The sequence below is a fragment of the Bacteroidota bacterium genome (assembly GCA_019637975.1).
GTDB lineage: Bacteria > Bacteroidota > Ignavibacteria > UBA10030 > UBA6906 > CAADGV01.
This window is the reverse complement of sequence record JAHBUR010000013.1, coordinates 57672-115342: the sequence shown is the minus strand read 5'-3', so window position 1 is coordinate 115342 and position 57671 is coordinate 57672. Positions and strand designations below refer to the sequence as shown.

Genomic DNA, 57671 nt, shown 5'->3' with positions numbered 1-57671 from the left:
CGCAAGTTGTCGAATACTTCAAGAAGTATAATGCTACTGAACTTAGTAATCTCACGCATAAAGAGTTGAGTTGGCAAGTGCTAAAAACCGGGGAGACTATTCCCCCTGCATCCATATTCTTGCGGTTCAACAACCCAGTACCATTAGAAGCAATGGGGTGGGCTAAGGGTGTCATAAAGAAAATTCGTTTAGCTGCTTAAAACCACTTCGGGGGATCACAGTGTACGATTGCAGGGAATCCCATCGCTTCCAAAAGAGTATTGACAAGCTGGAAAAGAAATACCCACGAGTCAAAGAGCTAAAAGAGAACTTCATCCTCATTGCAAGAGATCCGCGCCGCTTTACTACGATACCGGGAGAACCAGATGTTTACAGAATTTTGAAAACGGATGAACTCCCGGTTGAGGATGTCCCCATTGTATATATTCTATTTGAGATAATTGAAAACGACGAAGAGAAGCTAATTGAGTTTCTTGACATCACCGATGCAGCAACACTGAAGTCCTCCTAACCAATTCTTCCAACCAACAATCCCCTTCGCTCCGTTCCTGCCCCAGTATCAGTTCTTTGTTGTGGATAAATACGTGTGTTTCATGTGGATAACGCGTGGAAAGGTTCTGCGATGGTGAGGTTGTCCGATAGCCGTAAGTATTTACTATTCAAGGGGGTTTAGCCGGATGGGATACAGTTTTTTCTTCTTCGCGCGAGACCAACCGATTTACTTTGATAAATGTGCATAACTTCTCTGATGATCCTATTGATAAAACCGATGTAATAAGCTATATTTCAAATCAGTTGGCTGTCTGTAAGTCATTGAAAACGCGCGCGTTACAGGCGGCAAAAAGGAAAGGCGAACCCTTTTGAGATTCGCCTTCCACATTTGGATTTTATGATTCATGAAGCAGACCGAACTGGCTGGAACCGGCTCGATCTGAAACCCTAAAGAGAACTGGGGTAGTTTGCATTTGGGATGATCCCCATTTGCGCTTTCAAGATAAACTGAATAGGGATCGAAGTCAAGAGTGTTGACATTTTTTTTGAACCAAAGTTGAGCAAATAAACAAGAAAAAGCCTGCCGCGTAGACGCTAATCAACTGGCAGGCTTCGCAACCACCCTTTTCGAGAAAGGAGGCTGTTATGAAAATGCGACTTTCGGGAAACCGAATTCGCGATACTTGATGCGACTACCCGCTACGGCGGGTAAGATTCCTAAACCAAACAAACGTTCGTACTACAAACGAGGGAACTTTAGCGGGTATTTGTACTGCAAGCTCTCCATCATATCGGGCAAGCGGCAGTTTCTTGAGTCTCGCTTCTGCATCTGCTTTATCTGTTGCGGGAATATCAAGAGTCCACCAAGTTCCGGCATGGTAGTATCTGAACAGAAAAACTTTTGTCGAACTATCCATAGAAAGGCAATACAATGTTTTTTCAAATCTATCAAGACTCCAGCAATTACTGGAGATGGCGGTTAAAAGCCGCAAACTACAAGATCGTTGCCGACTCAGGCGAAGGCTATTACAATAAGTCTGACTGCTTGGCCGGTATTAATCTTGTGAAAAGTGCATGGAACGCGCCAGTTTACGACGCATAGCCACGCGCAGGAAACCAACAACGAGATACCGGGCGGATTTCCGCCGTCCGGTATCTTTAGTTATCGGCAAGATAGGTTACGAGCATTAGGAGATTTTTGACACCCCTGTTGACATTGAGTCAACAGACAACTATCTTACCAATGTCCCGTTGGTTCAAATAGTTGCTTTGTAGGAGCCTATGCGCGAGAACGCATAGGCTTTCTTTTTTTCTTCTTAGCTTGTGGCTTAACCTGCAACAGCCTTCTTATCGCTTCTTCTGGTTCCAACGGATAGAGAGAGACAGGTTTTTCATTCGTATGCTTTTTGTTCTCTGCTTCCTTCTTCATGCGTTGAGCCTTGTCAGTCCCGGTACATGAGCCTCTTTCCTTCTGTGCTCATAATTGCGGAAACCGTTCTATCGTGATCGTCAATCTTTCGACGATTGTATCGGAAATCAAATTCGGCAAGGTAGCGGTGAAGGTGTTCCTTGCTGACGTGATGATACACGCCGTTGATTCCGCGTTTCAGTAATCCGAAATACCCCTCAACCGTGTTCGTGGTCACGTTGCCGCGAACGTATTCAAACTCGCTATGCTTGACTGTCTTGTGGGAAGCAAACTCTTTCCCCACCTTCTTGTAGCCGTCAAGCTCATCTGTCATAAGATGGGAAGAAGGATGAACATTTGCAAGTAGCGTTTCCTTTAACGTCGCTGCCGTCACGGTAGGTACAACGAAAGAACGTACCTTGCCGTTCCGTTGAACCAATGCCACAACGGGAGTCTTATTTTCTAAACCTGTTTGCCGTCCCACGCGCCGGCTCTTTCCGCCTATGTAGGTCTCATCCGCTTCAATCGTTCCCTGCATTCTACGCGTGTGCTTCTGCTCCATTGCAAAGCGGATCCTGTGAGCCATGAACCACGCGGATTTGTAGGTAATCCCAAGTTGACGGTGTAATTGATGCGCGCTCATTCCCTTCTTGGAACTACACAAGAGGGAAATCGCTTGAAGCCAGATATACAGGGGGATGTGGGAATCTTCAAAGATAGTCCCAACCGTAACTGTGAATTGATTGCTCGTTTTGTTCCTTCGGCAATCACGGCAACGGTACAAGCCTTGACGGACTTTCTTTCCGGGCTTCGCTTCGATCTTAGCAACGTCCATGCTACCGCAACGGGGACAAGCTACCCCAGAACCCCAGCGGAGTCTTTCGAGGGTTTCCCTTGCTTCGTTCTCTTTCGCCTCATTGTGAGCGAGTCCGCTGATCGTCAGGCTTTTCTTTGCGAGTTTCATTGTGTCCTCAGTTCGATTAACTGAGTACAATATACAAAACTAATCTTGGTTTGTCAAGTATATAATTCCCCAAATCTCTCGTATTGCAATTTTTAATCATCTCTTGGCGGTACTGTCAATGCTTGCATTTCGTGACACCCTCTTCGTCAAAAGAAGGTTTGCGAAGATTCTCTGTGCAGGTCCAGGGGCTTCTCTTCCGCCCAGTTTTTTGCGGGTTGAATCGGCGGTCGGAGAAAAATGCGAAGGTGACCTTCAACGCAGATTCGCTGACTGATTCCATTGTCATGTCAGCCGCGAGTAATTGAAGGTGGCTGATTCCGTGATGATGACAACAATTTCATTTTGTTGCAGATAATCCAGAACTGTTGTATTCTTAGTCAACCAAGGGGGTCTTCCACAAAAGAAAGGACACGGCAATGATTCGAATTAAACGCTTCTACCTTCCGGCAGTCGTCGTTATCGTGTTGTCGGTCGTTTTTGTCACGTGCACCACCAACCCGGTGACCGGGCGGAAGCAGTTAACTATCATTCCCGCGGGTGAAATGTTAAGCATGAGCTACTCGCAATACGATCAGTTTCTCAAAGAGAACAAGGTCAGCACCGACCAGAAAGCCACCGAAATGGTGAAACGGATCGGCCACAAGATCCAGAATGCGGTTGAACAATATGCACGGCAAAGCGGCTGGGCTGACAGGCTGCAGGGGTACAACTGGGAATTCAATCTGGTTGACAACGAGCAGGTGAACGCGTGGTGCATGCCGGGCGGAAAAGTCGTTGTGTATACAGGAATCCTCCCTGTCACAAAGACGGAAACCGGCCTCGCCGTTGTGATGGGACACGAAATTGCACACGCAATTGCCGAGCACGGAAATGAGCGCATGAGCCAGGGTTTGCTTGCCAATCTCGGCGGCATGGCGCTTGCAGTTGCCGTGAAAGACAAGCCGCAAGAAACACAGAACCTCTGGATGACGGCATTCGGCGTCGGCGCGCAGTTTGGTGTGTTGCTTCCGTTCAGCCGCTCGCAGGAGAGCGAGGCGGACAGAATGGGATTGATTTTCATGGCGATGGCAGGGTATGATCCACGGGAAGCGGTAACATTCTGGGAGAGAATGGCCGCCGCAAAAGGCGGAGCCGCGCCCCCCGAGTTTCTCAGCACACACCCGTCGGATGAGACCCGTATTGCTGATATTAAGGCACACTTACCTGAAGCACTGAAATACTATACGCCAGCCAAATAGTTTTTTTTGATCTGCTTTTAACACGGGTGAGGCAACACACTGAAACCTCACCCTGTTCCGGCGAAACACTCGGATTTCTGTGCGAAAAGAAAACGGGGCTTCCTTCCCTACACAATCTCTCTAATTGCCTTCTCTTACTATGCCCGATATTGATTTCTATTATCTTTTTCCGATCATAATCGGACTTCTCCTTCTCTTTGCCGGACGGAAAGTTCTGTGGCTCTTCGTCGGCGGTGTCGCATTCATGCTGGTGATGAGCATAGCTCCGCGATTTATTCATCATCAGGAATCCATGATCTTCTATGTTGCGCTCGGTGCCGGACTGGCGGCTGCGGCTGCCGGATTTTTCCTGCAAAAGATCGCTGTTCGTGTAGCGGGATTTGTCGCCGGCGGCTATGTGTTCTTTAGCATGATGGAGGAGTTCGCAACCCACAGTGCTCTCCCTTCGTGGCTGCCCTTTGTTGTCGGGGGAGTTCTTGGGGCAATTCTTCTTTCCTTTCTCGTCGAGTGGGCGTTGATCATTCTCTCGTCGCTTACCGGCGCATTTCTCATTACAGAAAGTCTCAACCTGGAACCCAACATCAACACCGCGTTGCTGGCCGTGCTGACGCTCATCGGAATCGCCGCTCAGGGAACAATGAAGGGAAGCCAATACAAAGGAAAGCCCTGATGTATCCGCCCCCGCTGCAGTTTGTAAAATCTCTTCTCCCTCAATCCCTTTTTGCGTATTTTTAGCATCGTGATTCTGAAAACCTACAAGGAGATTGCGCAATCGTTCTAAAGATGTGGAATGCAGTCGGAGAGTATGCCGAGACATTGAACGAGCGTCTCAAAGACTTCGTGCATACACTGCAGGAATTCTATCTCTTTTCCGTACGTACGTTCAAAAGCTTCTCGTCCACACGACGGTATTGGGGTGAGATTCTGAACCAGATGTACATCTGCGGCACGGAGTCGATACCCATCATCTTTGTCAGCTCGCTTGCCATCGGATGCTTGCTGACGGTCGAAGTCGGAAACCAGCTCGAAGGCTTCGGCGCGAAGCTGCTGACCGGACGCACAACGGCGCTTTCGGTGATTCGGGAGATGGGCCCGATTGTAACCGGCCTGATGCTTTCGGCGCGTGTTGGCGCACGCAACGGAGCCGAACTTGGCGCAATGCAAATCTCCGAACAAATCGATGCGCTACGGGCATTCGGCACCGACCCGATTGCACGGCTCGTGATGCCGCGGTTATTCGCGGCGCTTGTCATGTTCTTCCCCCTGACGGCGTTGAGTGATTTTGTGGGATTGGTCGGCGGAGGAATCGTCGCGCAAATCTACCATCATATTGATCCGGGCTTCTATTGGAACTCCGCCTTGAACCAGCTTATTGTAAAGGACTTTGTTGTCGGGGCGGTGAAGCCGTTTGTGTTCGCAGTGATTATTACTCTGGTAAGTTGCTTCAACGGTTTTTCAGCGCAGGGAGGAACCGCGGGCGTCGGACGTTCAACCATCAAAGGCATTGTGGTCTCATCAGGCCTTGTGCTCGTTGCCAACTTCTACATCTCCAAGTTGGTGCTGGAGAATATGAACTTCTGATAAACTCCTTCCGTTGGAATTTGGTATTTGAGATTTGGAATTTCCCGTAAATGATTGAATTCAAAGACGTACATCTTTACTATTCGGGCCGCGAGGTTCTCAACGGGATTTCGATGCAAATTCCCGACGGCAAGATCACGGCGATTCTCGGTCCGTCGGGCTCCGGAAAGAGTACCATCATCAAGCTGATGTTGGGATTGATTCAGCCGACATTCGGAGAGATCTATATTGACGGAATCGAAATCAGCAAGTTCAGCGAGGAGGAACTGTTCCCGATTCGGAAGAAGATGGGGATCGTTTTTCAGGGCAACGCGTTGTTCGATTCGATGACCGTGAGCGAGAATATGGGATTCTTCCTGCGCGAAAATCTCAATCTGCCCGAACATGAAATAGCGCATCGCGTGCAGGAACAATTGAAGTTTGCCGGACTCGAAGCCCATGCGCATCAGTTGCCGGACAGTCTTTCCGGCGGCATGCGGAAGCGTGTTGCAATCGGGCGGGCGTTGATTTTCGAGCCGGAGATGGTACTGTTCGACGAGCCGACTGCCGGACTCGATCCGGTCAGCTCGAACAAAATCCTCGCATTCATCGGCCAGCTCAAGAAAGAAAAAGGCCTCGGTGCCGTGATGGTTACGCATATCATCAACGATGTGTTCAGCATCGCCGATGATGTGCTGATTCTCTATCACGGCGAAATCATCTTTCACGACGAACCGGAGAAGATGCAGGAATGCGACCATCCGTTCGTACAATCCTTCCTGCTCGACCCCGAAGAACTGTGACTCTATGAACTCAAAAAACTCTTCAAACTCTCAACTCGACATTTATGGCTAAAATCAACACATCGCCCACAGGCGGAGTCGGCTGGCGGAATCTCCGCACGGGGATCTTGTTCGTTGCCGGACTCATTCTTGCGGGAATACTCGGACTTGTTATCGGCAAGAACACGAACATCCTGACGCGGCACGATACGGCCTATCTTTTCATTTCCAGCATAAAAGGATTGTCCGAAGGCAACATGGTTGCCGTTTCCGGTAAGAAAATCGGCGTTGTGAAGAGTATGGATTTTTCGACGCGCAACGATACAACCGGCGTTCTCGTCACGCTCGACATCACGAGAAACTACTTCGGCTTGATCACGAGCGACTCCAAAGCGACGATCAAGGCTCTCGGTGTTTTAGGCGACAAGTTTGTGGATATCACGCTCGGCCAGTCCAAACAAATGCTGCCGGAAGGCGGTTTCCTCGACGTTGTTGCCGAGCCGGGACTCGAAGATCTGATTGCCTCGGCAATTCAGACGATGGATACGATTCAAGTCATCTCCCAAAAAATCAGCAAAGGAGAAGGCACGATCGGCAGGCTGATTACTTCGACGGAACTGAATGACAAGCTTCTGAAAACCGCCGCCAATGTCGAAGCAATGACGAAGCAACTCACCAGCGGTGAGGGACTTGCAGCGCGGCTCATCAACGACAAGCAGATGGCGGGACATGTCTCCTCCCTCATAACAAACCTCTCTGACGTGACGACATCCCTCAAAGAAGGCAAAGGAACTCTCGGCAAACTCATTGTTGATGAATCGTTCTACAACAATCTCAGCTCGGTTATTCGCCGCTCCGATTCTCTCTTCTCACGGCTCAACGACCCGTCGAACAGTCTCGGCAAGCTCACGAACGACGACGAACTCTACCGGCATATAGATCACAGCATTCTTTCGCTCGACTCGCTTCTGATGGATTTCAAACAGAATCCGGGGCGGTACGTAAAGGTGAGTGTGTTTTAGGGAAACATGAATGGTGTTGAGAGTTTGCAGACACAGTACCGTTGGACTCTCATCATTATTCACCTGCCATCCATTGCAAACTGCAATTCATCCGTTCGATTCATTTCCCGGCTGCTTACAAGCATTGTACTGTTTTAGGTACAACCCGTCCTGCAAAATGCAAGAGGAGTCTTCCTCGACTGCGGCATTCGACATGAATTTGCAGGATACGTCATGGCACCTTCTTTGATTGCTGAGTTGTTGGCGTTACTAACCGTTCTTCCATCAACACACAATGGAGGTAGCCATGACGTCACCGGCATTTGCTGCAACAAGCAGACGGCCTGCGTATTCCGTTTCGTTGGTCTATCGCGCAATGGAAACGGAACGCATCCAACAACGCAACATTCTTCTTGCGCTGGTTGTTTCGGTTGTGATTCATGCGATGGTGATTGGGGCTTACTTCGTTCTTCCGGCCATGCAATCGCCAATTGACATGACAAAGGTGGAGTGGAAAAAGCCCCGCGGCATCCCCGTAGAACGCGGTCCGATCAATTTGGAAGATTACACTCTTCCCTCACCTCGAGGTGGCGCTTCTCCGAAAGCGACGGATATTGCGGCGGGTAAGATAGTTGTTGTGCCCGATGCCGTTGCCGACAAAACGAAAACACTCGCGACGCAGCATGAAATCTCACGGGGGGATGCCATTGGCGGAGAGGAAGGTACCGGTGACGATGAGGGAATAAGCGCTGGTCCGGGGACCGGCGATATTCCGGATGTAACCGCAGAGCCCGTGCCATTTGAGATTGTTGAACACTTTCCGGAAGTGGTGAAGCGCGTAACCCCGCAGTATCCCGATCTGGCCCGACGGGCGGGTATTGAGGGAAAAGTAACCGTCAGGATTTGGGTGACGAAAGAGGGAAAAGTGCGTGAGGCCCGGATCTATGCAAGCGACAACGAGCTGTTCAACGACGCGGCAATTGAAGCGGCGAAGCAGTTTGTGTTCACACCCGGATATATGAGCAGCGGCCCGGTGGATGTGTGGGTTAGCGTTCCCTTCACCTTCAAACTGAAACGCTAAGCGCCCAAAAGCCCCCCTACGGGAGGCCCGAAACGCGGGCCTCCTCGTCTTTCATCTCACCGCCATACTTCGTATCTTGAACTGCCGGACGTACGGCTTCCCTTTCAACACTCATACGCGCAAAGACTGATACATCGAACCCTCATCTTCTCCTCATAACAGAGGCATCCGTTCCTCAAATCCGATCTGAATGAAAAAAGTCATCAAGAAAGTTGCTTCATGGTTAAGCGGCAAGATTCGGGGAAAGAAAAAGACCCCGGCCACCGTTGAACCGCCCAAGCAGCGGCAGCAGACACCGCCAAAACGTGAGAGCAGCCGGCGCGGGTATCAGGGGAAGAATCCTCGTCCGCAGAGTCAGCGGGGTGAGCGACCACGACAACAGCGAAGCGAGCGGCCGCAGAGAGCCGATAATCGTACTCGCCCGCAACGCCCTCCAACACGACCGCCTCGTCAACATTCGCAGCCTCGAACCCAGCGTGAACCTGAAGCACCACTTGTTGATAATTGGCAGATTTCACAGTTTGATGTCCCGCCGATCGAAGGAAAGACCCGTTTTCATGACTTCAACCTTCCGAACCCAATCATGCATGCAATCGCCGACCTGAACTTTCAGTATTGCACGGCGGTGCAGGCGGAGATTCTGCCAAAATCGTTGGAGGGGAAAGACTGTACGGGCAGGGCGCAAACAGGTACGGGAAAGAGTGCCGCATTCTTGATCACGATTCTCTCACATCTGCTTCGCAAACCTCTTGCGGAGCGGCGAAAGGCAAGCCCGCGGGCGCTGATTCTTGCCCCGACGCGTGAGCTTGTGTTGCAAATTGAGAAGGATGCCAAATCACTTTCAAAATACACACATGCGAAAATCGTGGCGGTGTTTGGCGGAATGGACTACGAGCGGCAGAAGCGATGGCTTGACGGGCAGGTGGATATTGTTGTTGCAACGCCGGGAAGGTTGATTGATTTTCAAAAGCAACATCATATTCATCTCTCCCACGTTGAGATACTGGTTATTGACGAAGCGGACAGGATGCTGGATATGGGGTTCATTCCCGATATCCGCAAGATCGTGATGAGCACGCCTCACAAAGACAAACGGCAGACGATGTTCTTCACGGCAACACTCACGGATGATGTACGGCGGTTGGCCGGAAATTGGACCCGCGAAGCGCATCACGTTGATATCGAACCGGAACAGGTAAGCGTGAAAGCAATTGATCAGCGCGTCTATATCGTGACCACAGAAGACAAGCTGAAGCTCCTCTACAACATGATCGTGCAGGAAAATCTGGAGCGGGTGATTGTGTTTGGAAACAGAAAAGACAGCACGCACAGGCTTGCGGAACAACTGATGTCGCGGGGAATTTCCTGCGGATTACTTTCCGGAGATGTGTCACAGCATGAACGCGTGAAAACGTTGGAGGGATTCCGGGAAGGAAAGTTCAGGATCCTTGTCGCAACCGATGTCGCGGCACGAGGCCTGCACATCGAAGGAGTCAGCCATGTCGTGAACTACAACCTGCCGCTTGATGCAGAAGACTACGTTCACCGCATCGGCAGAACAGGAAGGGCGGGCGCAAGCGGCATTTCCGTGAGCTTTGCTTGCGAAGAAGACGGGATGCAGATTCCTCTCATTGAAGAGTTTATCGGCAGAAAGCTCGAATCCATCTATCCTCCCGAAGAATGGCTGAAGGAACTGCCTCCTCCCGTTGCCGGCTCTCCGAAAATCCGGATTGAGGCAAAGAAGAAATACGACCGCCCCCGGCGATTCGATCGCCCCCGCCGAAGCGGCCCTCGCCGTCCCGGCCACGGAGGCGGAGAGAAGAAGTGATTCTTCGGCTCTTCGACGATTGGTGTGTGCGGAGCTTCGCCGTTACCGATGCGGAAGCAATTGCAAAGTACGCCAACAACCGGCATGTCTCCATCAACCTTCGCGATTCGTTTCCCTATCCCTATACAGTACAGGACGCGAAACGGTGGCTGCGCGCCGTGAAGAAGCATCAGCCCGAAACGGGTTGGGCTATTGCATCGCCTCAGGAAGTAATCGGCGGAATCGGCATTCACATACAGCCTGATGTGTACCGTCACTCGGCGGAGTTGGGCTACTGGGTCGGAGAGCCCTTCTGGAAAAAAGGAATTGCAACTGCCGCGGTCAAAGCCGTCGTCGACTATGCCTTCACGAATTTCGATATTGTCCGGCTCTTTGCCGGTGTATTCGAGTGGAATCCGGCATCAAGCCGGGTACTTGAAAAGGCCGGATTCACCTGTGAATCACGCATGAGAAAATCCGTCACGAAAGACGGCAAACATATCGACCAGTTGATGTATGTAGTTTTGAGAGGGGAGTGGGAGGAAAGAGGCAGGTAGTGAGCAGCATACACAGACAGCAAAAGGAGCATCTCCATGAAACGCATATCCTATATTTTCTTCGCTTCACTTCTTCTGTTATCAACACGTTCATTCTCTCAAGGGAAGCAAGACGGGAGCAAGCTGGGTTCATCAGCATTTGAAGGATTGAAATTTCGATCCATCGGCCCGGCGCTCACGTCGGGGCGCATCGGCGACATTGCTGTCAATCCCGGCAATACAAGCGAGTGGTACATTGCCGTCGCATCGGGCGGCGTCTGGAAAACGGCCAATGCCGGAACAACGTTCGAACCGATTTTTGACGGCGAGGAATCGTATTCAATCGGATGCGTCACGATTGATCCCAACAACCCCTTCGTTGTCTGGGTTGGAACCGGCGAGAACAACAGCCAGCGCAGCGTGTCGTACGGCGACGGCGTGTATCGTTCGGATGACGGCGGCAAGAGTTGGAAGAATATGGGGTTGAAGAAATCCGAGCACATCGGCAAAATCCTCGTCGATCCGCGCAACTCGAACATTGTGTATGTTGCGGCTCAAGGGCCGCTGTGGGGACCCGGCGGCGACCGCGGTTTGTTCAAAACGACAAATGGCGGCACGTCGTGGGATTCCGTCCTCTTTATCAGCAAACACACCGGAGTAAGCGATATTGTGATGGATCCGCGCAACCCGGACGTCCTGTACGCCGCAGCATATCAGCGAAGACGTCACGTCTTCACACTCATCAACGGCGGACCGGAATCCGCCATCTACAAATCGGAAGATGCAGGAAAGAGTTGGAAAAAACTGGCCGGCGGTTTGCCAACGGGCGACGTCGGGCGCATCGGCCTTGCGATTTCGCCGGTGAATCCCGATGTCCTGTATGCCATCATTGAACTGCCGAACCGGAAAGGGGGCTTCTATCGCTCGACAAATCGCGGCGCCTCATGGGAAAAGCGGAGCGATTACATAAGCGGAAGTCCGCAATACTACAACGAATTATTCTGCGACCCGAAGGAGGTCGACCGGGTGTATTCGATGGATGTATTTCTGAAAGTGACGAACGACGGAGGCAAGACATTCAGCAACCTCGGCGGCAGCAACAGGCATGTCGACGACCACGCTTTCTGGATCAATCCCGACAATACGAATCACTATATTGTCGGCGGAGACGGCGGGATATATGAAAGCTTCGATCGTGCAGCGACATGGAACTTCAAGGCAAATCTGCCCGTCACGCAATTCTATCGTGTCGAAGTTGACAATTCCAAGCCCTTCTATTTTGTGTACGGCGGCACACAGGATAACTTCACGCTCGGCGGCCCGTCGCGCACGATCAGTTCTTCGGGGATCGTCAACTCAGATTGGTTTGTGACAACGAGCGGCGACGGCTTCTTCACTCGTATCGATCCGGAAGATCCGAATATCGTCTATTCCGAATCCCAATACGGCGTGTTGGTACGCTTCGACAGAAGAACAGGCGAGCAGGTCGGCATTCAACCCAAAGAGGATAAAGGCGATCCGGCATTGCGCTGGAACTGGGATTCGCCGCTTATCATCAGTCCGCATAAGCACACGCGCCTCTACTTTGCCGCGCAACGAGTGTTTCGCAGTGATGATCGGGGTGATTCGTGGACTCCTATCAGCGGTGACCTGACGCGGCAGATTGATCGCAACACGCTTCCCGTCATGGAGAGAATCTGGAGTATGGACGCTGTGGCAAAAAATTCTTCCACATCACAATTCGGCAATATCGTTTCCCTTTCCGAATCTCCCAAAAAGGAAGGCCTGATCTATGCCGGGACTGATGACGGCCTGATTCAGGTGACGGAAAACGGCGGCACAACATGGAGAAAGATCGAGAAGTTTCCCGGCGTTGCGGAGATGGCTTACGTGAGCCGCCTCGAAGCGTCGCTGCATGATGCCAATACAGTCTACGCTGCATTCGACAATCACAAGAACGCCGACTTCAAGCCGTATCTTCTGAAAAGCGTCGATGCAGGCCGGACGTGGACATCCATCAGCAGCAATCTTCCCGCCAACGGTACGGTGTATGCCGTCGTTGAAGATCACGTGAATCCGAAGCTTCTTTTTGCCGGAACAGAATTCGGCGTCTACGTTACCATTGACGGCGGAACAAGATGGACCCGGTTGAAAGGCGGAGTGCCGACGATTGCCGTGAGAGACATCGCCATCCAGCGGCGGGAAAACGACTTAGTGCTGGGCACATTCGGACGCGGCTTCTACATTCTCGACGACTATACTCCGTTGCGAACTCTCACGATACAGGATCTTGAAAAGGAGGCCCTGCTGTTCACGCCGAAGGAGGCGCTGATGTATATTGAATCACGCCCGCTCGGTATGAAGGGAAAGGCGTTTCAAGGAGATTCGTACTTTGCCGCCGACAATCCCCCGTTCGGCGCGACGTTCACCTATTATTTGAAAGATGCCTACAAAACCAAAAAGAAGGCGCGCCAGGATGAGGAAAAGGAGATCATCAAGAAAGGCGGAACTCCGCGCATCCCTTCGTGGGAAGAGTTGCGTGCGGAGGATACCGAGGAAGAGCCGGCAATCATCCTCACAATAACGGATCGGGAAGGCAACATCGTACGCCGTTTGAACGGAAAGAACTCGACAGGATTCACCAGGCTATCGTGGGATCTTCGATACGCGGCCACATCACCGACGGATCTTTCCGGCCCGGGCGACAACCCGTTTGATGAAGGCGAGCAGGGAGTGCTTGCCCTTCCCGGCACATACAATGTAAGTATTGCAAAGAGAGTGAATGGCGTAACGACACCGCTTGCCGGTCCCCAGACGTTTACCTGTGTTGTACTCGGCACCCCGTCGCTGCCTGCAGCGGATCGGGCGGCACTTCTTGCATTTCAAGCCAAGGTTGGAGAACTCGAGCGGGCAATGACCGGCGCAATACGCGTTGCCGGAGAAATCAGGAACAAACTCCCCTACTGGAAGAAAGCCCTTCACGATACACCGGGCGCAGCACCGACACTTCGCGACGACGTGACGGCTATCGACGCGAAGAGCAGGGAAATCCTGCTGGCACTGACCGGCGACAATACAAAAAAGTCCCGCAGCGTTGATGTGCCTCCTGCTATCCGCGACAGAGTGATGGGAATTATCTACGACCAATGGCTGTCAACTTCAGCGCCGACCGCAACACACACACGCGGGTATGATATTGCTGCCGGAGAATTTGCGTCCGTTCTCGCCAAACTGAAAACATTGATAGAGGTGGATGTCAAGAATCTCGAGGCGGCGATGGAACGTTCCGGAGCCCCGTGGACGCCGGGACGTGTACCTGATTGGAAACCGCGCTGAGGTCAGCGAATTGAAACTCTCAACCAAAAAACCTATGTTGCATTTGTTCGCAGCAGTATTGTTCCAATAGCTGATCATATTCTGATGCTGATCAAGGAGGGAATATGCTTTGCCGATTATGGATTTTGTGCTTTTCTCTTATTGTATGTACGCAGATGATGTTTGCGCAACACGCTGAGACGTTTGCAAAACTTGAAGCTGAACTCGGTCAAAAATATGCAGAGTCCGAACGGGTCCGCCTCTTGCGCGGGATGAGGCAGGTTTCGAGTCTCTGGCGCAAGGAAGACGGTGATAATGCAGCGTTTGAAGCGTTTGTGAAGGAACATTTCGCCGGCACACAAGCGGAACTCGACACGATGTTCGCCCGCTACCAGTTTCTGATGGAGCAATTGGACGGACACATGTTGGAGATTACGCGTGCCTTACGCAGACAGTCGGATTTGGATTACGGTCCGATACAACCGTACGACCAGGCGTTTGCGGGATACGATCCGAGAGCTCATGTTGTCGAGGATTTCTTCTCGAACAAACTTGCTTTCGTTGTTCTCCTGAACTTCCCGCTTACAACTCTTGAACAGCGACTCAATGAGGGAACGAATTGGAGCCGGAGGCAATGGGCCGAGGCGCGTCTCGCGCAGAAATTCTCCAAACGCATTCCGCCCGATGTGAATCAGGCAATTGCCGAAGCGGCGGGTGAAGCCGACCGGTACATCGCAGAATATAACATCTACATGCACAATGTGTTGAGCGAGAAGAGCGAGCGACTCTTCCCGCAGGGCCTGCGGTTGCTTTCCCATTGGAATCTCCGCGATGAAATCAAAGCGAATTTTGCTGAAGGCGACAAGGGACTTGAAAAGCAGAGGATTATTCAGAAAGTAATGGAGCGGATTGTTACGCAGACTATTCCCGCCGTCGCAGTGAACAATTCTGCTGTTGACTGGAATCCATTTACAAACGAAGTAACGGGCGCCGCTGCGTCGGAATCCGATGGAACGCCACCTCCGGTTGTGCGGGTGGACAATGCGCCGGAGCCCGACCGGCGTTATGAGGTTCTGCTGAAAACATATCAGGCAGTCCGCAGAGCCGATCCATTCTCACCCACAACTCCCACACATATCGCCCGCAAGTTCGACGAGGAACGGGAGATCCCCGAAGAGCGAGTAAGGAAGATGTTGTTGGATGTTGTTTCATCCCCTCTCGTGCGTGAAATCGCCACTCTGATCGAAAAGCGGCTGCGGCGTTCGCTTGAGCCGTTCGATATCTGGTACAATGGTTTCCGGCCGCGCAGCACATACAGCGAGTCCGCGCTCGACAAGATCGTGACTAAAAAATATCCTACTGCTCTGGCGTTCAAAAAGGACATGCCGAATATTCTCCAGAGACTCGGGTTCAGTGCCGCTCGCGCAAAGATGCTGGCCGACAACATTGTCGTCGAGCCTGCCCGCGGCTCCGGCCACGCCTGGGGAGCGCAGCTGCGTTCAGCACCGGCGGCGTTACGAACCCGTGTGGAGAAAGGGGGAATGAATTACAAAGGCTTCAACATTGCCATTCATGAACTCGGACACAACGTCGAACAGACGTTCTCCCTCAACCTCATCGACCATTGGCTGCTGAACGGGGTGCCGAACACGGCATTCACCGAAGCGCTCGCATTCGTCTTTCAAGCAAAAGATCTGGAATTACTCGGCCTCGCCAAGCCGGATGCAAGAAGCAGAGCCCTCAAAACCATCAACGATTTCTGGGCAACATACGAAATTGCAGGCGTCGCGCTGGTGGACATGGATGTCTGGCATTGGATGTACGAAAACCCGAATGCAACGCCGGCGCAATTGAAAGAAGCGACTCTGCGCATTGCTCAGGACGTCTGGAATTCGTACTACGAGCCGGTGTTCAACAAGAAGGATGTTGTGTTGCTCGGCATTTACTCACACATGATTCACTCGTTCCTGTATCTGCCGGACTACCCGCTCGGTCATTTGATCGCCCATCAGATTGATGAGAAGATACAGGAAAAGGGGAATCTCGGAGCAGAGTTCGAGCGGATGGCGCGCTTCGGGGCATTTGCTCCCGATTTGTGGATGAAGCATGCAACGGGCTTGCCCGTCGGCGCGGAGGCAATGATCCTCGCAACGCGTAAGGCGATTGACATCGCCAAATGATCTGAACATTCATATTTCTTTTGCGAGATGCTCACACCCTGGGTTTTGAGACTTATTATTGCGAATGTTGTTGTGTACGTGCTGACGGTATTTCGCCCGCTGATCTTGCAGTACTTCGCATTCGTGCCGTTTGATTTTTTCAACCGGCCGTGGACGATCGTCACGTACATGTTCCTGCACGACATCAGCGGGTTCTGGCACATTGCGTTCAACATGCTCGGCTTGTTCTTCTTCGGGCCGCGGCTTGAAACCGAGTTGGGCAGCAAGCACTTTCTCGGCCTTTACTTCGTCAGCGGATTGATGGGGGCGGTACTCTCGCTTGTATTCAATCCTTTCTCACCAATCATCGGAGCATCCGGGGCGTTGTTCGGCGTACTGATTGCGTACGCAATGTTCTGGCCGCGTGACAAAGTGTTTATTTGGGGGATTCTGCCGGTCGAAGTCCGCATCATGGTTGCAATCATGACGCTGCTCGCGCTGTTCGGCGGGTTCGGAGCCGTGAGCGACGGCATTGCCCATTTTGCCCATCTCGGCGGATTTGTCGGCGGATTCGCCTACATCAAGATTCTCCGTCACACCGAGCAACTCAAACACTTACAGCGGCAGATTGTCGAACCGATCGCTTCCATTGGCGATGTCCAGCGCTGGAAGGCAATACAGCGCGATCGCTTGCATGAAATAAACCGCGAGGAATACGACCGCATCATGGCAAAGCTCGACGCAAAAGGCGTGACGAGTCTGACCGAAGTTGAGAAAGGATTCCTCAACCGCTTCAGTAGCGTTTGATAACGGATGCGCTATGGAATCGGAGACCGTCGTCAGCATTCTGGTAGGCGTTGCGCTTGCGGCGGCCTGCGGCTTTCGTGTGTTTGTTCCGTTGCTGGCAATAAGCATTGCCTCCTACGCCGGACATCTCTCCCTCGCCTCCGGCTTTGAGTGGGTCGGAACTCTTCCCGCTCTTATTGCATTCGGCGTTGCAACCGTTGTGGAAATTGCCGGCTATTACATCCCGTGGGTTGATCATCTGCTCGACGTTATTGCAACCCCTGCCGCGGTTGTGGCCGGCTCAATTGCAATGGCCTCGTCTGTTGTCGGCATGAGTCCGTTCCTGCAATGGACGTTGGCAATCATCGCGGGCGGCGGAATCGCCGGATTGGTGCAGGCGTTCACCGGTGTTACGCGCCTGAGTTCATCCATGTCAACCGGCGGACTGGGCAATCCCGTTGTTTCAACGGCCGAAGCGGGCGGAGCGGTAACGCTCTCTGTGCTCGCTATTCTTGTGCCTCTCGTGGCAGCCGTACTTGTTGTTGTTGTACTCGTTGTCAGTACCCGGATTCTGTACAGGAAGCTGATACGGACGACGTAGCTGCGTTCATCCATTCTTCACCACATCTAAAAAAGGAGTACATCATGGGTATTCTCTGGACGATTTTCATCGGGCTTATTGTCGGGGCGATTGCGAAACTTCTCATGCCCGGCAAAAGATCCCGGCGGCTGGATTATCACCATTCTGTTAGGGATCGGCGGCTCGTTTGTTGCCACGTACCTCGGCCAGTTCCTGAACTTGTACGCCGAAGGCCAGGCGGCAGGCTTCATCATGTCGGTAGCCGGCGCAATGCTGCTGCTGTTCCTGTACCGGATGTTTAAAAAGAAATCATCATAACGAAGAAGGCAACTATGTTAGTCGTAACAACCAATGTTCTTGAAGGAAGAAAAGTCACCCGCTACATCGGCATTGTGAGCGGCGAGGCGATCATGGGCGCAAACCTGTTCAAAGACCTGTTTGCCGGAATCCGTGATATTGTCGGCGGGCGCTCGGCGGCGTACGAGGAGGAACTTCGCAAGGCAAAGGACATTGCCATTGCGGAAATGAGCCAGCAGGCACAGATGATGGGAGGAAACGCGGTCATCGGCGTCGATCTCGATTACGAAACGATCGGCGCAAACGGCAGCATGCTGATGGTGAGCGCAAGCGGAACTGCGGTGGTGCTGGAGTAGATTGCATTCACCGGACGGGAGTAGTGAACCGAACCGTTCCACCACTCTACGAGCCGCGCAGAATCTTCTCCATTTTTCTGCCTTTCGCCAGTTCATCCACTAACTTGTCCAAATACCTGGCCTGTCGGGTCAGCGGATCTTTGATCTCCTCCACACGATACCCGCAGATGACTCCGGTGATGAGGTGTGCATTGGGGTTTAGCGACGCTCGCCGGAAGAATTCCTCAAACGTCACTTTTGCCTTAATCAATTCCTGCAGCTTTTTGTTATCGAAGCCTGTTAACCACTCGATGACCAGATGCAGCTCTTTCTTCGTTCTGCCTTTCTTCTCCACTTTTGCGACATACATCGGATAGACCGAGGCGAAGGACATTTGTGCGATGCGCTGATCGTGCGTGCTCATGTTGTTCCTGAATTGCTATTCAATGAAAGTCTCCCGATCGCTTTTCTCGGGACGTGCACCACACCCTACCTACGCTGCCCTTTCAATATAGGTTCTGTTATGCGCCGTTGCAGGTTCTTGTGTTTATGATGAACGAACAATACGAGTATGCTCATCCTTAAGCCATTTCAGTACGGCTTTCTGAATGAACCGATATCCTTTGGGGAAACCGTCGGATAGGTCAGATGAAAGAGTTGTTGTTGCCGTGCCGAATTCAGAAAGATCAATATTAGATTCTTCCCTAGTGGGCGCCACGTCAAAAGTGTAGACCTTGGTTCCATTGATGCTAAACAGGATGCCAGAATTGCCTTTCTTTATGATTGCCTCAATCGATTCCCTCCCGACCTGTCCCCGAAGATGAAAGTACTCTTCCTCCTCGAAGTTGTCGACGACTTCGAAAAACTGAATTAGCCCCTTCTTGTTCTCGAGTGAAATCGTCTTGACGCTCTCCTCTGGAAACTCCTTTTCGATTGCAGTGTACTCTAACTCTACCTCCTTTGGCACAGCGGGCGGCGCAGAATCCCTTTTTGCCTTGTTGTACTCGACTACAATCCAAGTGATTATCGCCTGTTCCATGTGCCGATATGCGACTGGAATTGAACTCTCCTGTGACTGTGTATCGTAACTCGCATGAAAGTTACCGATGGTGTAGCTGACCATTCCTCCAGTCAATGGTATCGCCGCAGAAAGTTTCTTACCAGCTGCCGAACCTTCCACGTAACAGTACTTTCGCTTTCTGCTAACATTTGTGGTCTGCACAGCGCCAACAGGGAGCGCCAGTTTCTTAGTCTTGCCGATGGAGTCCTTGACTGAAAAGCGAGCTTTCTGTTGAGCGAACCACTGAATATCCTTGGCATACTGCGATAGGATCTCCGGAATTCCAGTTCTGACCAACGCTTGCGTAAGATGTTTGCACAGTCTTTGAGGATCATCCAAGGGGAGAGTCGAAAGATCCCGCAAGAAAAAGGGGCAAGTACAAGTAAGCAACTTCGTGTCGACGGTGTAGAACGTACCGACACTTGAGTCGCTTTCAATTTCAATTATGTGGGATTTATCATTCATACATTGACCTGCAATGGCGCTTAACCACTGCATTCACAACACTATGTCGCCTTTTATACCACCGGGTGGACAAATCACGACGTATGTCGTTTACTTGCGCTGTAGATGCTCTTGATGCTTTGCCGTCTCACGCGAAAGGCCAATCTCCCCCAACGGCGCTCTGGAAAGGTAGCGCGAAACACGGGGAAAGTCAAAAGAAAATGGCAGTCGGCTGTCGGCAATCAGCGGTCGGGAAGTTGTCCGGCCGTTTACTTGAGAAGCGTGAGCTTCTTCGTTTCGGTGTATGCGCCGGCCTGCCTCGAAGGAGTCTGCACGGACAAACGGTAGAAATACACGCCGCCTGAAACCTGCTGTCCTTCGTCGTCTGTGCCGTCCCATACAACGGAATGTCGTCCCGGAGTCTGCTCGCCGCTCAGCAGCTCTGCAACATGACGGCCGAGGAGATCATACACATGCAGCTCCACGTTGCCCGCTTTTGCAATATCATAATCAATCGTGGTTGACGGGTTGAATGGGTTCGGGTGGTTTTGAAGCAGCGCGAAGGAAACGGGAACGGGCTCGTTCGCCGGGACGCTTGCAGGACCGAACCCGAAGGCGAATTCATCAACAATCAGTTCCGTCCCCACCTGTCCGAATCCAAGCCCCGACGCGACGATGACGACCAGCGAATCCGGCACAAGGTTGGCGGTGATGACGAGCGGGAATGTCCGCGTGGTAAATTGATTGGATGTTGCATCTATCCTGAAGGTGCAACTGTCCTGCAGCGCAACAACACTGTCGCCGCGCATCAAGCCCACGATAATGTATGCCTGATCGCCGGGCATGATAGTGGCGCGGTAACAGACCGAGATGTTTGTCGGCCGCTCGGTGAAGTTGAATGCAGTCTCAAGAAACGCCATTCCCGCGAACGGGAACCCGGCGTTCACCGTCTTCACTTTCATTGCGAAACTGCCCTGACAGCCGGGCGAATACGGCTCGACGTTCACAAGAGGGTGGCTGTTCGTCGTTTGCCAGCCTACGGGATTGTAGTTGCTGTCGGGATCCATCTCCCAGAGCTCAAAGCCCGCGTTCGGGATTTGGCTGAAGGACACGGAAGAAACAAAGGCCCCCGCAAGAAGAAGGCCCATGAAGCGCATTGCACGAAGCACAACCGGCTGGCGCTGAAGAACAGACGAGACTGGAGAACACATGGCGTAACTCCCTTCATTATGTTGTTTTAGCGTGCGATTGCGGCTGACTGCCGCAACCAAGGCATTCGTCTATCCACCAAGAATCGGTGTGAAAACACAGTTCATCTTCGATCTAACAAATCGGCCGGTTATTCAATACACTTCCGTGCAAAAGCGGTGGGGCAAGGTATGGCAAAACGTTGGTAAAGTCAAATGGAGTTTAGCGGTCGGCAATCGGCTGTTTTCCGTTGGCGGGTAGTCGTCTCAAAATAGAAAGCCCCGCACAGGGCGGGGCTTTGTAGTTCATCCGACGAAATTACTTCGTCAAAATCATCTTCTTCGTGTCCATGAACTTGCCGGCGGTGAGGCGGTAGAAGTAAATGCCGCTGGAAAGTCCGTGTGTTTCAAATTGCACGCTGTAGGTGCCGGGCGAGAGCTTCTCGCTCACCAGTGTTGCCACTTCACGTCCCACCACATCATACACGGTCAGGATAGCAGGCTCGGAGCCGGAAACTCCTGCCGGTATGCCGAACCGGATCGTTGTCGAAGGGTTGAAGGGATTCGGGTAATTCTGCTCAAGCAGGAATCTCTCGGGCACAATGTCGTGCGAGGTTATGCGCACGGAAGTTGTACTTGTGCCCCTGCCTCGCAATATCACAAACACCGTGTCGCGTGACGGGTCGGGATCGTTGCTGACCACCCGCAGCGTTGACTGGTAGTTGGTTGTCGAATCGAGCGGAATGAAGATCACGCGAACAACCCCGGAATCGTTCGGAGCAACTTTGAAGCTCGGGGTAATCGAGGCAAACCGCCCGATCGGGATGACGTTGGATGTGCCGCGCAGCGTGTCGGTGCCAACGTTATATACCTTGACGGCAAGCGTATCGGTTGTGCCGATAAGTACCGGACCAAAATTGAGTGTGTCGGCCGGCACCACGGTAATCTGGGCCGTGCCCACCACGGTAAGCCGCATCGGAACATTCACTGAAGGGTTGAATGGATCGTTGCTCGAAACTGCGAGGTTGCCCCAGTAGGTTCCGCCTATCAATCCTGCCGAGCTAAACCGGACGGGCGCCGCATTTGTTGCCCCCGCCGTAACCGTGCCGCTTGCCGGGAAGCCGTTTGCCCAAGCCGTTCCGGTGGTTGACCAGTTGAGCGAGATAGTTCCGCTGTTTGTGATGCGCAGCGTGTCGAACCCGAAATTGTTGCCCGCCTGCACAATGGCGCGCAACGAATCCGGCGCTGTCGAAATCACGGCAGCCGGCGCTGAAATCGTGAAGGGCGCATCGCTCTGGTCTTGCACGGTATTGACGCTATCCACCCAGGCAACACGCACGAGCGCTTGCGTTGTGGGGGTTGACGGTACGGTCCAGTTCAACGATGTTCCGGGCGCGCTTGCATTGATGAGCGTCCAGGCCGATCCGTTGTTTGTGGAGTACTCGACGCGTACGTTGGTAACATCTCCCGCCTTCGTCCAGTTGATTTCCCGTGATTGGCTTTGTACCCAGATTTCCCCTCCGTTAGGCTGCAACACCGCGACCGTGTTGGGGATGAACTGGACGCGAATTGGAATGGTACGCCGGTGTGCCGGTGTCCCGTTCGGCCCGCGACCGGTTACGGTTATCGTGTAGTTGCCGGTTGTGACGCCGTTGGTTTTGATTTTCAGAATGAGAGAATCCGGCACACTCGCAAGCGAGTCGCCGTTCGGGAACGTCAGTTCAAACGGCGCGGCCGGTGAAACCGTTGCCGTGAACTTCACACCATACGTGTACAACTTCACGGCAGGCACTTTCAGCACGGCGGTTGTACTGTCCACAAACTTCAGCGTATCACGGTTCGATCTGACAAGCATTGCAAAGTCGGGGAAGTATGCCGTCATGCCGGTATAGTTCGGGCTGGGGGCATTGCGGAAATCCGTCCACACAGCCATCGACGCAAAGCGGTTGGACGTGATAGCATCGTAATCGCCGCGATATGTCGGGCCGGCGGCACCCGTGATGTTGATTCTGAACGACCGGGTTGTGAGCCGTTGATTCGGCGCAAAGGTGTTCCCGCCATCGTCGGTATATGTCGCATACACATCCATACTGTCCCTTGTGGGTATGAGACGCGTGTCGTAGAACTTAATATAGAGCCTTCCTGTTTCCTTGTCGCACCAAATTGCCGGATGGAACTGGAAGTTGTTTTCCGAATTCGGATCGTCATTGACAACCCTTGGCGTTGACCACGTCCCACCCTGATCGGTCGAATAGCGCAGGAAAATATCCGACCTGTTGCCGTTGCCAGCCGGATTGTTCGATGCGTACACGAGATACAACCGTCCGCGATGGGGGCCAAAGCTATTATCTGCTGCAATCATCGGGTACGGCCGACAACGCATGCCCTGAACGGTTGATCGCCCTGAGAGTTCCGTCCCAATAAGGTTCGAGAACTGTTGTTGGGATTTCTGTACGAAGTTCGCTCCGCCATCTCTCGAAACAAAAAATGTGTAGATGCCCGCAGCGTTGGTTCCTGAATGAGTAACAACATACACGCATCCACCTGATGTATCAATCGGGCTTAACACGTTCGGCCCGACGGCAACCATCATGCCGGGCAGCGAATGAGGACTGAACGACCGCTGGGCATCCCACGTGGTGCCCAGATCTGTTGATCGCATAAAGTTGCCGGTTCCGCTGTTGGTCATTGTGGTGTACACGTAGTTGGCAAACGGCCCCATCGTCTGGTCGGCGGCAATCCAGTTCTTGTCGTTGCCCGCAATAGCTGTAACCGGCGTACCCCACGTCTGGCCATTGTTGGTTGACTTGGAAACCCAACAGCCGGTGATCGGGCTTTTCATGACCTCATAGTAAAGGTTACCGAGACTGTCATACGCTGCAACCGGGTCGCCTGCGTTGTTCGGCCACGGCGGATTGTTGATTGCCCAGTTGATACCGTCTTCCGTATGCCATGATTGGAAGTTTCCGGTCGGGTTGAACGCGGTGAAGAACCAAAGGGGGTTAACGGGATTGGACACTGCGTGTGGCTCCGCGTTCGTCGTCCCGAGATCGAAATTGTCGAACCCCTCAGGGGAGGTAATGACATTGATGTTTGTGGTCCCCACCGAGGGTCCCATCTGACCGGAGAGGGGAACCGGTGTATCCAGCATGGGATTGTCTTGTGCCAGTGCGATGTGTGACACCAAGACCAATCCGCACAATAAGAAAAGGTAGTGCATACGCATGGAGTATCCTCCGTTTTATTGATTAATGTTGATCCCGAGGGGAATGTGATTCTGAGATAATCGGTGAGAAAAAAATTACGCGAGACTCCGAGATTCTCTACTGTTTATAAGAATAAATACGCGCAGAAGCAAGGGAAAACACAAAAGCCTCCCCGGCGTCGGGAGGCTTTGCATGATACAGCGTATGTGACATTACCTCAACAATAACATTTTTCGCGTCTCAACAAATCTGCCAGACTGCAGCCGGTAGAAGTAGATTCCGCTGGAGAGGCCCGCTGTTTCAAACTGCGTTCTGTATGTCCCGGGCGACAGCTTCTCGTTGACGAGGGTCTGCACATCCCGTCCCAGCACGTCGAAAATCCTCAGCGAAGTCGGCTCCGCGTCGGCTCCCGACGGCAAATCAAATTCGATCGTTGTGGTCGGATTGAAAGGATTCGGATAATTCTGCGCCAGCCTGTATTCGCCCGGTACGCCCGAGTTGGCAATCGGCTGAACGCCGGAAACGAGTTGAGTGAAGTACCGCAAACTTCTCAGGAGAAACGTATCCTGCCGTGCCTCGGGAAATCCTTCGATACCGATGGCAAAGTAGGCAACCGCCCATGCATTGCCCGGACCGGCAACTCGAACGCCTGCAAAGTTGGAGCTGTCGGTTCCTACAGCATAGTACAGAGTCGGTGTCGGCGTTCCGACGCTGCCCGGTACGAGGCTGATAATATCCTTCGATGTTTGGGGGCCCGGGCCGCCGGTAATCAGATAGTTCACGCCGTTACCGATAACATCTCCCGCAAACCCGCGCAGCGAAATGGCGGTGGAGTTGCCGTTGAAACGGATGCCGAGATATCCTTCAAGAAGCGTGTCATTCATCGCAGCAAACTGAGCGATGTTCTGTCCCGTCAACACAGCCTGCCCTCCGGCATTCAGATGATTGAGAACGACGAGCTTTTCAGGATAGGTAAGGGCATTGGTTGAATCGGCCCCCGTGAACCATACGACAACAGGGCGGAGGGTAAACGAGGCAAGCACGCCGCCGAGCGCGCCGCCGCTATCGGCCAGACCGAAGGTTCTGAAGCGCTTGCCGATTCGTCCGAGCGACGATTGATATGCCGTCTCAAGAGTGGCAGATCCGTCGTCGTCAACAAGAAGTACCTCGGCCTGAAGCAGCCGATAGTTCACCGTCGCCCCGCCGACATCGAGCACAACATCCTGCGTCGTGACGTTGTCCACGTAAGGCGCTGACGGTAACACCTCGACTCTGTATGTGCCGATCGGCCCGTTCATTGTGTATGATCCGTTTGACTGGCTCGTGGTGCTTGAAGTAGGATGTGCAGAAGGATCTCCCTGCGCGTAGGCATGTATGCGGGCAATAATTCCCGCCGCCGAAATTGAGTCCGTAACGTTTCCGGAAATTGCGGCGACCGGAAGCGGAGTCAGGCTGACGTTCAGTATTTCCGGCGTATTGGCAACCAGAATGCGCGGCATTGTTGTATCATAATGCCCGAATGCGGAAAAACGAATCTGAACGGTATCCTTCAACGCACCGAAACTGTACGAACCTGAGGCGTCCGTTTGTCTGTGTTGAAATGTCTGGATGATCTCGACGCTTGCAAACTCAATCGGCTGATTTGTTGCTACGCTGCGAACGATGCCGGAGATTCTGAACGGCGAAATTGCTTCCGCAGCCGCAAGCGCGTTGATCACTCCGTTGCCGTACGTGTTATCTTCACCAGGCGCACCAAGATCGCGGGCGTTGTTCATGATCGCATACTTGATCTGGTCGGCATCGGCGTTGGGATTCACTTGCCTGAGCAATGCAACCGTTCCCGACACATGCGGCGCCGCCATTGACGTGCCGCTGGAATTCCCGTAGCCGCCGTTGGCAATAGTGGAACGGACGCTTACGCCGGGCGCAACAACTTCCGGCTTGATTTGGGTTGTGTCGCACGCCGAGGGGCCGCGGCTGCTGGACCCTGCAATCGTGAGTTGCGCGCTGTTCCCATCCACCGAACCGACTGCAAACGCGTTCACGGGTGTCGTCACGCGATTCTTCGGCGGGGTAATCGTCATATACGGTCCGGGCGATGCGCCGCCCGTGCAATTGCCGGCAGATCCACTCGGGCCGCAATTTCCTGCCGACCAAATCACAACGGCGCCTGCAGCTTCGACGTTATCCATCAAGCTCCAATAATTCGTGCCTCCTGAACACAAGTCCGTGCCGCTTGTATACCACGAACAGTTGACAACATCGGGAACATCTTCAACTGTGTTCGGGTTGCCGTCAGGGTTCACCGCCCACTGAAACGCCCCTGTGTACGGACTGGACCCCGCGATCCAATATGCACCGGGCGCAACGCCAACAGTGTCAGCGGTTGCGGGGTTGTAGCCTGTCATGATTCCCATCGTGTGCGTGCCGTGGCCCGGACTGTCGGAATCGTTCGGAAATGATCCGCTGCCGTACCACGCGTGTTGCGGCTGAACGCCGGGCAACGTGCCGCGCCAGCGTGTTGAAAGCGCCACGTGATTGCCGTTCACGCCGGTATCGATGTTCATCACTAATCGGCCCTTGCCGGTAATGCCAGCGCGCCAAAGCGCCGGGGCGTTCACAACCCGAAGACCCGGTTCAGATGACGCAACACGATTGCCTGTTTCCTGAAATTCCATCAATCCATCGAACATCACTTCCGGTTCCAGAAATACAATCTCCACATCAGGCCGGTCGGCAATGGCCTCAATCGCTTGTCGCAATGCAGTGACGTGGATAAGATTATCGATCCAGAAGTTCTCGTAGAATGCAACCCGCTGGCTCGCGACTTCTTCCGCGAGGAATACAAGAAGGGGGCCCTGCGTTTCAGACGCCTTCTGTTGCAAGGCGGTAGTCACTTCAAAATTGCGCTGTTGACGAGTTGCGTTTCGTTGCTTGAGAGAAGCGTCCAGCGCTTGAATATCGACACGGTCACGAAGGCGAACAACAACAGAAACAAGCTCGTTATCCGATACGCTTGCGAGTTTTTCGCGCAACGGCGGTTCAATTTCCCCTCCCCATCCGGAAACGGGAAAGCAAAGAACCAAGGACGCAAGTGAAATGATTCGTGCTGCTGACATAGTACACTCCGGTTTGATGATCGACTTGTGTTGAAACGGGGATAATGCGGGGAGCAGCAATCTACTCTGCTCCCTCCATTTGGTAATCAATTCTGCAGGAATAATCAACAGCCTGCCTCCGATTTTGCAGGAAGATGACTTTCCTGCCGCGGCAGGTTTACATCATAGCGTCACGGTCAGGCCGATTGCTGTGTTCCACGCGGCGGCTGCCGTTGTCGTGCCGAATCGTGATGACGCATCAATCGTTACCTCATCCGAAAGCCGGTACGTAGCGCCAACCATTATGCTGTGCGGATGAACGTCGGCCGACCTGTCGGGATGGCGGTTGCCCGCATACTCTGCAACGAGGCTCGCATAATCCGTAAGTGCGTACCCGGCGGCAATACCATAAAGAAGAATGTTGCGAATTGATGGATCCCCGTTCGTTCCTACAAATGTGTAGCCGAACATACCGTGCAGTATGAGGGAACTTAACTGTTTTGATGCAACGCCGACCACACTGTAGTCCAACGCTCCCGTCCCCAAGCCTCGCTCAGCGTGTCCGGTTGTTGTTTTCAATATCGTCTTCAGAGCTGCCGCGGGAAACACATCACTTTCTTCAGCGAGAAGAATTTTTGTGACGATGTTGATGTCCCCGATTCCCGAGGCTCCTCCCGATGCGCCGTGACGATGAAACATCAGCGGAAGTTCAACGGAAATTTCTGCTTCATCCCCAATTCCAACAATCGGAACGAGGGTTAAAACGTGTTCCTTGTCGAAGTTGTTCCATTTGATGTAATCCCAACTTGTCTCAAGTTGCAACACTTTCCTTCCCGCGACACCGGCGTCTTCTGTAACGAATGGACGTGAAGCGTGGCCGATTCCCGGCAAATGCGCAAAAGTGAAAATTACGGCAGCGACGAGCGCTGAATGTAGAGAATATGATGTCCTACGCATGACACTACTACTGCTCCTTTTTCGTTTCTTTGTGTTGGGTTACAGCCCTATCTCAAGGCCCGCGGTGACAAATCTCGGCAAACCGACTTTGATTCCTTCCGGTCTGCGCGAGGCCATGTACCTCTTGTCAAAGAGATTCTTGATTGACAAGGAGAACGCTGAATTGAGAGCCTCAATCCCGTATCTCGCCGAGATATCGAAAAGGAAATGTGCAGGAATCACACCGGTCAACCCGTTGGCGGATGCCGCAACCGTATTGAACTCATCCGAGAACTGTTTGTCGACAAAATTGCCTGTGAGTTGAATGGAACCGCCAAACGGAGCAACGAATGCCAGCGAGGTTGAAACAAACCACTTGGGCGCGTACGGAAGCGAGTTCCCCTTCACATTTACCTGTGTGCCCGACTGGGTGAGAAATCTGTCGGCGCTGAATGTTGCGCGGACGTATGTTGCATTGGTGTTGAAGATGACGGAATAGTCCGAATCAAGCAGTCGTCCCGCATCAATCGTGAATCCCGCTTCGGCCCCGATATGTTTGCTGCGGCCGCCGTTAACAAGCCCCGTACCGGTGCCGCCGGATGATTGGGAAACAGGAATGATCTGGTTGGAGAAATCGAGGAAAAACCCGGTCAGCTCGATCGCAACACCTTCCGAAGGAGTCAGGCGTGTACCGAGTTCGTAGTTCCAACTCAGCTCCGCATTGAGATTGAGGGCTTCGCCCGCGCTGGTCACAGCGTCTTTGACACGGGGCGGGGCAAATCCACGGTGAACCCCTGCAAACACCGATGAGCCTTCACTTATCTGATAGCTGATGCCCAAACCGGGAATCAACTGCACCAAGTTGTTTCCGGCGACGAGATTCGTATCTCTCACAGCTCCGCTAAACTGCCCCCGCATGATATGCCGGTCGTAGGAGAATGATTCGAGACGAATGCCGGGACTTACAACAAGTCTGTCGGTAATGTATGTTCTGTTTTGAACAAAAGCGCTCCGGGCGTAGCCTGTTCTGATTTCATCATCACGAACATTGCCCGAGGATGAATTGAACGTCGTGCCAAGAACAAGCTGCTCAAAAGCCCTCTCATACAAGAATCGGAATCCGAGATCGAGTTCATTCCTGACGCCCGCGAGTTGATGAGTCATTGAGAAACGTGGTTCGATGCCTGCCACTTCAAACTGGCGGTTGCGATTTCCGGTTTGATTGCGCATGTAGAGAGCGCCTCCCGGAACGGTCGTGTCTCCGTGAACAACACCTGTGCGATTTGTTGTTGTGCCTGTCCGTCCAAACTCCTGCCGGCGCCAGTTGCGCGTTGTGGTGTAGCCGAACACGGTTGTGCGGAGACTGATGCCCGGCGCGAAGACGTAGTCATACGTTGCGTTGGCGGAGTACCGCCGGATATTCAGCTCATCGTCCGGAGCAACGTTCGTGAAGTAATCCCCGTTGTCATACATCGTCTGGGTCAGCCCGACGTAGGTGGAATTCGAACTCTCGTCGTATGCGGAGAGTTTCACGCCTAACACCGATTGCTCGCCGAGAATGAACTTGAGCTTTGTGGAGAGATCGCTGATACGGAAGCGCGTTGTTACAAGATTATCAGCTTGTCTTCGCAACAGATTTATCTGCGCTCCGACATTGCCGGAGGTTGTTCCGTATTTCAACAGTGTTGTAAAGAAACCGTCGTTGCCGATGCGCGTATTCAGGCTGCCGGAGGGCTCAGCCGGCGGGTCGGCGGTAATGTAGTTGATAACGCCGCCGATTGTCTGAGGGCCGAAGAGAATCGAGCCGCTTCCTTTCAGCACTTCAAGTCGCGCCATCCTGTCAATGGAAGGAGTGTAGTACATTTCAGGTTCGCCGTACGGAGCAAGCGCAATGGGCACTCCATCTTCAAGCATCAACAAGTTGCGGCTGCGGTCGGGATTGAGCCCGCGGACGCCGAGATTCAGCCGGAGCCCGACGCCCTCTTCGTCAACGGCATGAAGTCCGGTAATTGTGCGCAGAATTTCGTTTCCGTTGATGGGCGCAAGCCGCCGGAGATTTGCCGGTGTGATGATGTTTGCAGAACCGGGAACGCGATCGAGCAATCCCGGCTTTCGCCCGATGACATCCACTTGCGGCAACTCGTACGATGTGCTTGCGGTGTCCGGAACTTCCGCGGTTTGAGCTCGTGTTGAGATTATCAACAGCACGGTGAGAAAGAGCGGTAGAAGAAGGTGTTTCATTGATGTTCCCTCCCAAGGAATGTGATAAACGGATACTTCGGGTCATCACAGCCGTTTCCTTGACATCCCCAAACACCTTCTTTATATTGAAGACGAAAGGAATGCACATCCGCGGATGTGATGACCTTTTCTGTAGAGCGTGCTCATTTCCTCGCCAAAGGTATGATGAGCACGCTTTTTTGTTGATGAAAAGCGCTACGCGCTACGCTGTTGCCCAGCGGCAATTTCAGCCTTGATTTTTTCTAAGACATCCGATGAACACGAGCAACTCTGTCCGCATGCTCTCTGTTTCGCCTGCTGCCGTTTCCGCATCTCATGACGGACGAGAAGGAATGCTGTTGTTGCTACGATCATCAGCGATGTAAGTTGTTGCCAATCCATCTTATACTCCGAATCCCAAAAGCAAACCGACTCTGTACACGACAAACGTTACCGCATACGCAAGGGCCGTCATATAGCCGAGTTGGAACAGCGGCCACTTCCACGAGTTGGTTTCCCGCTTCAACACGGCAAGCGTCGACATGCATTGCATTGCGAGAACGTAGTATATCATCACGCAAATTGCCGTGAGGGCAGTCCACACCGGAAGGCCCGTTGCGGGATCAATGTCGGCTTTCATTTGTTGTTGGAGTGAGAGGGATTCGTCGTCGGAGTTTTGGATGTTGTAGATTGTTCCCATCGTACTCACGAACACTTCGCGCTGGAGCAGCGACGCAATGATTCCTATTCCAATCTTCCAATCAAATCCCAACGGCTTGATAACCGGTTCAATCAGTTGTCCCGCCTTTCCCACAAAACTGTGCTGCAATTGTTCGGCGGGCGTGACTCCTTCAACCCTCGGATATGTTGCGAGGAACCAGAGAATGATTGACACGCCGAGGATGATTGTGCCGGCGTTTTTCAAAAACAGTTTCGACCGCTCCCACATTTGCAGCAGAACCGATTTCAGCGAAGGCAACTTGTAGGGCGGAAGTTCCATGATAAAGAGCGGCGCCGCCCCGCGAAGCAATGTCTTCTTGAACAACCATGCCATACTGAGAGCCATCACAAGCCCGAGCAAATACATGGAAAGCAGAGTCAATGCCGGAAGCGAAAGAAAACCCAACACATGGTCATGAGGGATGAATGCCGCAATCAGCAGGGCATACACCGGCAACCGTGCACTGCAACTGACCAGCGGTGAGACAAGCATTGTGACGAGACGATCTTTCGGGCTTTCAATGGTTCGGGTTGCCATGATGCCGGGAATTGCGCAGGCGAATGAACTGAGCATGGGAATGAATGACTTGCCGTGCAGCCCGACTTTGCTCATGAGCCTGTCCATAATGAATGCAGCTCTCGCCATGTAGCCTGTATCTTCCAAAAGCCCGAGAAACAGGAAGAGAAAGAGAATCTGCGGCAGGAATGTTACAACGGCTGCAACGCCCGCGAGTCCGCCATTCACCAGAAGATCTTGCAGGTCGCCGGCAGGCATTGTTTCCTGAATCTCACTGCCAATCCAATCAAATCCTTCTCCGATAAGATCCATCGGAACAGTTGCCCAGGCAAAGATCGTCTGGAAAATCAGCGCCATCAGCCCGACAAAAATGATGAAGCCCCATATTCTATGAGTAAACACGCGGTCGAGCTTGTCGCTTGTGCTGATTGCAGTAGTCTGAGCCTGGGTTACTGCTTTCCCGCACACACTCTTGATCCATTCGTAGCGAGCCTCGACAACAACGGACAGACGGTCGATTCCCATAAAGTCGAGCCGCTCATGATCTTTCTTCACGTGGGCGAGAAGTTCCGGCGCAAACCGGTCGCGGTGTTCTTCAAGGGCTTCGGGAGAGGTAAGGAGAGCCAGGGCTTCTTCAAATGCTGCGTTTTCATTTAACTTGTGGTGTTGTTGCAGCAATCCAGCGAGTTCACCGCATTCTTCTTCAACGAGGGCGGGCATAAGCCACAGCCGCTTTTTTGCTCTTCGGAATTGGGCATTCGCGATGGCCTCTTTCAGTTCGCTGATGCCGATTCCTTTGTTCGCGATCGTTGCAACAATAGGGACTCCGAGTTCCTGTTCCAGCATCTTTACGCTTACTTCGATGCCGGCTTCCCCGGCAACATCAACCATATTCAACGCAACAATCACCGGAATGTGCCTGTCAAGAATCTGGCTTGCAAGATAGAGGTTCCGTTCGATGTTGCTTGCATCGACGACACAGACGATCACATCGGGAGTTTGTGTGTGATCGGCGCGACCGAGGAGGACGTCTGTTGCGATTTTCTCATCGGGCGACGTGGCATTCAGGCTGTAAGTGCCCGGCAAATCAAGAAGCGTTGCTTCGGAATTGTCGGCGAACGTAAGACGCCCCTCTTTCTTCTCGACCGTCACGCCGGGATAATTCCCGACCTTCTGTCGCAAACCGGTAAGCGCATTGAACAGGGTGGTTTTTCCGCAATTCGGATTGCCGATGAGGGCAACGTATCGCACACGAACCTGTTTGACGGTTTCAAATGTCATGACGGTTCCTTGTGGACCAGTACTGTCTCGGCTTCACGCTTTCGCAGGGAAAGACGGTATCCCTTTACCCTAACCTCAATCGGATCGCCCATCGGGGCATACCGAATCAACTCGATTGGTGTTCCTTTGGTCAGTCCCATTTCCATAAGTCGCTGGCGGACGCTTGAAGTCCTGGTGGTTATCCGGGCAATCGTGCCGCGTTCTCCGGGAGTTAACGTGTTGAGAGTTACTTCGTTCATATTATTCGAATGATGAAACCACAATCGAGCTTGCAACAAGCTGATTGAGCCCGATACGTGTGTTGCAAACTTCGCATATTATTGTGCCGCTCCCTTTGCTGACACAGCGAACAACTGCATTCTCGCAAAAGCCCATCTCGCGAAGCCGCATGCAGAAATCGGGTTGCGAATTCAGTTGCCGAATCCGGACTCGCTGTCCGATCGGAACATCTGTCAGTGAAAGATGGGTATTGTGGTGCATGATATCTTCAAACCTTCTTCGTGCATTTGGCGCATGTGCCAAAAATCTGAATTGTCGTACTCTGAATTTCAAACCCCTTGCCGTGCGCCATTTCTTCCTGAATCCGTTCAAGCCGGTCGCTTGTAAATTCGATGATATCACCGCAGTTCAGGCAGATCATATGGTGATGATGAGGGCGTCCGAACGCTTTTTCGTACCGTGATGTGTTTTCCGCGAATCTGTATTTCGAAACCAGACCGCACTCCTGCAACAGTTCAAGCGTATTGTACACAGTTGCCTTCGAAACCTTCACTCCGTTCGAAATGAGCCGATAGTACAGCGCCTCTACATCGAAGTGTCCTTGGCTTTGAAGGACAGCGTCAAGAACTGCAAACCGTTCCGGCGTTGCCCGAAGCTTACCATTCGATTTGAGATGTTTGGTAAGAATTTCGTGAGCCGCTTGAGTGTCCATTCAGGTCCTTATTTATAATTAGTCTAAATAAAAATAAGAAGAGGTTGATCATTTGTCAAGTGATATTTCCACATAATCGTGATTTTGTTTGCTGAAGCTCCCGCTTGGAACATGGATTTGGAACAACAAATAGGCACTCGTTTTGCGAATGCGAGAATCTTCTAAATTTGCAGAAATTCCTTGCATTCTTTTGCTGAATTCGTATATTTCTCCCAATGAAACTTAGATAAATCATCTAAACATTTTATTTCAATGAAATCTCGTAAGAGCAAGTTCTTGAGCGGAAAGAAGATTGTTCCCGCTCCCATTCCGAAGAATGTTCGGGTGGATGAACTTGTCGATACCTATTTCCAAGCGTATAATGCAGGAAGACTTCGTGAGGCGTGCAATCTCTTCGCCAAAAGAATGCTTGAGCCCGATGTCACAATTGGAATGAGTTTGACTGGAGCCCTTACGCCTGCAGGCTTGGGAGGTTCATGCATTGTTCCTCTTATCAAAGCGGGATTCGTTGATTGGATTGTAAGCACCGGCGCAAATCTCTACCACGACACGCATTTTGCAATCGGAAAAAGCCTCCATCGCGGTAACCCGTTCATTGATGATAGAGTCTTGAGAAAAGAAGGCGTTGTCCGGATTTACGACGTTCTCTTTGATTATGACGTTTTGCTGAGTACAGATGAGTATTTCAGGAAAATCATCAGGTATCAGGAATTTCAAAAGGAAATGGGCACAGCAGAGCTTCACTACAGGCTCGGTCGGTACATTGCCGAACGTGAGAAGATTTTAGGGATTAAGCATGCGAGCGTACTGGCTACTGCGTATCGCTGTGCTGTTCCTGTATATACATCTTCTCCCGGAGATAGTTCCATCGGGATGAATATCGCCGAAATTGAGCTATCGGGTAATGCTACGCGAATTGACCCTCTGCTTGATGTCAACGAAACTGCAGCCATTGTTCTCGATGCAAAACGAAGGGGGGGCAAGAGCGGCGTCTTGATTTTTGGAGGTGGATCTCCCAAGAATTTCATTCTACAAACCGAGCCGCAGATTCAGGAAGTTTTGAAAATCAATGAAAAAGGACATGATTTCTTCCTTCAAGTTACCGATGCGCGGCCTGATACCGGGGGCCTTTCAGGCGCAACACCGTCGGAAGCCGTAAGCTGGGGAAAAGTTGACCCCGATAGATTGCCGGACACTGTTGTTGCGTACGTTGACTCGACCATTGCGATGCCAATCATGACATCGTATGCCCTTGCAAAGAGAAAACCCCGCAAGGTACGACGTCTTTACGATAGACGAGAGGAACTGGTGGACAGCTTGCGGAAAGAGTATTTTAGAATGTTGCGAAGAACAAAGAAATAAACCAACAGCGAAGCAGAAGACTTCGCGATTCATAACCAACCAACAGGAGGCATAGATGAGCAGACTGCAGGAATTGCGGGACCTCGTGGACAGTTTCGAGAAGGACTTTGTCAAGTTCTACGACAAAGGCAACAAATCAGCCGGAACGAGGGTCCGAAAGCAAATGAACGAACTGAAGAAAAAGGCCCAGGAAATCCGCAAAGAAGTGCAGGATATCAAGGCGCAGGCGAAAACCGAAGAAGCAAGCCCCGCATCCTGACGCCATTAGGAAAGTACAGGAGAACCGACGCTTTTTAGACTGAGGTGGGATAGTCGAAAAGGGGGGAGTTTTCTGCCTGTAAACACAAAACCCGCCGTAAAGCGGGTTTTGTTGCTTATTCCTGTTCAGCAATGGTGCGCTGTGCGCGCCGTATTGCCTTTACCTTCTTCATTCTCTTCTTAACGGAGGGTTTGGTAAAGTAGGCTCTTTTCTTGAACTCCTTGAGTACGCCCGAGCGTTCATACTTCTTTTTGAAGCGCTTTAATGCGCGGTCAATCGGTTCATTCTCAGTTACTGAAATGCCGACCAAATCAATCACCTCCTTCGAAGTTTGTTGTGTACTTGTTGCTCAATCTTGACTGTCAAATCCATTTGTGAGGTTTTCGAGTAACCTCCGCTCGCCTAATCGCTGAAACGAAACAACGATCGCCGATCCACCACCCGATGTTTTTTCCTTGGAAATCACCTTCCCGAAATCATCCCATTCCGTGTGAAAAATTGCCTGTCCTATTGTGTAGGTATTGCTGGGATTGTAGTCCGAGCAATCAGCCCTTTCCGGCTTCTTTTTAGCGGCTTCTTCGCCCTTTTTGAGCTCGTTCACATCAACCAGTATGGCGTGCCTGCAACGGGCACATCTGTACCACGTTCTGTCGGGTTGATTTTCGACTGCTCCGACAAGTTCCATTTTTGTGACGCGCTCGCAATGAGCACAGAAATGGGAAATGCTCTTTCCCCGTGCCATGGTGCCTCCTCGATCGTACTGAAAACGAAACTGAAGTCTCTAGTTTCTGCGCCGGGAAAAACTCGGATAGGCAGGCTTTGCGACGAATTCAAGTTCAATTTACCTGATTTCAAGGATGAAGTCAAGGCAACAGAAAATTCGTGTTTAGCGCAGAAGCTCGCAGCGAAAGCCGGCATGATTCCCTTCTTTGGCGTTCTCTGTACTTTTTCGTACCTTCTTGCCAATGAAAGAAGTCGCTGTTGGAATTATTCTGAAGAACGGGCTCGTGCTCGCATGCCAGCGTAAGCGGAATACGAAGTACGGGCTGAAATGGGAATTTCCCGGAGGAAAGCTTGAGCCCGGCGAAACTCCAGAATATGCTCTCAAACGGGAACTGCTCGAGGAGCTTGCCATTGAGGTTTCGATTGATTCGGAATTTCACAGACAAGAATGGATATACACCGAAGGCACGGACAACCCCCGGCGCGACGGATCCTTTCGGGTGTTCTATTTCTTGATTCGAATTTTTTCCGGCACGCCTGAGAACAGAGCCTTTGAACAAATTGCCTGGAAACATCCGCACGAATTGCTGGCAATGGACATTCTCGAGGGAAACCGCGAGGCCGTCGAACGTCTCGTGAACTATGCGGAAAACCAACAAACAGCATAACATCGTCAAATCCCTTCTCGCGTGGTACACACGTCACGGCAGAACCTTCCCCTGGCGCGGCATCTCCGACCCGTACCGCATCCTCGTCTCTGAAATTATGTTGCAGCAAACTCAGGCAAGCCGTGTTCTGGATAAGTATCCCGAATTCCTCAACCGTTTTCCCTCCCTCCGATCGCTTGCAACGGCCACACAGCGCGATGTCGTCATCGCATGGAAAGGTATGGGCTACAACAACCGCGCCGTTCGGCTGCACCGGCTTACCCGGATCGTCTTGAGTGAGTATAAGGGAAGAATTCCGGAAGACTACGATTCGCTGATTGCCTTGCCCGGTATCGGAAGGTATACGGCAAACGCAATCCTTTCTTCTGCTTTCGGCCAGCGTTGTGCAATTGTTGACGTGAACGTGCAACGGGTTCTTTCGAGAATATTCTGGAAGATGGACTCGCTACGCAAAATGCGGGCCGCCACAGAAATCTGGCAACTCGCCGAAAAACTGCTCCCTCGCAACGACGTCTATAACTGGAATCAGGCGTTGATGGATTTCGGGGCAACTGTATGCACGTCACGAAAACCGGACTGCATCAAGTGTCCTGTCGGGCAAGCGTGTGCTTCAAAGAAGCTCATGACCGGAACGACGGTTTTCAAACGCAAACCCGGCAAGCAGATTGACGGAATACCGAACCGCCTGCATCGGGGCAAGGTTATCCAGCATTTACGAAACCTGAATAGCGGTCGAAGCATCCGTGCCGATGCTCTTGGGAGGAAAATCCTCCACAACTTCTCACAACGAAACAAGAAGAGGTTTGCCGACCTTCTGCTCGGGTTGGAGAAAGATGGCCTGATTCGATTAAGAGGAAAAGGAATCCTCACCACGCGCAGAGTCACTCTTGCGTAAAAGAACAAGGTCGTACACCGGCATTCATGATCTCAGAATGCACTACGAACACCACAGAGAGACAATCCGTCAACGGCTGAATGGCTTTGCCTCCGTCACGCCCGACGAGTATTTCTATGAGCTGGTGTACTGCCTGCTCACGCCGCAATCCAGTGCAGTAAATGCCGGAAAGACTGTCGAGGCTTTGAGGGCCGATGGTTTTCCCGAGAAGGACATTGATGTTGCATCGGTTCTGTTTCGCAAGCAGCATTACATCCGCTTTCATAACACGAAAGCAAAGCGCCTGATGGAACTGAAAGCAATGCAGGGAGAGATCCTCGCTGCACTCTCTAACCGCATGCCTGCGGACGACCTTCGCAAATGGCTGGTGAAGAACGTAAAGGGACTCGGCTGGAAAGAGGCGTCACATTTTCTCCGGAATATCGGTCACCGCAATCTGGCGATTCTGGACAGGCATATTCTGAAGAATCTCAAATACCATGGCGTCATCCGTTCGATGCCCGCAACTCTCACCGCAAAACGTTATCTTGATATAGAAAGAAAGTTCAAGGCATTCGCCGATAGCATAAACATATCGATGGATGAGTTGGACTTGTTGTTTTGGAGCAACGAAACAGGGCAGATTCTAAAGTAGCATGCTTCCGTTTCGCGGCACAGCTCGAGGAACGTTCATGAAATACACCATAATCGGCGCCGGTATGATGGGAAGCGCCGCAGCATACGATCTTGCAAAACGAAATCCGGACGATGAAATCGTTCTTGCCGATATTAACATCCAACAAGCACGCTCGGCCGCAATGGCAATCGGCGACAATGTGACGCCTGTTCGGGTTGACGTTAACAGTTCACGTGAAGTCGGCAAACTCATTGAGGGAAGCGGAGCCGTAATCAGCGCCGTTACCTACTCCGTCAACTATCAGATGACGAAGGCGGCAATCGAGGCGGGCGTTCCGATGTGCGACCTCGGCGGCAACAACGATGTTGTCGAACGGCAACTCAGTCTTGATGCGGCTGCAAAAGAGAAGGACATTACGGTTGTTCCCAACTGCGGGCTCGCGCCCGGGCTGATCAACATTCTTGCAATGGAAGGGACGAGGGAATTTGAGCAACTCGATTCGATTCACCTCCGCGTTGGCGGACTTCCCCAACGTCCGCGTCCGCCACTCTACTATCAGATCGTTTTTTCGGTCGAAGGCCTCATCAACGAGTATGTCGAAAAGGCGACAGTCATCAGGGACGGGAAAACAGAACTCATCGATCCGATGTCGGGCTTGGAAGACATTGAGTTTCCCGAACCGTTTGGCACGCTGGAAGCCTTCAACACCTCCGGCGGACTTTCCACGCTGACGCAGTTGCTTGACGGGAAAGTCAACAATCTCGATTACAAAACAATCCGCTATAAAGGGCATTGCGAGAAATTCAAGACCTTGCTCGACCTCGGGTTCGCAACGTCGGAACCGATGATGGTGGGCGGAAGCGTCAAAACCAACAGGGAGTTCTTCGCCGACCTGTTGCGCAAGAAACTTGACTACGGCGACAAAGATGTTGTGCTGGCCCGCGCAACAATCTCGGGCCGGACGGCAACGGCGGCGAAAACGCTTGTGTATGAGTTCGTGGATTATTATGATGATGCAGGAAAGATGACAGCCATGATGCGCACAACGGCGTTTCCGACATCCATTGTGGCGCAAATGCTTGCGCACGGAATCATCACCGAGCGCGGTGTATGCGTGCCGGAAGTATGCGTGCCGGGCAAAATCATGATCGATGAACTTGGCAAGCGGAATATCAACATCACAAAGAAGGTCACGGAGGTATGGAGCTGATGATGTATCCTCTCTCGGTTCAGATAACTACGCGTGACTCGGTTGCGCAGCGCGAGGTGCAGCAGAGCTATGTACTTCAAACAAACAGCCCGCGGTGGGAATTGCTTAAGATTTTTGTCCACGCACTGTTCAGCCTGAAGTTCCGATAAAACCAGTTCGACAACCGGGATTCGACTTATGGCAGACACGTTTTCGTTCGACATCGTTTCAGAAGTGAATATGCAGGAGGTGGATAACGCCTTGCATCAGGCGCGCAAGGAGATCATTCAGCGGTACGATTTCAAGGACTCGAAGAGTTCCATCGAGTTGAATCAAAAGGACAAGCTACTCACCGTGATCTCTGACGACGATTTCAAGCTGAAAAGCGTTATCGACATTCTCCAAAATAAGCTCATCAAACGCAGCGTACCGGTGAAAGCCCTCGACTACGGGCCTGTTGAGCCGGCGGCGGGCAGCACAGTCCGGCAAATTATCAAACTCCGCATCGGCATCAACAAGGAAGACGCCAAGCTGATCGTCAAGATGATCAAGGATACCAAGCTCAAGGTGCAGGCGCAAATCATGGATGACCAGGTACGGGTGAGCGGCAAGAACAAGGATGACCTGCAGGCCGTGATGAAGATGATTCGGGAGGCCGATCTGAAGTTCGCTACGCAATTCACCAACTATCGATAGGGCGGATGAAGGAGCCGATGAGTTCGGGGGAACGCGCGACGTATCGACTTGCTATATCGGTGAACATACTGCTTCGCATCACTGTCCTGTCAATGGTACTTTCCTCCGCTGTATCCGCCCAGGATCACAGTCTTTCACTCGTACATGAAAGCAACCCTTCGCGTAAACTGCGGATAACCGGTATCGTCCACAACGGACTTACGTTCGCATCGGTGAACGACATTGCGCAGGCGCTTTCTATCCGATCTGTCGTAAATCGGGAGGAGCAGTCCCTTTCCGTTGCAACAACCCCGCCGGTCGTATTCTTTGACGACAACCCGTTTGTTGCCACGACAAATCAATCGGGAAGAAAAACGGCAATTCAACTTGCGGCGGGTGTTCGGGTTGTGCAAAACGAGTTCTTCATTCCTATTGCATCGAGCGCCCCCTTCTTTGCGCAACTGTTCGGAGCGCCCGCACGATTTGACGTCACGTCCGGTTCTATCCGTCTCGAAAAGCCGCTTCGCCCGCCGTCGCCATTCGATATCTCATCACTCGCAATTGATGTCAAAGCAAACGGGATAATTATTCGCGTTTCCTCGACAAAGTCTCTTCCTGTGTTTGAAGGTCTTCTCAACAAAGAAGGCTGGTATTACCTGACTGTCTCCAATGCACGGGCCGACGTTGCCGCATTAAACAGAACAAAACCGGCCGGCGCAATCAAGAAGATCATCGCTCAGCAATTTCAAACATCCGTCCAGATTGCGTTCAAACTGGAGGGGGAGTTTTCGTCCTCGAAAGTTGAAAAGGACGGATTGTCGAACGACTTGTTGATTACCCTGCGATCACTGTCCGATGAGACGCTTGTTGCTATTGAAGAGAAGAAGAGACAGCCTGTAAACACTGAGCTTGAACGTTTTCGCAAAAAATACGAATTGGATGTGATCGTCCTCGACGCCGGGCACGGCGGGCGCGACCCGGGGGCAATCGGTGTGACGGGAACGAAAGAAAAGGATGTTACGCTCGGCATCGTACTGAAGTTGGAGAAACTCATCAAGCGCAATCTGAAGGGCGTGAGAGTCGAGTTGACGAGGGATGATGACACGTTTGTCGAGCTTGACAAACGCGGACGTATCGCGAACGAGCGGGGCGGAAAGTTGTTCATCAGCGTACATGCCAACTCAATGCCCCGCAAGCCGCATCCGAACCGCGGATTTGAAGTATATCTCCTGCGTCCGGGCAGAACAGACGAGGCAATCGCCATTGCCGAGCGGGAGAACTCCGTTATCACACTGGAAGAGGGATACGAGGAGAGATACAAACACCTGACCGACGAGAATTTTATTCTCGTCACGATGGCACAATCGGCTCATATGCGTGCAAGCGAGAGATTTGCCGAGCTTGCAACGCAAGAGATGAACAAGCATCTCGACATCCCAAACCATGGCGTGAAGCAGGCGGGATTTCTCGTGCTTGTCGGCTCCGCGATGCCGAACGTTCTCGTCGAAACGGCATATCTTTCCAATAGAGAAGACGAAAAACTCCTTCGCAGTGAATCAGGACAGGAGAGGATTGCTAATGCGCTATTCAACGCGATCAAACGGTATAAGGTGGAGTACGAGAAATTGTTGATGGAAGGCAAGGAACTGGGTCAGAAGTGAAACCCCCGGCATCTCTCCGAACCGGGCCACAACGGAATTCGACCTTAGAAATACGTTGCAACGCCGAACTGGATCACGGCGGAACGCTCCATATTGTTGATCCGGTCGAACATCCAGTTGTGCTGGTAGTCCAATTTGATGACTGTGTCCGGAACAAGGCGAAGGTTGACGCCAACCGACAGACGATGCGTGTCGTCTCCCCGGAGTTCTGCGTCGAGATCAACATAGTCGTACCGGGCTCCGACTGCAAGAACGGAATTCGGGAATTGGGGTATAATGCCGCTCAGCACGTTGTACAGTGCTTGGCCGTAGTAACCCTGTTGTCTGGCCGCGAACATCCCGTTGAGGGAGGCGGGAATGTCAATACGTGCCCGCGCATACTCCCCGGCAATTTCGAGATCACCAATCTGCCAGTGTAAATCAATTGCAGCAATAGTAAGGCCCCGTTTGTCGTCAACGATAAGCCCTTCCTCCTTGAACGTGTTGTACAATCCCGAGTGCAGCGAAACGCCGAGTTCAAGTCCGAATTCCGGCAGCCACGCGACACGTCCGACAAATGCGGGACTTCCGTTGTTATCCTCATCGAAAGCAGAGGGGCGGCCGGCGGGAATCGACGTCCCTTCTCCGCCAAGAAGCACATCATCGTTCAGTCCGTTCACCAGATACGCTTCGTACGTGAGCCTGTGTTCGGCAGAGGGATACACCGACCCGAAGAGCCCGAGGCCTGCTTCGGAAAACGTCGAGGGGATAATCGCTGTTGATACAAGCGGCCTGTCCGTAAACGGGTTGCCCGGGCTGTCGTGTGCCAGGTTGAATTTGCCAAGGGGCGAGAGGAGGATGCCGCCGCGAAGATTCAGCGCTTCGTGAAACTCAATATCAATAAGTGCCACTTCCAGTTTGATCTCTTCTGTGCCGTGTTCAAATTCCAATTCCGACGTGAGTTTGACGAAAGGCGCAATGGCGGAATAGAGAAAGATGTTGAACCGCCTCGCTTCAAACGACACATTCTCATGAATGCCCTCCACCCACTCCGACCGTACCATTGTCTCCGCATACCCGCCGATCGCAATGCGTGATGAGGGACGGAAGAGGTAGGGACGGTCATAGATTCCTCCCTTCACCATCGGAGGCGGCATTGTTGTGTCTTGACCGGGCGAGTTCTCTGGACAACAGAATGCGAACGTCAGAAGCATCAAGCAGAATCTTGTCAGTCTCATATCATCAACCCAGATGAATTTCAATAGCATTTTCACGCCTCCGCACCTCGAATGCATTGAGCGGATCAGGGGCCGGACCCCGCAACACGTTGCCGCGCAAATTGTATTCGGAGCCGTGGCAGGGACATTCGAACTTCGTGGGCAGTTTCCGTACTTCACAGCCGGAGTGGGAACAGGTGCTGAGGATCGCATGCAGTTCATTTCTTTCTCCCTCGAACACAATAATCGGATTGGCGAACCGATCAACGTAGACTTTGGCGAAGCTGCCGGGCGTTGCCAAATCGGGAAGCGCAGAAACAGGAATCGTTACCTTCCCCCTCTCGGCGATGGCATGCACCACGCGACCCGATGCACAATGTTGAAGCAACGCAGCTACCGGCGCAACCAACACGGCGGTGCCCGCCACACGCAGGAATGTGTTTCTATCCATTACAGTGATCTTAGAAAGGCAATCAAGGCGTCCTGATCAGCCGGCGACAACTGGAGAAAGGCTATGCGCGATCCGTTTGCTTCGCCTTTATGCAGGTCAATTACCACCCGCAAATCGGATGTGCGGCCGTCGTGAAGATAAAACGGCGTTCCGCCCAAAACATTCTCCACAATTCCCAGCCCCCACAGCGGTGTTGTGCGCCACTCCACGCCCGACGCCTCGCCTTCGATGAAATTGTCGGCGAGGTCGGGGCCCATATCGTGCAGAAGAAGATCGGAATAGAGATGGACTGGACGGTGGCTGAGCGCTGCAACAGGGTGAGGCCCGGTCATCATCACCGGAACGTGGCACGATACGCACTTAATCGTGCGAAACAACTGCTCACCCCGCTGAACGGCAGGGTCGCGTTCATTCCTTCGCATCGCCGGCCGCAGAGTTTGCAGGTAGAACACCACATCGTGCACCGTCACAGCAGCAACTTCGGGATCGGGAACAGGATCGCCGCCGGGTCCGATGGACGGATGGAAGTTCTCCTCCGGAAGAAAATCGGAGGTGATGCCCATATCCTGATGGTATGCCACTACAGTTTGGTGCAGAAGATTGATGCTGCCTGCCTTTCGGCCGAAACGGCCAAGGTACTTGCCGTTGTGCGGCCCGGGACCGAGTCCGAGGAAATCGGGCGCCGCGATAACGTTCGGGCGCCCGGAAATGCCGTCGCCATCCAAGTCGTTCGGGTCTGCATTGGCAAGTATGGTCTGATCCGGGATGGCCTCGATCAATCCAAGTCCTGTTACAATGGGCCCTCCGCGCACGGAGATGGCGTTTGCATGGCTCGGAATCGTCTCCGCCGGATAACCGGGCATGCTGCGCTGCTGCAGCTGCGGCCCACCGAACTCGGCAAGAGGATCAAACTGCCCGTTGCCGAGGTTCACGCCGAAGCGAGTCAAGTTGACGCGCGGATGCCCGCGCCCGTCGCCCACATGGCAACGCTCGCACGACGCTTCGTTAAACAACGGCCCGAGACCCGTGTTGAACGTAAACACTTCACTGAATGCCTTGTCGCCGCGTACAAAAACGGCGCGTTGTGCATTTGTCAAGCCATCAATCGGACCTTCGAATACCTCGGACTCTTCCGGTGCTTTCGTCAGCAAGTGGTCGCAGCTGACAATGATTGTCGAAAGGATGCATGCTGCCACAATCAAGTAGTTAAACGTCCTCATACCGTTACCTTGAACAACACGTCGGTCAGGATTTCCTTGTACGGTCATATTCCTGTTATCCTCCAGATCTGTGCAACGAAGAAACACAGGGTCAATCCCATGACAATCGGCATGACAGCCGAAACGATAGTCCACTTCATGTTTCCTGTTTCTTTGTAGATGGTGTAGAGGGTTGTCGAACAAGGGTTGTGAATCAGACTGAAGAGCATAAGATTGACAGCAGTAAGCAACGTCCATCCCCCCGCCTGAAACACCGACAGGTATTGAAGGTTATCCTCAAGCTCAAACAGTACACCCGTACCCTCGCCGTAGCCCGAAACGCCTGTGCTTGCCACCGTGAGCATGAGTATTGTCGGGATGACGATTTCGTTTGCGGGGATTGCAATAATGTACGCAAGGAGAATGACACCGTTCAATCCAATGAGCAACCCGAACGGATTCAGCCAGTTGATGGCGTGCTGCGCAATACTCAACTCTCCGATGAAGATATTGGAAATAAGCCAGATTACCGCGCCGGCCGGAACGGCAAACACCACTGCCCTCCACAGAACGAGAATTGTCCGATCAATCAGAGAGGTATAGAGAGTTCTGAGGACCTGAGGTGGCCGGTAGGGTGGAAGCTCGAGACTGAACGTCGATGCCTCACCCTTCAGCATCGTTTTTGAGAGAAACCATGATGTCAGAAATGTCAGCGCTACGCCTAAAAGCGCAACCGCGACCACTGCCGAGGCGGAAAGAAATCCGCTGAGAGCTGCAGGCGCGAGGGCGCCGATGAACAGCGTCGCAATCAAAATCTGTGTCGGCCAGCGTCCGTTGCAGAGTGAGAAGTTGTTCGTAATGATTGCGATGAGCCGCTCGCGAGGACTGTCAATGATACGCGTTGAAATGATGCCGGCCGCGTTGCATCCGTATCCCATGCTCATGGAAAGCGCCTGCTTGCCGTGTGCCCCAGCCTTGCGGAATAGATGATCAAGGTTGAACGCAACCCGGGGCAAGTACCCGAAATCCTCAAGTAAGGTGAACAGGGGAAAGAAAATCGCCATCGGCGGCAGCATAACACTCACGACCCACGCAGCCGCAAGATACACGCCATCGAACAGGAAGCCGGAGAGCCACCAGGGCATGCTCATGGTTTCACCCAACGAGCGTAGAGCAGGATGGACGGTATCAAGCAACAGTGAAGCGAGAAGTGCCGAGGGAACATTGGCCCCGGCGATTGTCAGCCAGAACACAACCATTAACAAAAGAATCATAATGGGCAAGCCCGTCCATCGGCCTGTGAGCAGCTTATCGAGTGTTCTGTCCCAGTTGAATCGTCCCGGCGTGTCGGATCGTGTAACAACACGATCGGCTATTCGCGAAGCTTCCGTGTACAGGGATTCCATAAGGGAATCATGAAAGTTCTCCCCCACTTCCCAACGGAGGTTTCCCGCCTTAACCAGAATATCATCATGCGAAGTGGCGTTCATGACCATACTCCTTCCGCAACGTTCCCTTTTGCATGCGCTGTGAGGCGCAGAATGCCGGCGATTTCTCCTGTTCTTACGGCATCAATAATCCGTTCATCTCCCTCAAGCAGCCTGAGCGCGACCCAACGGGCGTTCGTCAGGGCCGGGAATCTCGAGTGTAAAGATTCCGCCAGATTGCTTATCGCCTTTTCAAGATGAGGAGCGTGTTTGACGATGCGTTTTGGTTTCGGTACCACCGTGCCGGTGGCAACGTCATGAATAGTGCGCAGAAGCTCTTGAACTCCGGTGCCGCGCCGTGCAGCCGCGGGAACAACGGGAACGCCAAGATCCTTGGCAAGAGTCCGTTCGGCAACCGTAATACCGAGCCGTTGAGCTTCATCAATGAGATTCAGGCAAACAATTGCGCGGTCGGTAATTTCCAGAACTTGTAATGCAAGATTGAGATTCCGCTCAAGCCGCGTGGCATCAACAACAATCACTGTTACATCGGGCTGCCCGAAGAGAATGAAATTTCGCGCCACTTCTTCGTCTGTGCTTGTAGAAAGAAGCGAGTACGTTCCGGGAAGATCGACAAGCTTGTATCTCTTTTCGGAATACGAGAATGCCCCCTCGGCCCTCGTGACTGTTTTTCCGGGCCAGTTCCCGGTGTGCTGCCGCAAGCCTGTGAGAGCGTTGAATACCGTACTCTTGCCGGTATTCGGATTTCCCGCAAGCGCAACAACATAGTCCGTCCCTTCAAGATTGATGCCGAGTTTCACAAGATTGGCGACATTGTGCGCAGGGCAGGTTTCACACGGGCTTCCTGATTGAGTTTGCTTCATGCTCCACTATCTCCATTTCGTTCAATTTGTATCATGCGTGCCTGGTTTTTGCGCAAGGCAATCAATGCACCGCGCACACTGTATGCCGTCGGGTCACCGGCGACATTGCGCATTTCGGCTGTCACCAAAGTGCCGGGAAGAATTCCGAGATCCATCAACCGTCGCCGTTGCTGGCCGCGGCATTCGCGGGCAATGCGCGCCACGCGTGCACTCTCGCCGATATGGAGATCCGCAAGCGTGGCTTCCGCCTTCCCCGCTCGTTTTACACGGCCAACAGGAACCACGGCAACGTTTGCCGCGACAATCGGAGCAAGTACGTTCTCAACTCCCTCCACCTCCAGTTGTATCTTGTTCTTGTCAATACTGATCATGCGAAGATGAACGCCGGGATGAATACCTTGGGCGACAAGCTGGGCGTAAACGGCGTTTGGTTCATCCTCAATGTGGACAACTTCCGCGTATTGATGCGGATGCAGTTGTGTCAGGGTCATTCCGCGCCGTTCCGGTAATTCACCCGCGGCAGTCGGAATCGGATCGCCATGCGGATCGAACGACGGATTTCCCATCTGAATCGCAAGCGCATCGGCTTGATCGGCGGTGAGAATATGCTCCTTTTCCTCGGCGTGATAGTGCCATTCGGTTTCGCTGAGACCGGTTTCATCGGCAAGATATCTCTCCCACAGTCTGTGCATGCGAATGACCCGTAGCGCATACGCCCTTCCGTCTTCTGTGAGAGTCAACATCTCTCCCTCCGAGCGGAGCAAGTTGAGTTCCTCGAGCCTCTCCAGCAGGCGGGCGACTTCATCGCCGGAGATTGAAAGCGCGCCCGCAACACTTTTGTGTGTTGCTGTCAGTTGTTTGTACTCGCAATCGTACAGATGTTTGAGCGCATCCTCTATGCGGACGCGTCGCGTATTCTGCAGCGAACGTCTCCAACGCGGCCACACACCGGAGTCGGGCCAGAACACAATGGCGAGTATCGCAATGGCAGCACCGGCCCACATGAGGGCATAGGCAGGATTGATCATAGGTTCTGATTCCATTTCATACCCGCTCGACGAAAATCGAATCGGCAACCTGCCTGCTGACGAAGTGTTCTTTCTTGCCAATCTTCACCATCAACGATCCGTCAAACGGCATTTTCTGTTTTACGGTGATTCTGCCGTTGAGCGAAACGCCGAGTGACGCCGCGTGCTGCAAAATGGCAGAATCCTCGTCGCTCACACGCATAACGCGGACAACATCACCCGCCTCGTGTGCCGCAAGAGCTGTACAGGTTCTGTTCGATAGCTTTCCGTCGGCGGTCGGTATTTCATCGCCGTGCGGATCGATGGCGGGATGCCCCAACGCCGTATCAATGGCATGCTCAAGCTCGGCCGACGTTACGTGTTCAAGCCGCTCCGCTTCGTCATGCACTTTGTCCCACGAGTAGCCGAGAAACTCAACAAGGAACATTTCCCACAATCGATGGCGGCGCAAAATTCCCAGCGCCATCTTCATCCCTCGTTGTGTCAACTCAACTCCTTGATATCGTTCGTAGTGCAGCAGTCCTTTGTCCGACAGCTTCTTGATCATGTCGGTGATCGAGGCATCGGCGACGCCGAGTTGACTGGCAAGTGCGGAAGTTGTGGCCTTTTCGCCCCGGACTTCAAGCTTGTAGATGGCTTTAATGTAATCTTCAGTACTTATCGTAGACATATCTCAAAATCATTTTAGATAAACCTAAATATCAATTTATAGATATCTAACTGAATGTCAAGTAGATTTTCTCGGAGGATGAAAATCATTCGAAACAGTTCGCTTTTAGGGTTTTTTCAGGAGAGGTGGGTACTACCTGTCTTGGTCTTTCTTCTCAAATATCTCGTCGGGCAAGCCGCTGTTGATGCGGTAATCAGAGTAGCGGATTTGGATTGTTCCTTGACGGGGAGCGAAGGAGGGGCGACGTTGCTGAACGTCATCGGACGTTGATGCTTCAGAGGTATCGACGGTAAGCGTTGCCGTAAGGCGGACGGGAAGCCAATATCCTTCCAGCTTCTCATATTCAAACTCTGTTTGAATGCTTCTTCCGCCCTGTTGCATAGATGAGATCCCCAGCACCGTCCAATTTACAGGTCTAACAGTAACGAGCATTCGGGCGTTCGTCTTGCGGGTTTTTGGTTTGAGGGTAAGAACAAACACTTCATTCTCCGCTTTCACCGCTTCCACATCGTAACGCGATGAAAGGCTGCCGGGGGAAAAACTTAATCCCTCTTTCGGCAACAAGGCAAACCCCTCCGAATCGAAATGGACTTTGTCCGGTTGCTTGAAGTACATTGTTGCTTTCATCTGCGGTACTTTCAGCCGCTCGAGATCTACTTTGGCTTCGAGGGAAACGGTGTAGTCCTGAATCCCTGCGAAGTTCGCCTCAACGTTCTTCAGTATGGCTTCGCCGGAGAGGTGCGGGAGTGTTTGGCCCTGCATGAAACTCACGGCAAGCAAAACAAGAAACGTCGTTGCAGCATAGCGCATGATTTACGAAGCCGCCCTCTCTGATCGTTCGACAAAGAAATTGTATATCCACATCAATACTGCACCTGCAACGCCGACACCGATCATGGCAAACCAAATAAGCTCGGGCGTTCCCGCAGCTTTGGAAGTTTCATACAACCATCCGCCGAACGGATCACCGACGAATCGGGCGATGGCGATCGGCAGGAAGGCATAGCCCTGATACAAACCCTGCTGGCCGGGAGGCGCAATTTCAGAAATGTATTCGTAGTAACGCGGAGCCTGGATCATCTCGCCGATGGCGAATGCAACGATTCCCGCGGCGATGGTCGGAATGCTCGGATAAATTCCGATGATCACCCAGATGAGACTCGAAATCGCAAAGCCCATCACAATCGCTGTTCGCGTAGGAACATTCTTCGTCAACCTGTTGAGCGGAATTTGAAAGAGAATGATCGCCCCGGCTCCCGCCCACGATTGCACAATCTCGTACGGCGCATCTTTGTCAATGTAGTCGGTGATGTAGTACGGAACGATGATGAATTCCTGCCAGAAGATAATCCAGTACAAGGAATAGATAAGCAGGAAGATCATGAACTTGACATTTCCCAACACGACAAACAGGTTGGAAATCTTCTTGCCCAACGTTTCGTGCACGACTTCCCCCTTCCCGGCAACTTCTTTGTAGAGGAAGATGTTCACAACAAGCATCGCAAAACAACTCAATGCGGAGACAAGGTAGACGAACTCATTGCCGAAACTGTCGCGCACAAGATACGCGATCGTCGGTCCGAGCATTGCTCCGATATTCACAAGCCAATAATAGATGGCAAAACCAAGGGACTTTGTCTCTTCGTTGGAAGTAACCGCAACCGTGCCCAATACCGCCGGCTTGATGAAAGAGCCGCCGAAAGCAGTCAGAATCAGAAACGAAAGCAACAGCCAGTATGTCGGAAGCCCGTCATATACTCCTGCAAATGCATCCATGCCGAGCGAGCCGATAAGAAAGTAGCCGAGGCCGAGAATGGAAAACGCCACATTGAACGCCCGCCGGAATCCCCATTTGTCGGCAAGCGTTCCGGCAAGAATTGGCAGCAGGTAAATCAATCCTCCGAAAATGCCCGAGAGAGTCCCTGCTTCCGATTCTGAGAACCCCAGTTTGTTGCGGACATACACCATGAACACAATCTGCTGGCCGTAATACGCAAGCCGCTCGAACAACTCCATGCCGTTCGCCACCCAAAATGTCGGATGGAATTTTCTGTACACGCCGTTTAACCATTCTGAAAAAGCCAAGGGAACTCCTTCGTTGTTGGTTTGCTGGTTACGTGAGTTTGGTGTGTCCCGGGATTTGCGGGTACGGGACTGAAGTGGCTCCACACAAGTTAGCAAAAAGCGCATGAATATCAATCATTCATCTTGCGGTAGGAGGAATGATTGGCTATTTTGAAACACATTTTCCATACGCCATTCTTACAAACTACTATGAAGAAATCGCTTCTGGTTGCTCTGGCGTTCTGCGCCTTGCATCTCTCTTTTGCGCAGACGCCCGTTGTCACCAAGATAGAACCCCCGAATTGGTGGGCGGGAATGAAGACAAACATCCTCCAACTCATGATATATGGGGAGAATTTGAAAGATGTGGGCGTCACAAGCTCATCACCCGGTATCAGGATATTGAAGGTTCATGAGATTGAGAATCCCTCGTACGCTTTTGTGGATATAGAAATCCGGCGCAACGCTACACCGGGAAATTATGGTTTGCGTTTTCGTTCGGGAAGCGGAGAAGTACGCGTCTCATTCCCCCTCCTGCAGCGCCGGAATTCAGACGACGGGCATAACGGCTTTGATCAATCCGACGTCATCTATCTCATCGTTCCCGACCGCTTTGCAAATGGCGATGCCTCCAACGATAATATTTCCGGAATGTCCGACACGCTGAATCGCAACGAGCCGTACGGCAGGCACGGCGGCGATCTGCAGGGTATCATCAACAAACTTGATTACCTGCAGGATTTAGGCGTTACGGCATTGTGGCTGACGCCGGTTGTGGAAAATAACGTACGCGCATCAAGCTATCACGGATATGCTGCAACGGATTTGTATAGAATAGACCGGCGCTTCGGCAGCAACGAACTGTACCGGACATTCGTGCAGGAAGCGCATACGCGGAACCTCAAAGTGATTATGGATCACGTGAATAATCACATCAGCATCAGTCATCCGTGGATTCAAAATCTCCCGACGCCCGATTGGCTGAACGGCTCTCCCGACAATCATCTCAAATCCTATCACTCGAAAGCCGAGCTCACCGACTTGTACAGCGACTCGCTCACGAAACAAAAAGCGACACACGGCTGGTTTACGCCCTACATGCCCGACATGAACCAGAAGAATTCTTCCGTCGCCCGGTATCTGACCCAAAGTACAATTTGGTGGATTGAATACAGCGGCATCGACGGCATTCGTGAAGACACGTATCCGTACATCGATCCGGAATTTCGGGCGAGGTGGTGCAGAACGATTCTCGATGAATATCCGCGCTTCAATATTGTGGGAGAAGTATGGATTCAGGATCCCGTCTATCTTGCGCCGTACCAACGGAAATCATTCTTCCCCAAGCCATTGGATCCGCAACTGCCGGCCATTACTGATTTCGGATTGTTCGACGCATTCATGAAGGCATTTGCCGATTCGGCGGGAAAGATCGAACACATATTCAATTGCCTGACGAAAGATTTTCTTTTCCCCGATCCCGGCAATCTTGTCACCTTCCTCGACAACCACGACATCCGGCGCATCATGTTCAACGTGAACGGCGACACAAGGAGATTTCAGATGGCAATGACATTGCTGCTGACAACGCGAGGGATTCCACAGATTTTGTACGGAACCGAACTTGGCATGAAAGGCGGACCCGATCACGGGCGACTGCGTGCTGATTTTCCGGGAGGATTTCCGGGTGATACGCAAAATGCATTTACAGAGGAGGAAAGAACGGAAACGGAAACCGACATCTTCAATTTCACGAAACGCTTGCTGCACATTCGCAAAGCACACCCCGTTCTTCAAACAGGAAAACTCATTCACTTCAAACCGACGAACGAAGTGTATGTGTATTTCAGAATTCTGAAGAATGAACGGCTGATGGTTGTCATCAACAACAATCGCGACAAGCAAACCGTCGATCTATCGCCGTTCGAACATCAACTTGTCGATGTAGTCCGGTTGCGGGATATGCTTTCGGGAAATGAGTTCGACCTGAGTGCCGGGAAATCAATCACGCTCGATGGAATGTCGGCCGGAATTTTCGAAATTGTGAAGGAAATGGAATAAGCCCGCGCAAGCTGGTCGGAAAATTCGTATCTTGCTTACAGAGAATATGAATACGCCGGACATACGCCAACTTCCTGCTCTTATCCGCTTGCTCGAAGATGAATCTCTCCGCGAAGTCGTTATCGCGCAACTATCATTGTTCGGCGACTCGCTTGAAGATGAGATCGGGCGGCAGGGAATCGCGCTCAACGCGACAAACGCTTTGTTGATTCGTCCGCTCTTGACTCACTATCGTGTCTGGCTGAAGGAACAATGGGGGAGCTGGCAGGAAAAGAAAACCGAGAACGAACGCCTCGAATCCGCCCTCGATTTGATCGCCCGGTTTCAGTTCGGCAGATTATATCCGGCCAAGCTGAGAACGCTTCTCGACAATCTCGCCGATGAATACGATGCGCGCTATACGCGTCGCGATGCTCTCGACCTTGCTGAATTCCTTTTTCAGGGATACGGCCTGGGCGGCGTTGAATCTGACGACTACTACAATCCGCTGAACAGTAATCTCGTGTACGTCATCGAGCAGAAGCGCGGCATTCCCATCAGTCTTGCGTGCGTGTACATGCTGGTGGGCGACAGATTGGGACTGAAGATTGAAGGCTGCAACTTCCCCGGGCACTTTCTTGCGGTGGCTTCGATCCGGCAGGAGAAGGTTCTTGTTGATTGCTATAACGGGGGAAAGACGATCAGCAAGGAGGCACTTGCCAACGCGAAAGCGAAATTGTCCGGTTTCGACATTCTGCGATTGAAATGCACAACCGGCATGATCGTCGCCCGGGTGTTGCACAACCTTGTTGCAGAATACGAAACAACCGGGGATGTAGAATCTGCCAGCATCATGAAAGAATTGCTGCACTCTTTCGAGGCTGTTCGTGCTTGAAACTTCTTCCGGAACTCACTTCCCCTCCTCTTCTGTTGTAATCTCGAAACCCGTCCCTCTCACAATTCAGGATACTGTGTGACCCTTTTTCCGATTGCCGAGTATTGGTGGTTCTATGCCGCCTTTACCGGTTTTGTTCTCCTCTTGCTGGCACTTGACCTCGGCGTTTTCCATCGCAAGGCGCATGCTGTTTCGTTCAAGGAGGCGGCGACATGGAGTGTCGTGTGGGTTGTGCTGTCGCTGGCGTTTAACTACGCGTTCTACATGTATGCCGGCTGGAAATTCCAAATAGACGAACGCCTGCTCGCCATTCCCGGGTTCGATCCTCAACGGGCGGCGGAGCAGGTCGGCCTTGAGTTCTTGACGGGATATATCATTGAAAAATCTCTTTCGGTGGACAACATTTTCGTGTTCGTCGTTGTCTTCACCTACTTCGCCATCCCGGCGATGTACCAGCACCGGATTTTGTTTTACGGAATCATTGGCGCGTTGATTTTCCGTGCCATTTTCATTGCGATGGGTTCCGTTCTGATTGAGTATGAATGGGTCGTGATTCTGTTCGGCGTGTTTCTGATCGGAACGGGAATCAAGATGATGTTCGCGCCGGAGAAGAACATCGAGCCGAACAAGAATCCGCTGATCCGTCTCTTTAAGAAATTCGTCCCCGTTACGCAGGAACTGCACGGACAGAAATTCTTTCTCCGCTTGAACGGCGTAATGCACGCAACGCCGCTGTTCATCACGCTCCTGTTTGTCGAACTGACCGACATCATCTTTGCGGTGGATTCGGTTCCCGCAATCTTTGCCATAACCAAAGAGCCGATGATCGTCTTCACTTCCAACGTCTTTGCCATTCTCGGCTTACGCGCCATGTATTTCATGCTTGCCGGGGCGGTGGAGAAATTCCATCTGCTCAAATACGGGTTGGCCATCGTGCTGATTTTTGTCGGATTGAAGATGGTGTGGCTCAACGAATTATTCGGCGGGAAATTCCCGATTGAGATTTCGTTGGGATTCATTGCGGGCGTGATTGCGCTGTCGATCATTCTCTCGCTTCTTTTTCCGAAGAAAGAAACAGATGCGAAAGAGTGAGTGACCATCGGTTAACAGCAGATTTCTAGCGGGAACAAATTGCCTGCACAATGCTGTTTGTAGCTATAGATTTTAACCTTTTTATCGAAAACCAATGCAATAGATGGAGAAGAAATGAACAACCTGAAAACACTGCTGCTGATGACGGTTATGACCGTCCTGCTGATTTTCATTGGAAATCTTTTGGGCGGGCAAGGCGGAATGATCATCGCATTTATTATTGCCGCGGCGATGAACTTTGGCTCATACTGGTTCAGCGACAAGATTGTGCTAAAGATGTACAAAGCGCAGGAACTCACCCGCGAGCAGGCGCCCGATTTGTTTTACATGACTGAAGAAATGACACGCCGCGCCGGCTTGCCGATGCCGAAGCTGTATCTGATTCCCGGCGAACAGCCGAACGCATTCGCAACGGGACGCGACCCCGAACACGCGGCCGTTGCCGTTACCGAGGGGATTATGCGATTGCTGCCGCGGGATGAGTTGAAAGGCGTTATCGGGCACGAGCTTGCACACGTGAAGCATCGCGACATCCTCATCGGTTCGATTGCCGCGACGATGGCGGGCGCCATCAGCATGATTGCAAACATGGCGCAATGGGCGATGATTTTCGGCGGCGGTCGGCATTCCGACGACAGGGAGGGGAGCCCGATTGCAGGCATCGTAATGATGATTGTCGCGCCGATTGCCGCAATGCTGATTCAGATGGCGATCTCGCGCTCACGCGAATATCTGGCGGACAAAGGTGGGGCGGAAATGGCGGGCAACCCCCGCTCGCTCGCCAACGCGTTACGCAGACTTCATGCAGGGACAAAACAAATTCCGATGGATGCATCACCTGCAACGGCGCACATGTTCATCGTCAACCCGCTGACGGGGGGCGGACTCGCGAGTCTCTTCAGCACCCACCCGCCGATGGAAGAACGTGTGAAACGTCTTGAGGCGATGTCAAGCGGCAGAGTGATTTAGCAGAAGGAAAGACCAGAGATGTGCAGAAGCCCCGCCGGTTGCGGCGGGGCTTTCGTGTTTTTGACGAGAGGTATTCACTTGCGGTCGCTGAGCCTGCCCGGCCTGCAAGGCGGTTTGCGCCGGTGATGAAATTCCCTTACAATTATTATGCGCGTAATCAGTCGGTTTAGAGAACCTCTGAAGAAATTTCCCCGTTGGAGTAATCGTATGATACCGAGAATAGTTGAAGCCCGCTACGTTGATGGATACACCATTTGGCTCAAATTCAACGATGGCACCGAAGGAGAAATTGATCTCAAGAACGAACTGTGGGGGCCAATCTTTGAGCCTTTGAACGATCTCAATCTGTTTCGCCGGTTTACCGTCCACCCTGAACTCCACACAATTGTTTGGGAGAATGGGGCTGACTTCTCACCCGAATTCCTCCACTCCTGCGTGCGCGCAACCGTCTAACTGCAAGGAAGGGTATGTAACATGTCAAAGCCCCGTCGGCTTGCGGCGGGGCTTTTGTGTTTTACAAAGGTGGTGTTTACTCTCGGTCGTCACGGCAGATATGATGTATCTTCGCGCCGTGACGACATCGGAGTCTTGCACAAATTGCTGTCACGGACACCGAAAAGACATATCAGCCCTGATAGCCCAGAAAAAGTGAAAGATATGGATCACGCCCTGAAAGACTCATCAGAGCCGATCACGAATACTTCATCGAGGAATGGCTTTTCCCAAGCGAAACCCGCAGTGATCTTGCCACCTTTTGCATAATGAAGGTTCCAACCAGCCCAAGGCTCAAGACCCTTTGCGAAGTGTTCTTTTGCCGTGTTTACAGTCCTTGCAACAAACTCTCCTTCCGACCCCTTGAATGTGAGCCCTTCTAGGAGAAGTGTGGCTCCGGACTTGGAGCACAGAGTAAGACTGCGAAGACTCATATCCGTCTGAGACGGTGACTGTATGAGGTACTCCCGAAGCGACATACGAGCCTTCTTGCGTCTTACCTTTCTCCGTGAGTTTTCTCGGCTTGTTTCTCGCCGTTCAATTATGCGCTCTGTTGTTGAAAGAGCACGAGACATAATTTCTTGGAGACTCTCAAAATCTGCTACAATTACTTCGAGTTGTGCCTTGATGGTTCTCACTTCGGCCATCGTGAGTTGTTCCAAATGTCTCTGCCAAGGCTCGTTCCCATTGATGATAAGATTGATGATTTCATCTCGAGTCATAATCGTTTCAATGTATTGCCAGAAATTTTGTCGCTGTGCCCAGCCTCAATCTCTTGCTGCCAAAGTACCCATCCTACTTCTCCGCGAATTGTCCAAATTGTGATAAACCAGCTAATGAGTCAGCTTTTTCTCTCTAATTCGATCTATGTTGAGTTCATATGCCTGCAGAATATAATTCGTGGCTGCTGCCAGTTGTTTCGCGTTGTTGAAAACGAACGAGGATTTGTTAGGAAATGCCCACGGCTTCAGCGGGAGTCCCTGAAGGGAATTGTATCTGTTTAGATTGCCGTTTATTGTAACACGTAGGGATCTTTGTTGAACGGTGACTGCAATAAACTTGGAATTTAAAATCCACTGTTTCTCACCCTGACGCCAGGAGGTTGAGCTCAAAAGAGCCTCTGCAAATTGAACAAGAGCGATGCTGCAATTCTTCAGTACGCTCATGCGAGCATCGATTTCCTCTGCGGGATTTGAATACATTACCTCTCCTTTGTCCATGATGAGACCGGTTTCTGGTTATTGCTAAGGCAGATCGCATTTGACAAACAGCAGA

General features: G+C 52.2%; 57 protein-coding genes and 1 pseudogene (2 of these 58 cut by a window edge). 31 read left to right on the top strand and 27 right to left on the bottom strand.

Annotated elements, in window-relative coordinates; all coding sequences use genetic code 11:
• The 3 genes from KF749_09435 to KF749_09425 form a co-directional block, all read left to right on the top strand.
• Window positions 1-200: the 3' portion of a SocA family protein gene (locus KF749_09435; protein ID MBX2991380.1), read on the top strand. The gene continues 343 nt to the left of window position 1, outside the view; the window shows 200 of its 543 coding nt (coding positions 344-543); the start codon falls outside the window, past its left edge; its stop codon occupies window positions 198-200.
• Between the two features lie 20 nt (window positions 201-220).
• Window positions 221-511: a hypothetical protein gene (locus KF749_09430; GenBank protein MBX2991379.1), complete on the top strand. Its 291-nt coding sequence runs from the start codon at window positions 221-223 to the stop codon at window positions 509-511.
• Window positions 512-1423: 912 nt separating this feature from the next.
• Window positions 1424-1594, top strand: coding sequence for a DUF1508 domain-containing protein (locus KF749_09425; GenBank protein ID MBX2991378.1), 171 nt, complete (start codon window positions 1424-1426; stop codon window positions 1592-1594).
• A gap of 177 nt (window positions 1595-1771) precedes the next feature.
• On the opposite strand, the gene KF749_09420 is transcribed toward KF749_09425, so the two are convergent.
• A complete protein-coding gene (locus tag KF749_09420) occupies window positions 1772-1921 on the bottom strand; it encodes a hypothetical protein (GenBank protein ID MBX2991377.1) in 150 nt (49 codons plus the stop codon).
• A 13-nt stretch (window positions 1922-1934) separates the two neighbouring features.
• The gene (locus KF749_09415; protein ID MBX2991376.1) at window positions 1935-2837 is read right to left on the bottom strand and encodes an IS1595 family transposase; all 903 of its coding nucleotides are present in this window, start codon (window positions 2835-2837) and stop codon (window positions 1935-1937) included.
• 443 nt (window positions 2838-3280) lie between these two features.
• Between KF749_09415 and KF749_09410 the strand changes: the two genes are divergently transcribed.
• From KF749_09410 to KF749_09345, 14 genes and pseudogenes are all read left to right on the top strand, one after another.
• The gene (locus KF749_09410; GenBank protein MBX2991375.1) at window positions 3281-4102 is read left to right on the top strand and encodes a M48 family metallopeptidase; all 822 of its coding nucleotides are present in this window, start codon (window positions 3281-3283) and stop codon (window positions 4100-4102) included.
• A 124-nt stretch (window positions 4103-4226) separates the two neighbouring features.
• A complete protein-coding gene (locus KF749_09405; GenBank protein MBX2991374.1) occupies window positions 4227-4772 on the top strand; it encodes a hypothetical protein in 546 nt (181 codons plus the stop codon).
• A gap of 113 nt (window positions 4773-4885) precedes the next feature.
• Entirely contained in the window at window positions 4886-5683 is a 798-nt protein-coding gene (locus KF749_09400; GenBank protein MBX2991373.1) for an ABC transporter permease, read from the top strand.
• A gap of 50 nt (window positions 5684-5733) precedes the next feature.
• A complete protein-coding gene (locus tag KF749_09395; protein MBX2991372.1) occupies window positions 5734-6465 on the top strand; it encodes an ABC transporter ATP-binding protein in 732 nt (243 codons plus the stop codon).
• 44 nt (window positions 6466-6509) lie between these two features.
• Window positions 6510-7466 carry an MCE family protein gene (locus tag KF749_09390; protein MBX2991371.1) on the top strand — a complete coding sequence of 319 codons (957 nt, stop codon included), beginning with the start codon at window positions 6510-6512 and terminating at the stop codon, window positions 7464-7466.
• Window positions 7467-7752: 286 nt separating this feature from the next.
• Window positions 7753-8526: an energy transducer TonB gene (locus tag KF749_09385; protein ID MBX2991370.1), complete on the top strand. Its 774-nt coding sequence runs from the start codon at window positions 7753-7755 to the stop codon at window positions 8524-8526.
• 190 nt (window positions 8527-8716) lie between these two features.
• On the top strand, window positions 8717-10354 hold the full coding sequence (locus KF749_09380; GenBank protein MBX2991369.1) for a DEAD/DEAH box helicase: 1638 nt from the start codon (window positions 8717-8719) through the stop codon (window positions 10352-10354).
• A 26-nt stretch (window positions 10355-10380) separates the two neighbouring features.
• Complete coding sequence (locus KF749_09375; GenBank protein MBX2991368.1) at window positions 10381-10890, top strand: GNAT family N-acetyltransferase; 510 nt, start codon at window positions 10381-10383, stop codon at window positions 10888-10890.
• A gap of 36 nt (window positions 10891-10926) precedes the next feature.
• Window positions 10927-14205 (top strand): glycosyl hydrolase, encoded by a 3279-nt coding sequence (locus KF749_09370; protein MBX2991367.1) that lies wholly within the window; start codon window positions 10927-10929, stop codon window positions 14203-14205.
• 158 nt (window positions 14206-14363) lie between these two features.
• On the top strand, window positions 14364-16364 hold the full coding sequence (locus KF749_09365; protein MBX2991366.1) for a hypothetical protein: 2001 nt from the start codon (window positions 14364-14366) through the stop codon (window positions 16362-16364).
• A 27-nt stretch (window positions 16365-16391) separates the two neighbouring features.
• A complete protein-coding gene (locus tag KF749_09360) occupies window positions 16392-17150 on the top strand; it encodes a rhomboid family intramembrane serine protease (protein ID MBX2991365.1) in 759 nt (252 codons plus the stop codon).
• A 13-nt stretch (window positions 17151-17163) separates the two neighbouring features.
• Window positions 17164-17730 carry a DUF4126 domain-containing protein gene (locus KF749_09355; GenBank protein MBX2991364.1) on the top strand — a complete coding sequence of 189 codons (567 nt, stop codon included), beginning with the start codon at window positions 17164-17166 and terminating at the stop codon, window positions 17728-17730.
• Window positions 17731-17774: 44 nt separating this feature from the next.
• Window positions 17775-18027 (top strand): annotated as a pseudogene (locus KF749_09350) (GlsB/YeaQ/YmgE family stress response membrane protein).
• A 14-nt stretch (window positions 18028-18041) separates the two neighbouring features.
• Window positions 18042-18362: a heavy metal-binding domain-containing protein gene (locus KF749_09345; protein MBX2991363.1), complete on the top strand. Its 321-nt coding sequence runs from the start codon at window positions 18042-18044 to the stop codon at window positions 18360-18362.
• A 46-nt stretch (window positions 18363-18408) separates the two neighbouring features.
• Here the strand turns inward: KF749_09345 and KF749_09340 are convergent, their stop codons facing one another.
• The 11 genes from KF749_09340 to KF749_09290 all read right to left on the bottom strand — a co-directional run bounded on the left by KF749_09340 (window position 18409) and on the right by KF749_09290 (window position 33941).
• The gene (locus KF749_09340) at window positions 18409-18765 is read right to left on the bottom strand and encodes a DUF2200 domain-containing protein (GenBank protein ID MBX2991362.1); all 357 of its coding nucleotides are present in this window, start codon (window positions 18763-18765) and stop codon (window positions 18409-18411) included.
• A 123-nt stretch (window positions 18766-18888) separates the two neighbouring features.
• Window positions 18889-19866: a hypothetical protein gene (locus tag KF749_09335; protein MBX2991361.1), complete on the bottom strand. Its 978-nt coding sequence runs from the start codon at window positions 19864-19866 to the stop codon at window positions 18889-18891.
• 248 nt (window positions 19867-20114) lie between these two features.
• On the bottom strand, window positions 20115-21056 hold the full coding sequence (locus tag KF749_09330) for a hypothetical protein (GenBank protein ID MBX2991360.1): 942 nt from the start codon (window positions 21054-21056) through the stop codon (window positions 20115-20117).
• A gap of 295 nt (window positions 21057-21351) precedes the next feature.
• Window positions 21352-23121 carry a T9SS type A sorting domain-containing protein gene (locus tag KF749_09325; GenBank protein ID MBX2991359.1) on the bottom strand — a complete coding sequence of 590 codons (1770 nt, stop codon included), beginning with the start codon at window positions 23119-23121 and terminating at the stop codon, window positions 21352-21354.
• Window positions 23122-24450: 1329 nt separating this feature from the next.
• Window positions 24451-27357: a S8 family serine peptidase gene (locus KF749_09320; GenBank protein MBX2991358.1), complete on the bottom strand. Its 2907-nt coding sequence runs from the start codon at window positions 27355-27357 to the stop codon at window positions 24451-24453.
• A gap of 162 nt (window positions 27358-27519) precedes the next feature.
• A complete protein-coding gene (locus KF749_09315; GenBank protein ID MBX2991357.1) occupies window positions 27520-28293 on the bottom strand; it encodes a transporter in 774 nt (257 codons plus the stop codon).
• A gap of 39 nt (window positions 28294-28332) precedes the next feature.
• On the bottom strand, window positions 28333-30513 hold the full coding sequence (locus tag KF749_09310; protein MBX2991356.1) for a TonB-dependent receptor plug domain-containing protein: 2181 nt from the start codon (window positions 30511-30513) through the stop codon (window positions 28333-28335).
• Window positions 30514-30895: 382 nt separating this feature from the next.
• On the bottom strand, window positions 30896-33010 hold the full coding sequence (feoB, locus tag KF749_09305; protein MBX2991355.1) for a ferrous iron transport protein B: 2115 nt from the start codon (window positions 33008-33010) through the stop codon (window positions 30896-30898).
• On the bottom strand, window positions 33007-33249 hold the full coding sequence (locus KF749_09300; GenBank protein ID MBX2991354.1) for a ferrous iron transport protein A: 243 nt from the start codon (window positions 33247-33249) through the stop codon (window positions 33007-33009). Before KF749_09300 ends, feoB begins: the two co-directional genes overlap by 4 nt.
• 1 nt (window position 33250) lies before the next feature.
• Window positions 33251-33490 (bottom strand): ferrous iron transport protein A, encoded by a 240-nt coding sequence (locus KF749_09295; protein ID MBX2991353.1) that lies wholly within the window; start codon window positions 33488-33490, stop codon window positions 33251-33253.
• Between the two features lie 7 nt (window positions 33491-33497).
• Window positions 33498-33941, bottom strand: a complete 444-nt coding sequence (locus KF749_09290) for a transcriptional repressor (protein ID MBX2991352.1) — start codon at window positions 33939-33941, stop codon at window positions 33498-33500.
• 252 nt (window positions 33942-34193) lie between these two features.
• Between KF749_09290 and KF749_09285 the strand changes: the two genes are divergently transcribed.
• Together KF749_09285 and KF749_09280 are read left to right on the top strand one after the other, a co-directional pair.
• Window positions 34194-35303: a deoxyhypusine synthase gene (locus KF749_09285; protein MBX2991351.1), complete on the top strand. Its 1110-nt coding sequence runs from the start codon at window positions 34194-34196 to the stop codon at window positions 35301-35303.
• A 55-nt stretch (window positions 35304-35358) separates the two neighbouring features.
• A complete protein-coding gene (locus tag KF749_09280) occupies window positions 35359-35562 on the top strand; it encodes a histone H1 (protein MBX2991350.1) in 204 nt (67 codons plus the stop codon).
• A 115-nt stretch (window positions 35563-35677) separates the two neighbouring features.
• Here KF749_09280 and rpsU read toward each other — a convergent pair whose 3' ends face one another.
• Complete coding sequence (gene rpsU, locus KF749_09275; GenBank protein MBX2991349.1) at window positions 35678-35872, bottom strand: 30S ribosomal protein S21; 195 nt, start codon at window positions 35870-35872, stop codon at window positions 35678-35680.
• Window positions 35873-35911: 39 nt separating this feature from the next.
• Window positions 35912-36304: a hypothetical protein gene (locus KF749_09270; GenBank protein ID MBX2991348.1), complete on the bottom strand. Its 393-nt coding sequence runs from the start codon at window positions 36302-36304 to the stop codon at window positions 35912-35914.
• A gap of 223 nt (window positions 36305-36527) precedes the next feature.
• On the opposite strand from KF749_09270, the gene KF749_09265 reads away from it, so the two are divergent.
• The 7 genes from KF749_09265 to KF749_09235 are packed head-to-tail and all read left to right on the top strand — an operon-like array spanning window position 36528 to window position 41989.
• Window positions 36528-36953, top strand: coding sequence for a (deoxy)nucleoside triphosphate pyrophosphohydrolase (locus tag KF749_09265; protein MBX2991347.1), 426 nt, complete (start codon window positions 36528-36530; stop codon window positions 36951-36953).
• Complete coding sequence (locus KF749_09260) at window positions 36928-37848, top strand: A/G-specific adenine glycosylase (GenBank protein ID MBX2991346.1); 921 nt, start codon at window positions 36928-36930, stop codon at window positions 37846-37848. The genes KF749_09265 and KF749_09260 overlap by 26 nt, the downstream gene beginning before the upstream one ends.
• Window positions 37849-37885: 37 nt before the next feature.
• Window positions 37886-38482 carry an N-glycosylase/DNA lyase gene (locus tag KF749_09255; protein ID MBX2991345.1) on the top strand — a complete coding sequence of 199 codons (597 nt, stop codon included), beginning with the start codon at window positions 37886-37888 and terminating at the stop codon, window positions 38480-38482.
• Between the two features lie 37 nt (window positions 38483-38519).
• The gene (locus KF749_09250; protein ID MBX2991344.1) at window positions 38520-39674 is read left to right on the top strand and encodes a saccharopine dehydrogenase NADP-binding domain-containing protein; all 1155 of its coding nucleotides are present in this window, start codon (window positions 38520-38522) and stop codon (window positions 39672-39674) included.
• Entirely contained in the window at window positions 39674-39823 is a 150-nt protein-coding gene (locus KF749_09245; GenBank protein ID MBX2991343.1) for a hypothetical protein, read from the top strand. The genes KF749_09250 and KF749_09245 overlap by 1 nt, the downstream gene beginning before the upstream one ends.
• A gap of 28 nt (window positions 39824-39851) precedes the next feature.
• A complete protein-coding gene (locus KF749_09240; protein ID MBX2991342.1) occupies window positions 39852-40349 on the top strand; it encodes a YajQ family cyclic di-GMP-binding protein in 498 nt (165 codons plus the stop codon).
• Window positions 40350-40366: 17 nt separating this feature from the next.
• Window positions 40367-41989 (top strand): N-acetylmuramoyl-L-alanine amidase, encoded by a 1623-nt coding sequence (locus tag KF749_09235; GenBank protein MBX2991341.1) that lies wholly within the window; start codon window positions 40367-40369, stop codon window positions 41987-41989.
• A gap of 44 nt (window positions 41990-42033) precedes the next feature.
• On the opposite strand, the gene KF749_09230 is transcribed toward KF749_09235, so the two are convergent.
• The 9 genes from KF749_09230 to KF749_09190 all read right to left on the bottom strand — a co-directional run bounded on the left by KF749_09230 (window position 42034) and on the right by KF749_09190 (window position 51034).
• Window positions 42034-43236, bottom strand: coding sequence for a hypothetical protein (locus KF749_09230; GenBank protein ID MBX2991340.1), 1203 nt, complete (start codon window positions 43234-43236; stop codon window positions 42034-42036).
• Window positions 43211-43636: a Rieske (2Fe-2S) protein gene (locus KF749_09225; GenBank protein ID MBX2991339.1), complete on the bottom strand. Its 426-nt coding sequence runs from the start codon at window positions 43634-43636 to the stop codon at window positions 43211-43213. The genes KF749_09230 and KF749_09225 overlap by 26 nt, the downstream gene beginning before the upstream one ends.
• Entirely contained in the window at window positions 43636-44904 is a 1269-nt protein-coding gene (locus tag KF749_09220) for a thiol oxidoreductase (protein ID MBX2991338.1), read from the bottom strand. The genes KF749_09225 and KF749_09220 overlap by 1 nt, the downstream gene beginning before the upstream one ends.
• Window positions 44901-46331, bottom strand: a complete 1431-nt coding sequence (locus KF749_09215; GenBank protein MBX2991337.1) for a ferrous iron transporter B — start codon at window positions 46329-46331, stop codon at window positions 44901-44903. Before KF749_09215 ends, KF749_09220 begins: the two co-directional genes overlap by 4 nt.
• The gene (locus KF749_09210; protein MBX2991336.1) at window positions 46322-47146 is read right to left on the bottom strand and encodes a 50S ribosome-binding GTPase; all 825 of its coding nucleotides are present in this window, start codon (window positions 47144-47146) and stop codon (window positions 46322-46324) included. The genes KF749_09215 and KF749_09210 overlap by 10 nt, the downstream gene beginning before the upstream one ends.
• Window positions 47143-48189 carry a DtxR family transcriptional regulator gene (locus KF749_09205; GenBank protein ID MBX2991335.1) on the bottom strand — a complete coding sequence of 349 codons (1047 nt, stop codon included), beginning with the start codon at window positions 48187-48189 and terminating at the stop codon, window positions 47143-47145. Before KF749_09205 ends, KF749_09210 begins: the two co-directional genes overlap by 4 nt.
• Window position 48190: 1 nt before the next feature.
• Window positions 48191-48844 (bottom strand): metal-dependent transcriptional regulator, encoded by a 654-nt coding sequence (locus KF749_09200; GenBank protein ID MBX2991334.1) that lies wholly within the window; start codon window positions 48842-48844, stop codon window positions 48191-48193.
• Between the two features lie 132 nt (window positions 48845-48976).
• On the bottom strand, window positions 48977-49654 hold the full coding sequence (locus tag KF749_09195; GenBank protein ID MBX2991333.1) for a hypothetical protein: 678 nt from the start codon (window positions 49652-49654) through the stop codon (window positions 48977-48979).
• Between the two features lie 3 nt (window positions 49655-49657).
• The gene (locus tag KF749_09190; protein MBX2991332.1) at window positions 49658-51034 is read right to left on the bottom strand and encodes an MFS transporter; all 1377 of its coding nucleotides are present in this window, start codon (window positions 51032-51034) and stop codon (window positions 49658-49660) included.
• A gap of 84 nt (window positions 51035-51118) precedes the next feature.
• On the opposite strand from KF749_09190, the gene KF749_09185 reads away from it, so the two are divergent.
• The 5 genes from KF749_09185 (at window position 51119) to KF749_09165 (ending at window position 56357) form a co-directional block, all read left to right on the top strand.
• On the top strand, window positions 51119-52969 hold the full coding sequence (locus tag KF749_09185) for a cyclomaltodextrinase N-terminal domain-containing protein (GenBank protein MBX2991331.1): 1851 nt from the start codon (window positions 51119-51121) through the stop codon (window positions 52967-52969).
• A 31-nt stretch (window positions 52970-53000) separates the two neighbouring features.
• The gene (locus tag KF749_09180; GenBank protein ID MBX2991330.1) at window positions 53001-53843 is read left to right on the top strand and encodes a transglutaminase family protein; all 843 of its coding nucleotides are present in this window, start codon (window positions 53001-53003) and stop codon (window positions 53841-53843) included.
• Between the two features lie 93 nt (window positions 53844-53936).
• Window positions 53937-54935, top strand: a complete 999-nt coding sequence (locus KF749_09175) for a TerC family protein (protein ID MBX2991329.1) — start codon at window positions 53937-53939, stop codon at window positions 54933-54935.
• Between the two features lie 114 nt (window positions 54936-55049).
• The gene (gene htpX, locus KF749_09170) at window positions 55050-55904 is read left to right on the top strand and encodes a zinc metalloprotease HtpX (GenBank protein MBX2991328.1); all 855 of its coding nucleotides are present in this window, start codon (window positions 55050-55052) and stop codon (window positions 55902-55904) included.
• 207 nt (window positions 55905-56111) lie between these two features.
• Window positions 56112-56357: a DUF2442 domain-containing protein gene (locus KF749_09165; GenBank protein MBX2991327.1), complete on the top strand. Its 246-nt coding sequence runs from the start codon at window positions 56112-56114 to the stop codon at window positions 56355-56357.
• A gap of 209 nt (window positions 56358-56566) precedes the next feature.
• Here KF749_09165 and KF749_09160 read toward each other — a convergent pair whose 3' ends face one another.
• The 3 genes from KF749_09160 to KF749_09150 all read right to left on the bottom strand — a co-directional run.
• A complete protein-coding gene (locus KF749_09160) occupies window positions 56567-57118 on the bottom strand; it encodes a hypothetical protein (GenBank protein MBX2991326.1) in 552 nt (183 codons plus the stop codon).
• Window positions 57119-57229: 111 nt separating this feature from the next.
• A complete protein-coding gene (locus tag KF749_09155) occupies window positions 57230-57598 on the bottom strand; it encodes a hypothetical protein (protein ID MBX2991325.1) in 369 nt (122 codons plus the stop codon).
• Window positions 57599-57640: 42 nt separating this feature from the next.
• On the bottom strand, window positions 57641-57671 hold the final stretch of the coding sequence (locus tag KF749_09150; protein MBX2991324.1) for a trypsin-like peptidase domain-containing protein. Its footprint extends 902 nt past the window's final position; only the last 31 of its 933 coding nucleotides appear in the window; the start codon falls outside the window, past its right edge; it ends in the stop codon at window positions 57641-57643.

What these genes read in the sequence shown, in the direction of transcription:
- KF749_09320 (MBX2991358.1), bottom strand. Translation starts at nt 27,357, where the DNA reads ATGTCAGCAGCACGAATCATTTCACTTGCGTCCTTGGTTCTTTGCTTT.
- KF749_09395 (MBX2991372.1), top strand. Translation starts at nt 5,734, where the DNA reads ATGATTGAATTCAAAGACGTACATCTTTACTATTCGGGCCGCGAGGTT.
- KF749_09325 (MBX2991359.1), bottom strand. Translation starts at nt 23,121, where the DNA reads ATGGATGTGTATGCGACATATACCGACGATGGCGGGAACACCTTTGCG.
- htpX (MBX2991328.1), top strand. Translation starts at nt 55,050, where the DNA reads ATGAACAACCTGAAAACACTGCTGCTGATGACGGTTATGACCGTCCTG.
- KF749_09270 (MBX2991348.1), bottom strand. Translation starts at nt 36,304, where the DNA reads ATGGCACGGGGAAAGAGCATTTCCCATTTCTGTGCTCATTGCGAGCGC.
- KF749_09215 (MBX2991337.1), bottom strand. Translation starts at nt 46,331, where the DNA reads ATGGTCATGAACGCCACTTCGCATGATGATATTCTGGTTAAGGCGGGA.
- KF749_09310 (MBX2991356.1), bottom strand. Translation starts at nt 30,513, where the DNA reads ATGAAACACCTTCTTCTACCGCTCTTTCTCACCGTGCTGTTGATAATC.
- KF749_09165 (MBX2991327.1), top strand. Translation starts at nt 56,112, where the DNA reads ATGATACCGAGAATAGTTGAAGCCCGCTACGTTGATGGATACACCATT.
- KF749_09205 (MBX2991335.1), bottom strand. Translation starts at nt 48,189, where the DNA reads ATGGAATCAGAACCTATGATCAATCCTGCCTATGCCCTCATGTGGGCC.
- KF749_09185 (MBX2991331.1), top strand. Translation starts at nt 51,119, where the DNA reads ATGAAGAAATCGCTTCTGGTTGCTCTGGCGTTCTGCGCCTTGCATCTC.
- KF749_09420 (MBX2991377.1), bottom strand. Translation starts at nt 1,921, where the DNA reads ATGAAGAAGGAAGCAGAGAACAAAAAGCATACGAATGAAAAACCTGTC.
- KF749_09230 (MBX2991340.1), bottom strand. Translation starts at nt 43,236, where the DNA reads ATGCTATTGAAATTCATCTGGGTTGATGATATGAGACTGACAAGATTC.
- KF749_09260 (MBX2991346.1), top strand. Translation starts at nt 36,928, where the DNA reads ATGCGGAAAACCAACAAACAGCATAACATCGTCAAATCCCTTCTCGCG.
- KF749_09190 (MBX2991332.1), bottom strand. Translation starts at nt 51,034, where the DNA reads ATGCGCTTTTTGCTAACTTGTGTGGAGCCACTTCAGTCCCGTACCCGC.
- KF749_09295 (MBX2991353.1), bottom strand. Translation starts at nt 33,490, where the DNA reads ATGCACCACAATACCCATCTTTCACTGACAGATGTTCCGATCGGACAG.
- KF749_09155 (MBX2991325.1), bottom strand. Translation starts at nt 57,598, where the DNA reads ATGTATTCAAATCCCGCAGAGGAAATCGATGCTCGCATGAGCGTACTG.
- KF749_09235 (MBX2991341.1), top strand. Translation starts at nt 40,367, where the DNA reads ATGAGTTCGGGGGAACGCGCGACGTATCGACTTGCTATATCGGTGAAC.
- KF749_09160 (MBX2991326.1), bottom strand. Translation starts at nt 57,118, where the DNA reads ATGACTCGAGATGAAATCATCAATCTTATCATCAATGGGAACGAGCCT.
- KF749_09380 (MBX2991369.1), top strand. Translation starts at nt 8,717, where the DNA reads ATGAAAAAAGTCATCAAGAAAGTTGCTTCATGGTTAAGCGGCAAGATT.
- KF749_09245 (MBX2991343.1), top strand. Translation starts at nt 39,674, where the DNA reads ATGATGTATCCTCTCTCGGTTCAGATAACTACGCGTGACTCGGTTGCG.
- KF749_09365 (MBX2991366.1), top strand. Translation starts at nt 14,364, where the DNA reads ATGTTTGCGCAACACGCTGAGACGTTTGCAAAACTTGAAGCTGAACTC.
- KF749_09280 (MBX2991350.1), top strand. Translation starts at nt 35,359, where the DNA reads ATGAGCAGACTGCAGGAATTGCGGGACCTCGTGGACAGTTTCGAGAAG.
- KF749_09300 (MBX2991354.1), bottom strand. Translation starts at nt 33,249, where the DNA reads ATGAACGAAGTAACTCTCAACACGTTAACTCCCGGAGAACGCGGCACG.
- KF749_09410 (MBX2991375.1), top strand. Translation starts at nt 3,281, where the DNA reads ATGATTCGAATTAAACGCTTCTACCTTCCGGCAGTCGTCGTTATCGTG.
- KF749_09250 (MBX2991344.1), top strand. Translation starts at nt 38,520, where the DNA reads ATGAAATACACCATAATCGGCGCCGGTATGATGGGAAGCGCCGCAGCA.
- KF749_09345 (MBX2991363.1), top strand. Translation starts at nt 18,042, where the DNA reads ATGTTAGTCGTAACAACCAATGTTCTTGAAGGAAGAAAAGTCACCCGC.
- KF749_09315 (MBX2991357.1), bottom strand. Translation starts at nt 28,293, where the DNA reads ATGCGTAGGACATCATATTCTCTACATTCAGCGCTCGTCGCTGCCGTA.
- KF749_09385 (MBX2991370.1), top strand. Translation starts at nt 7,753, where the DNA reads ATGACGTCACCGGCATTTGCTGCAACAAGCAGACGGCCTGCGTATTCC.
- KF749_09265 (MBX2991347.1), top strand. Translation starts at nt 36,528, where the DNA reads ATGAAAGAAGTCGCTGTTGGAATTATTCTGAAGAACGGGCTCGTGCTC.
- KF749_09195 (MBX2991333.1), bottom strand. Translation starts at nt 49,654, where the DNA reads ATGCGCTATGCTGCAACGACGTTTCTTGTTTTGCTTGCCGTGAGTTTC.
- KF749_09355 (MBX2991364.1), top strand. Translation starts at nt 17,164, where the DNA reads ATGGAATCGGAGACCGTCGTCAGCATTCTGGTAGGCGTTGCGCTTGCG.
- KF749_09285 (MBX2991351.1), top strand. Translation starts at nt 34,194, where the DNA reads ATGAAATCTCGTAAGAGCAAGTTCTTGAGCGGAAAGAAGATTGTTCCC.
- KF749_09370 (MBX2991367.1), top strand. Translation starts at nt 10,927, where the DNA reads ATGAAACGCATATCCTATATTTTCTTCGCTTCACTTCTTCTGTTATCA.
- KF749_09360 (MBX2991365.1), top strand. Translation starts at nt 16,392, where the DNA reads ATGCTCACACCCTGGGTTTTGAGACTTATTATTGCGAATGTTGTTGTG.
- KF749_09255 (MBX2991345.1), top strand. Translation starts at nt 37,886, where the DNA reads ATGCACTACGAACACCACAGAGAGACAATCCGTCAACGGCTGAATGGC.
- KF749_09225 (MBX2991339.1), bottom strand. Translation starts at nt 43,636, where the DNA reads ATGGATAGAAACACATTCCTGCGTGTGGCGGGCACCGCCGTGTTGGTT.
- KF749_09200 (MBX2991334.1), bottom strand. Translation starts at nt 48,844, where the DNA reads ATGTCTACGATAAGTACTGAAGATTACATTAAAGCCATCTACAAGCTT.
- KF749_09340 (MBX2991362.1), bottom strand. Translation starts at nt 18,765, where the DNA reads ATGAGCACGCACGATCAGCGCATCGCACAAATGTCCTTCGCCTCGGTC.
- KF749_09240 (MBX2991342.1), top strand. Translation starts at nt 39,852, where the DNA reads ATGGCAGACACGTTTTCGTTCGACATCGTTTCAGAAGTGAATATGCAG.
- KF749_09335 (MBX2991361.1), bottom strand. Translation starts at nt 19,866, where the DNA reads ATGAATGATAAATCCCACATAATTGAAATTGAAAGCGACTCAAGTGTC.
- KF749_09210 (MBX2991336.1), bottom strand. Translation starts at nt 47,146, where the DNA reads ATGAAGCAAACTCAATCAGGAAGCCCGTGTGAAACCTGCCCTGCGCAC.
- KF749_09290 (MBX2991352.1), bottom strand. Translation starts at nt 33,941, where the DNA reads ATGGACACTCAAGCGGCTCACGAAATTCTTACCAAACATCTCAAATCG.
- KF749_09330 (MBX2991360.1), bottom strand. Translation starts at nt 21,056, where the DNA reads ATGTGTTCTCCAGTCTCGTCTGTTCTTCAGCGCCAGCCGGTTGTGCTT.
- feoB (MBX2991355.1), bottom strand. Translation starts at nt 33,010, where the DNA reads ATGACATTTGAAACCGTCAAACAGGTTCGTGTGCGATACGTTGCCCTC.
- KF749_09390 (MBX2991371.1), top strand. Translation starts at nt 6,510, where the DNA reads ATGGCTAAAATCAACACATCGCCCACAGGCGGAGTCGGCTGGCGGAAT.
- KF749_09425 (MBX2991378.1), top strand. Translation starts at nt 1,424, where the DNA reads ATGTTTTTTCAAATCTATCAAGACTCCAGCAATTACTGGAGATGGCGG.
- KF749_09220 (MBX2991338.1), bottom strand. Translation starts at nt 44,904, where the DNA reads ATGACCGTACAAGGAAATCCTGACCGACGTGTTGTTCAAGGTAACGGT.
- KF749_09400 (MBX2991373.1), top strand. Translation starts at nt 4,886, where the DNA reads ATGTGGAATGCAGTCGGAGAGTATGCCGAGACATTGAACGAGCGTCTC.